53 protein-coding genes (1 of these 53 only partly in view) are annotated in these 56,944 nt (G+C 59.9%); 29 read left to right on the forward strand and 24 right to left on the reverse strand.

Annotated features, from left to right (window positions below; translation table 11 throughout):
- Nucleotides 1-149: the 3' end of an MFS transporter gene (locus tag ACI77D_RS10100; protein ID WP_407016511.1), read on the forward strand. Its footprint begins 1,018 nt before the window's first position; only the last 149 of its 1,167 coding nucleotides appear in the window; its start codon lies beyond the left edge, outside the window; the stop codon is at nt 147-149.
- Nucleotides 150-180: 31 nt separating this feature from the next.
- Nucleotides 181-1,236 (forward strand): alkene reductase, encoded by a 1,056-nt coding sequence (locus ACI77D_RS10105; protein ID WP_064451243.1) that lies wholly within the window; start codon nt 181-183, stop codon nt 1,234-1,236.
- Nucleotides 1,237-1,612: 376 nt separating this feature from the next.
- Here the strand turns inward: ACI77D_RS10105 and ACI77D_RS10110 are convergent, their stop codons facing one another.
- Nucleotides 1,613-2,245, reverse strand: coding sequence for a TetR family transcriptional regulator (locus ACI77D_RS10110; protein WP_064451242.1), 633 nt, complete (start codon nt 2,243-2,245; stop codon nt 1,613-1,615).
- Nucleotides 2,246-2,531: 286 nt separating this feature from the next.
- Between ACI77D_RS10110 and ACI77D_RS10115 the strand changes: the two genes are divergently transcribed.
- Genes ACI77D_RS10115 through adeC form a run of 3 tightly spaced genes read left to right on the forward strand, consistent with a single transcriptional unit; the run spans nt 2,532 to nt 8,305 of the window.
- On the forward strand, nt 2,532-3,686 hold the full coding sequence (locus tag ACI77D_RS10115; protein WP_221294160.1) for an efflux RND transporter periplasmic adaptor subunit: 1,155 nt from the start codon (nt 2,532-2,534) through the stop codon (nt 3,684-3,686).
- A 3-nt stretch (nt 3,687-3,689) separates the two neighbouring features.
- The gene (locus ACI77D_RS10120) at nt 3,690-6,851 is read left to right on the forward strand and encodes an efflux RND transporter permease subunit (protein WP_064451240.1); all 3,162 of its coding nucleotides are present in this window, start codon (nt 3,690-3,692) and stop codon (nt 6,849-6,851) included.
- Nucleotides 6,848-8,305, forward strand: coding sequence for an AdeC/AdeK/OprM family multidrug efflux complex outer membrane factor (adeC, locus tag ACI77D_RS10125; RefSeq protein WP_064451239.1), 1,458 nt, complete (start codon nt 6,848-6,850; stop codon nt 8,303-8,305). The genes ACI77D_RS10120 and adeC overlap by 4 nt, the downstream gene beginning before the upstream one ends.
- A gap of 83 nt (nt 8,306-8,388) precedes the next feature.
- Here the strand turns inward: adeC and ACI77D_RS10130 are convergent, their stop codons facing one another.
- A complete protein-coding gene (locus ACI77D_RS10130; RefSeq protein ID WP_407016513.1) occupies nt 8,389-8,841 on the reverse strand; it encodes a hypothetical protein in 453 nt (150 codons plus the stop codon).
- Between the two features lie 250 nt (nt 8,842-9,091).
- Here ACI77D_RS10130 and ACI77D_RS10135 point away from each other — a divergent pair, with 250 nt between their 5' ends.
- Both ACI77D_RS10135 and ACI77D_RS10140 read left to right on the forward strand, forming a co-directional pair.
- Nucleotides 9,092-10,342, forward strand: a complete 1,251-nt coding sequence (locus ACI77D_RS10135; protein WP_407016514.1) for an OprD family porin — start codon at nt 9,092-9,094, stop codon at nt 10,340-10,342.
- 83 nt (nt 10,343-10,425) lie between these two features.
- Nucleotides 10,426-11,316 carry a polysaccharide deacetylase family protein gene (locus ACI77D_RS10140; protein WP_407016515.1) on the forward strand — a complete coding sequence of 297 codons (891 nt, stop codon included), beginning with the start codon at nt 10,426-10,428 and terminating at the stop codon, nt 11,314-11,316.
- 60 nt (nt 11,317-11,376) lie between these two features.
- On the opposite strand, the gene pcaC is transcribed toward ACI77D_RS10140, so the two are convergent.
- The 11 genes from pcaC to pcaR form a co-directional block, all read right to left on the reverse strand.
- Nucleotides 11,377-11,775, reverse strand: coding sequence for a 4-carboxymuconolactone decarboxylase (pcaC, locus tag ACI77D_RS10145; RefSeq protein ID WP_064451235.1), 399 nt, complete (start codon nt 11,773-11,775; stop codon nt 11,377-11,379).
- Between the two features lie 10 nt (nt 11,776-11,785).
- Complete coding sequence (gene pcaD, locus ACI77D_RS10150; protein ID WP_221294157.1) at nt 11,786-12,577, reverse strand: 3-oxoadipate enol-lactonase; 792 nt, start codon at nt 12,575-12,577, stop codon at nt 11,786-11,788.
- Between the two features lie 10 nt (nt 12,578-12,587).
- Entirely contained in the window at nt 12,588-13,952 is a 1,365-nt protein-coding gene (locus ACI77D_RS10155) for a 3-carboxy-cis,cis-muconate cycloisomerase (protein ID WP_221294156.1), read from the reverse strand.
- A gap of 10 nt (nt 13,953-13,962) precedes the next feature.
- On the reverse strand, nt 13,963-15,258 hold the full coding sequence (locus ACI77D_RS10160) for an MFS family transporter (RefSeq protein WP_064451232.1): 1,296 nt from the start codon (nt 15,256-15,258) through the stop codon (nt 13,963-13,965).
- Between the two features lie 168 nt (nt 15,259-15,426).
- Complete coding sequence (gene pcaG, locus ACI77D_RS10165; RefSeq protein ID WP_407016516.1) at nt 15,427-15,993, reverse strand: protocatechuate 3,4-dioxygenase subunit alpha; 567 nt, start codon at nt 15,991-15,993, stop codon at nt 15,427-15,429.
- Between the two features lies 1 nt (nt 15,994).
- Nucleotides 15,995-16,699, reverse strand: a complete 705-nt coding sequence (pcaH, locus tag ACI77D_RS10170; RefSeq protein WP_064451230.1) for a protocatechuate 3,4-dioxygenase subunit beta — start codon at nt 16,697-16,699, stop codon at nt 15,995-15,997.
- Between the two features lie 17 nt (nt 16,700-16,716).
- Nucleotides 16,717-17,922 (reverse strand): 3-oxoadipyl-CoA thiolase, encoded by a 1,206-nt coding sequence (gene pcaF / locus ACI77D_RS10175; protein ID WP_208604464.1) that lies wholly within the window; start codon nt 17,920-17,922, stop codon nt 16,717-16,719.
- Nucleotides 17,919-18,698, reverse strand: a complete 780-nt coding sequence (locus ACI77D_RS10180; RefSeq protein ID WP_064451228.1) for a CoA-transferase subunit beta — start codon at nt 18,696-18,698, stop codon at nt 17,919-17,921. Before ACI77D_RS10180 ends, pcaF begins: the two co-directional genes overlap by 4 nt.
- On the reverse strand, nt 18,698-19,555 hold the full coding sequence (locus ACI77D_RS10185) for a CoA transferase subunit A (RefSeq protein ID WP_064451227.1): 858 nt from the start codon (nt 19,553-19,555) through the stop codon (nt 18,698-18,700). Before ACI77D_RS10185 ends, ACI77D_RS10180 begins: the two co-directional genes overlap by 1 nt.
- Before the next feature lie 282 nt (nt 19,556-19,837).
- On the reverse strand, nt 19,838-21,178 hold the full coding sequence (locus tag ACI77D_RS10190) for an MFS transporter (protein ID WP_064451226.1): 1,341 nt from the start codon (nt 21,176-21,178) through the stop codon (nt 19,838-19,840).
- Nucleotides 21,179-21,324: 146 nt separating this feature from the next.
- A complete protein-coding gene (gene pcaR, locus ACI77D_RS10195) occupies nt 21,325-22,167 on the reverse strand; it encodes a pca regulon transcriptional regulator PcaR (protein ID WP_128586809.1) in 843 nt (280 codons plus the stop codon).
- Nucleotides 22,168-22,737: 570 nt separating this feature from the next.
- Here pcaR and ACI77D_RS10200 point away from each other — a divergent pair.
- Together ACI77D_RS10200 and ACI77D_RS10205 are read left to right on the forward strand one after the other, a co-directional pair.
- Nucleotides 22,738-22,938, forward strand: a complete 201-nt coding sequence (locus ACI77D_RS10200) for a hypothetical protein (protein WP_003172389.1) — start codon at nt 22,738-22,740, stop codon at nt 22,936-22,938.
- 334 nt (nt 22,939-23,272) lie between these two features.
- Nucleotides 23,273-24,748: an inorganic phosphate transporter gene (locus ACI77D_RS10205; protein ID WP_064451224.1), complete on the forward strand. Its 1,476-nt coding sequence runs from the start codon at nt 23,273-23,275 to the stop codon at nt 24,746-24,748.
- A gap of 151 nt (nt 24,749-24,899) precedes the next feature.
- Here ACI77D_RS10205 and ccoM read toward each other — a convergent pair whose 3' ends face one another.
- The 3 genes from ccoM to ACI77D_RS10220 all read right to left on the reverse strand — a co-directional run bounded on the left by ccoM (nt 24,900) and on the right by ACI77D_RS10220 (nt 25,908).
- Nucleotides 24,900-25,016 (reverse strand): cytochrome c oxidase subunit CcoM, encoded by a 117-nt coding sequence (gene ccoM / locus ACI77D_RS10210; RefSeq protein ID WP_301280094.1) that lies wholly within the window; start codon nt 25,014-25,016, stop codon nt 24,900-24,902.
- Nucleotides 25,017-25,159: 143 nt separating this feature from the next.
- The gene (locus tag ACI77D_RS10215; RefSeq protein ID WP_167353670.1) at nt 25,160-25,354 is read right to left on the reverse strand and encodes a hypothetical protein; all 195 of its coding nucleotides are present in this window, start codon (nt 25,352-25,354) and stop codon (nt 25,160-25,162) included.
- Nucleotides 25,355-25,422: 68 nt separating this feature from the next.
- Nucleotides 25,423-25,908 (reverse strand): lipocalin-like domain-containing protein, encoded by a 486-nt coding sequence (locus tag ACI77D_RS10220; protein ID WP_407016517.1) that lies wholly within the window; start codon nt 25,906-25,908, stop codon nt 25,423-25,425.
- Nucleotides 25,909-26,066: 158 nt separating this feature from the next.
- Here ACI77D_RS10220 and ACI77D_RS10225 point away from each other — a divergent pair, with 158 nt between their 5' ends.
- The 3 genes from ACI77D_RS10225 (at nt 26,067) to ACI77D_RS10235 (ending at nt 28,678) form a co-directional block, all read left to right on the forward strand.
- Complete coding sequence (locus ACI77D_RS10225) at nt 26,067-26,939, forward strand: LysR substrate-binding domain-containing protein (RefSeq protein WP_262667247.1); 873 nt, start codon at nt 26,067-26,069, stop codon at nt 26,937-26,939.
- Nucleotides 26,940-27,029: 90 nt separating this feature from the next.
- Complete coding sequence (locus ACI77D_RS10230) at nt 27,030-27,500, forward strand: RidA family protein (RefSeq protein ID WP_407016518.1); 471 nt, start codon at nt 27,030-27,032, stop codon at nt 27,498-27,500.
- Nucleotides 27,497-28,678, forward strand: a complete 1,182-nt coding sequence (locus tag ACI77D_RS10235; RefSeq protein ID WP_407016519.1) for an aminotransferase class V-fold PLP-dependent enzyme — start codon at nt 27,497-27,499, stop codon at nt 28,676-28,678. Before ACI77D_RS10230 ends, ACI77D_RS10235 begins: the two co-directional genes overlap by 4 nt.
- Here the strand turns inward: ACI77D_RS10235 and ACI77D_RS10240 are convergent.
- A complete protein-coding gene (locus ACI77D_RS10240) occupies nt 28,675-29,016 on the reverse strand; it encodes a hypothetical protein (RefSeq protein ID WP_064451219.1) in 342 nt (113 codons plus the stop codon). The two genes, ACI77D_RS10235 and ACI77D_RS10240, sit on opposite strands and share 4 nt — an antisense overlap.
- Before the next feature lie 217 nt (nt 29,017-29,233).
- On the opposite strand from ACI77D_RS10240, the gene rapA reads away from it, so the two are divergent.
- Nucleotides 29,234-32,080 carry an RNA polymerase-associated protein RapA gene (gene rapA, locus ACI77D_RS10245; RefSeq protein WP_262667245.1) on the forward strand — a complete coding sequence of 949 codons (2,847 nt, stop codon included), beginning with the start codon at nt 29,234-29,236 and terminating at the stop codon, nt 32,078-32,080.
- A gap of 149 nt (nt 32,081-32,229) precedes the next feature.
- Here rapA and ACI77D_RS10250 read toward each other — a convergent pair whose 3' ends face one another.
- Complete coding sequence (locus ACI77D_RS10250) at nt 32,230-33,576, reverse strand: spinster family MFS transporter (RefSeq protein ID WP_407016520.1); 1,347 nt, start codon at nt 33,574-33,576, stop codon at nt 32,230-32,232.
- A 264-nt stretch (nt 33,577-33,840) separates the two neighbouring features.
- Between ACI77D_RS10250 and ACI77D_RS10255 the strand changes: the two genes are divergently transcribed.
- The 3 genes from ACI77D_RS10255 (at nt 33,841) to ACI77D_RS10265 (ending at nt 38,991) form a co-directional block, all read left to right on the forward strand.
- Nucleotides 33,841-34,206, forward strand: a complete 366-nt coding sequence (locus tag ACI77D_RS10255; protein WP_064451216.1) for a YkgJ family cysteine cluster protein — start codon at nt 33,841-33,843, stop codon at nt 34,204-34,206.
- A 139-nt stretch (nt 34,207-34,345) separates the two neighbouring features.
- Entirely contained in the window at nt 34,346-36,610 is a 2,265-nt protein-coding gene (locus ACI77D_RS10260; protein WP_407016521.1) for a putative bifunctional diguanylate cyclase/phosphodiesterase, read from the forward strand.
- 203 nt (nt 36,611-36,813) lie between these two features.
- Nucleotides 36,814-38,991: a hypothetical protein gene (locus ACI77D_RS10265; protein WP_064451214.1), complete on the forward strand. Its 2,178-nt coding sequence runs from the start codon at nt 36,814-36,816 to the stop codon at nt 38,989-38,991.
- A gap of 311 nt (nt 38,992-39,302) precedes the next feature.
- On the opposite strand, the gene ACI77D_RS10270 is transcribed toward ACI77D_RS10265, so the two are convergent.
- A complete protein-coding gene (locus ACI77D_RS10270; RefSeq protein WP_221294149.1) occupies nt 39,303-39,605 on the reverse strand; it encodes a DUF2288 domain-containing protein in 303 nt (100 codons plus the stop codon).
- A 341-nt stretch (nt 39,606-39,946) separates the two neighbouring features.
- On the opposite strand from ACI77D_RS10270, the gene ACI77D_RS10275 reads away from it, so the two are divergent.
- The 5 genes from ACI77D_RS10275 (at nt 39,947) to ACI77D_RS10295 (ending at nt 44,941) form a co-directional block, all read left to right on the forward strand.
- Entirely contained in the window at nt 39,947-41,074 is a 1,128-nt protein-coding gene (locus ACI77D_RS10275) for a branched-chain amino acid ABC transporter substrate-binding protein (protein ID WP_064451212.1), read from the forward strand.
- Between the two features lie 226 nt (nt 41,075-41,300).
- Nucleotides 41,301-42,224 carry a high-affinity branched-chain amino acid ABC transporter permease LivH gene (gene livH, locus ACI77D_RS10280; protein WP_064451211.1) on the forward strand — a complete coding sequence of 308 codons (924 nt, stop codon included), beginning with the start codon at nt 41,301-41,303 and terminating at the stop codon, nt 42,222-42,224.
- Entirely contained in the window at nt 42,221-43,474 is a 1,254-nt protein-coding gene (locus ACI77D_RS10285; RefSeq protein ID WP_064451210.1) for a high-affinity branched-chain amino acid ABC transporter permease LivM, read from the forward strand. Before livH ends, ACI77D_RS10285 begins: the two co-directional genes overlap by 4 nt.
- Complete coding sequence (livG, locus tag ACI77D_RS10290) at nt 43,471-44,238, forward strand: high-affinity branched-chain amino acid ABC transporter ATP-binding protein LivG (protein ID WP_010212365.1); 768 nt, start codon at nt 43,471-43,473, stop codon at nt 44,236-44,238. The genes ACI77D_RS10285 and livG overlap by 4 nt, the downstream gene beginning before the upstream one ends.
- A 1-nt stretch (nt 44,239) precedes the next feature.
- Nucleotides 44,240-44,941 (forward strand): ABC transporter ATP-binding protein, encoded by a 702-nt coding sequence (locus ACI77D_RS10295; protein WP_017137209.1) that lies wholly within the window; start codon nt 44,240-44,242, stop codon nt 44,939-44,941.
- A 51-nt stretch (nt 44,942-44,992) separates the two neighbouring features.
- On the opposite strand, the gene ACI77D_RS10300 is transcribed toward ACI77D_RS10295, so the two are convergent.
- The 3 genes from ACI77D_RS10300 to ACI77D_RS10310 all read right to left on the reverse strand — a co-directional run bounded on the left by ACI77D_RS10300 (nt 44,993) and on the right by ACI77D_RS10310 (nt 47,674).
- Nucleotides 44,993-46,291 (reverse strand): MFS transporter, encoded by a 1,299-nt coding sequence (locus tag ACI77D_RS10300; protein ID WP_407016522.1) that lies wholly within the window; start codon nt 46,289-46,291, stop codon nt 44,993-44,995.
- Nucleotides 46,292-46,466: 175 nt separating this feature from the next.
- Complete coding sequence (locus tag ACI77D_RS10305; RefSeq protein WP_407016523.1) at nt 46,467-47,276, reverse strand: hypothetical protein; 810 nt, start codon at nt 47,274-47,276, stop codon at nt 46,467-46,469.
- Nucleotides 47,277-47,299: 23 nt separating this feature from the next.
- Nucleotides 47,300-47,674, reverse strand: coding sequence for a hypothetical protein (locus tag ACI77D_RS10310; RefSeq protein ID WP_064451206.1), 375 nt, complete (start codon nt 47,672-47,674; stop codon nt 47,300-47,302).
- Between the two features lie 43 nt (nt 47,675-47,717).
- Between ACI77D_RS10310 and ACI77D_RS10315 the strand changes: the two genes are divergently transcribed.
- Genes ACI77D_RS10315 through ACI77D_RS10330 form a run of 4 tightly spaced genes read left to right on the forward strand, consistent with a single transcriptional unit; the run spans nt 47,718 to nt 50,183 of the window.
- Nucleotides 47,718-48,023 (forward strand): DUF2282 domain-containing protein, encoded by a 306-nt coding sequence (locus ACI77D_RS10315; RefSeq protein ID WP_407016524.1) that lies wholly within the window; start codon nt 47,718-47,720, stop codon nt 48,021-48,023.
- Nucleotides 48,024-48,046: 23 nt separating this feature from the next.
- Complete coding sequence (locus ACI77D_RS10320) at nt 48,047-48,928, forward strand: DUF692 domain-containing protein (RefSeq protein WP_407016525.1); 882 nt, start codon at nt 48,047-48,049, stop codon at nt 48,926-48,928.
- Nucleotides 48,925-49,701 carry a DUF2063 domain-containing protein gene (locus tag ACI77D_RS10325; RefSeq protein WP_407016526.1) on the forward strand — a complete coding sequence of 259 codons (777 nt, stop codon included), beginning with the start codon at nt 48,925-48,927 and terminating at the stop codon, nt 49,699-49,701. Before ACI77D_RS10320 ends, ACI77D_RS10325 begins: the two co-directional genes overlap by 4 nt.
- On the forward strand, nt 49,698-50,183 hold the full coding sequence (locus tag ACI77D_RS10330; RefSeq protein WP_407016527.1) for a DoxX family protein: 486 nt from the start codon (nt 49,698-49,700) through the stop codon (nt 50,181-50,183). Before ACI77D_RS10325 ends, ACI77D_RS10330 begins: the two co-directional genes overlap by 4 nt.
- Here the strand turns inward: ACI77D_RS10330 and ACI77D_RS10335 are convergent.
- The gene (locus ACI77D_RS10335) at nt 50,180-51,088 is read right to left on the reverse strand and encodes a LysR family transcriptional regulator (RefSeq protein WP_064451201.1); all 909 of its coding nucleotides are present in this window, start codon (nt 51,086-51,088) and stop codon (nt 50,180-50,182) included. The genes ACI77D_RS10330 and ACI77D_RS10335 overlap by 4 nt on opposite strands.
- Nucleotides 51,089-51,191: 103 nt before the next feature.
- Here ACI77D_RS10335 and ACI77D_RS10340 point away from each other — a divergent pair, with 103 nt between their 5' ends.
- The 3 genes from ACI77D_RS10340 to ACI77D_RS10350 all read left to right on the forward strand — a co-directional run bounded on the left by ACI77D_RS10340 (nt 51,192) and on the right by ACI77D_RS10350 (nt 54,280).
- Complete coding sequence (locus ACI77D_RS10340) at nt 51,192-51,791, forward strand: short chain dehydrogenase (RefSeq protein WP_407016528.1); 600 nt, start codon at nt 51,192-51,194, stop codon at nt 51,789-51,791.
- A gap of 97 nt (nt 51,792-51,888) precedes the next feature.
- Nucleotides 51,889-52,560 carry a COG3650 family protein gene (locus ACI77D_RS10345; RefSeq protein WP_407016529.1) on the forward strand — a complete coding sequence of 224 codons (672 nt, stop codon included), beginning with the start codon at nt 51,889-51,891 and terminating at the stop codon, nt 52,558-52,560.
- Nucleotides 52,561-52,666: 106 nt separating this feature from the next.
- The gene (locus ACI77D_RS10350; RefSeq protein ID WP_407016530.1) at nt 52,667-54,280 is read left to right on the forward strand and encodes an NAD(P)/FAD-dependent oxidoreductase; all 1,614 of its coding nucleotides are present in this window, start codon (nt 52,667-52,669) and stop codon (nt 54,278-54,280) included.
- Nucleotides 54,281-54,415: 135 nt separating this feature from the next.
- Here ACI77D_RS10350 and ACI77D_RS10355 read toward each other — a convergent pair whose 3' ends face one another.
- Complete coding sequence (locus ACI77D_RS10355; protein ID WP_407016531.1) at nt 54,416-55,510, reverse strand: PLP-dependent cysteine synthase family protein; 1,095 nt, start codon at nt 55,508-55,510, stop codon at nt 54,416-54,418.
- A gap of 216 nt (nt 55,511-55,726) precedes the next feature.
- On the opposite strand from ACI77D_RS10355, the gene nhaA reads away from it, so the two are divergent.
- On the forward strand, nt 55,727-56,902 hold the full coding sequence (gene nhaA / locus ACI77D_RS10360; RefSeq protein WP_064451196.1) for a Na+/H+ antiporter NhaA: 1,176 nt from the start codon (nt 55,727-55,729) through the stop codon (nt 56,900-56,902).
- Nucleotides 56,903-56,944: the final 42 nt, after the last annotated feature.

The following is a 56,944-nucleotide window of genomic DNA, read 5'->3' on the forward strand; positions in this document are numbered from 1 at the left end:
CCTGGGTTGGCGGCAGTGTGATTGCCCACGGTTTCGGCCTGACCAGCGTGCCTCTGGCCGCTGCGGCCCTGGCGATTCTTGCCCTGCTGGTGACCCTGATTACTTTCCGTCAGAGCGGCGATGCCGACCTGGCCCCTGCGACCAACTGATCAATCCACTTAAAGAGAAGGGTGTTATCCCATGACGACTATTTTCGATCCGATCAAACTGGGCGACCTGGAACTGTCGAACCGCATCATCATGGCGCCGCTGACCCGCTGCCGCGCTGATGCCGGTCGCGTGCCCAACGCGCTGATGGCCGAGTATTACGTGCAACGCGCTTCCGCCGGGCTGATCATCAGCGAAGCCACTTCCGTGACGCCGCTGGGCGTGGGCTACCCGGACACTCCGGGCATCTGGTCCAACGACCAGGTGCGCGGCTGGGCCAATGTGACCAAGGCCGTACACGGCGCAGGCGGCAAGATCGTCTTGCAACTGTGGCACGTTGGCCGGATCTCCCACGCGTCCTACCTGAACGGCGAAACCCCGGTGGCACCAAGCGCCATCCAGCCCAAAGGCCACGTGAGCCTGGTGCGTCCGCTGGCCGACTACCCAACGCCGCGTGCCCTGGAAACTGCTGAAATCGCCGACATCGTCGATGCTTACCGCGTCGGTGCCGAAAACGCCAAGGCCGCAGGCTTTGACGGCGTGGAAATCCACGGCGCCAACGGTTACCTGCTCGACCAGTTCCTGCAGAGCAGCACCAACAAACGTACCGACAACTACGGTGGTTCCCTGGAAAACCGTGCGCGCCTGCTGCTGGAAGTGACTGACGCCGCCATCGAAGTCTGGGGCGCCGGCCGTGTAGGTGTGCACCTGGCACCGCGCGCCGACTCCCATGACATGGGCGACGACAACCTGGCCGAAACCTTCACCTACGTCGCCAGCGAACTGGGCAAGCGTGGTATCGCGTTCATCTGTTCGCGTGAAAAAGAAGCCGGCGACAGCCTCGGCCCGCAACTGAAAAAAGCCTTCGGCGGCCCGTACATCGCCAACGAACGCTTCACCAAGGACAGCGCCAATGCCTGGCTGGCTTCCGGTAAGGCTGATGCGGTGGCGTTTGGCGTACCGTTCATTGCCAACCCGGACCTGCCGGCGCGCCTGAAGGCCGATGCGCCATTGAATGAAGCGCACCCGGAAACCTTCTACGCCAAGGGCCCGGTCGGTTACATCGACTACCCGACACTGGCGCTCTGATCGTCTGAAACGCAAAAAGCCCCGGTTCGCAGGAACCGGGGCTTTTTACTGCGCCCTGGAATACACCAGAGATCTGAGGTGGAAGCGGGCTGGTGTGGGAGCGGGCTTGCTCGCGAATGCGGTGGATCAGTTAGCACACCTGTAGCTGACAGACCGTATTCGCGAGCAAACCCCCTTACACATTTGGAATGCGCACCAGCGCTGGGAAACATTCCTTCACAGCCTTGCAACAATATCGCTACAAAATACTTAGGCGGCTACCTATCAACCGCCCGCCAGCCCGTATATAAAGTCACCCCACCAATCGCTCGAAGGGACGATCGACTGTGTCTCGTCTTTACTGTTGACACAACTGGACGTAATTACGCATTTTGTCTTAATTGCGCAGGCTGGGACTCAGGCGCAGCATGTCCAGCCCTGCATCAACCCAGCGTTCAGCCTGCTGATGCAGTTGAAAGCTATCGGGCACCAGCAGCCACTGGCCAATGATCCCGTTGATATAGGCATGCATGCACACCGCCCCACGGGTGGTGTCGAGATTTTCCGGAAGTTGCCCGCGATGGATCGCGTTACGCAGGGTCAGGCCGATACGTAGGTTGCATTCCAGGCTATGGGTCTGGCGCTGGCGACGCATGTCACACATTTCATCGGTGAACTCGCACTTATGAAACAAAATCTCGTTGATGCGCCGGGTTTTCGGGTCCAGAGCCACCTGATGAAACAAATGAATCAACAACTTGCGCATACAGCCAAGCGGGTCGACTTCATCCTCGCTCTCACTGGCCCGGGCCAACTCGTCCAACGGTTCGTGCAGCGTGTCGAGCAGTGCCTGCAGCAAATCGGACTTGTTACTGAAATGCCAATAGATAGCCCCGCGCGTCACCCCGGCCAACGCGGCGATGTCCGCCAGCGTAGTCCGCGCAACGCCGCGCTCATAAAAGGCTTGTTCGGCGGCTTGGAGAATTTGGCTGCGCGTTTCCTGAGCTTCCTCTTTGGTGCGACGAACCATGGCAGTAAAACCTCAATCAAAACACGTGGGACTATCGGTAACGCTGCTTTAATAGGCGGTAACGATCATCTGAATAATTGTGGGACGACACCGTCATGGGCGCCGAACGTACTAAAATCGAGGCTTTGGCGGTTGCTTTGTCAACAATCCGCGAAGCCTGTCAAGAGTTTACAAACAACCATGAACGTAAGTATATTGCGTAGCAAGCTACTTATCTACTCACAGCTTGTTTTTTACCCTTCCACACTTCTTGTGCGCATTCTGCGCGCCTGACCCGAGGATCTTCATGCAACTTAAGCCAGCTGTTACCGCTCTGGTCACTGCCGTCGCCCTGGCATCGCTGCTCAGCGGATGTAAAAAGGAAGAAGCGGCTCCGCCCGCTCAAACCCCTCAGGTCGGCGTGGTCACCATTCAACCGCAAGCCTTTACCCTGACCACCGAGCTGCCGGGCCGCACCACGGCTTACCGCATCGCGGAGGTTCGTCCTCAGGTCAATGGCATCATTCTCAAGCGCCTGTTCAAGGAAGGCGGCGACGTGAAGGAAGGGCAACAGCTCTACCAGATCGACCCGTCGGTGTATGAAGCCACCCTGAAAAGCGCACAAGCGAGCCTGACCCAAACCAAGTCGATCACCGACCGCTACAAGCAGTTGGTCGATGAGCAAGCCGTCAGCCGTCAGGAATACGACACGGCCGTTGCCAACCGCATGACGTCGGAAGCCAACGTGCAAACCGCCCAGATCAACGTGCGCTACACCAAAGTGTTCGCGCCGATCTCCGGGCGTATTGGTCGTTCTTCGGTCACCGAAGGCGCACTGGTGAGCAATGGCCAGGCCGATGCCATGGCCGTGATCCAGCAACTGGACCCGATCTACGTCGACGTCACGCAGTCCTCGGCAGAAATGCTCAAACTGCGCCGCGATCTGGCAAGCGGTCAGCTGGAAAAAGCCGGCGAAAACGCTGCCAAGGTCAAGCTGACCCTGGAAGACGGCACCGCCTACGGCCAGGACGGCAAGCTGGAGTTCTCCGAAGTGTCGGTCGACCAGACCACCGGTTCCGTGACTCTGCGCGCCGTGTTCCCGAACCCTGAACACACCCTGCTGCCGGGCATGTTCGTCCACGCCCAGCTGCAAGCCGGCGTGAACAGCAAGGCTATCCTGGCACCGCAGCAAGGCGTGACCCGCGACCTGAAGGGCACTCCAACGGCGCTGATCGTCAACGCCGACAACAAGGTCGAGCAGCGTGAGCTGGTGGCCAACCGTACGTACGGTGCCTACTGGCTGGTGGAAAAAGGCTTGAACGCCGGTGACCGTGTGATCACAGAAGGCTTGCAGTACGTCAAGCCGGGCGTCGAGGTCAAGGTCAAGCCGGCCGACAACGCTAAGCCTGCTGACGCCGGCAGTGCTGCTGTTCCTGCTGCCGCTGCTGGCAAAGGGGAGTAATCCATGTCGAAATTTTTTATCGACCGCCCCATTTTCGCCTGGGTTATTGCCCTGGTGATCATGCTGGTCGGGGCACTTTCGATCATGAAGTTGCCCATCAACCAATACCCGGCCATCGCGCCGACCGCCATCGACATCCAGGTGACCTACCCAGGTGCGTCCGCACAAACCGTGCAGGACACCGTGGTACAGGTCATCGAGCAACAGCTCAACGGTATCGACAACCTGCGTTATGTTTCCTCGGACAGTAACTCCGACGGCAGCATGACCATCACCGTGACGTTCAACCAGGGTACCAACCCGGATATCGCCCAGGTTCAGGTGCAGAACAAGCTGAACCTGGCGACCCCACTGCTGCCGCAAGAAGTGCAGCAGCAGGGTATCCGCGTGACCAAGTCGGTGAAGAACTTCCTGATGGTAATCGGTCTGGTGTCGGAAGACGGCAGCATGACCAAGGACGACCTGTCCAACTACATCGTGTCGAACATCCAGGACCCGATTTCGCGGACCGCGGGTGTAGGTGACTTCCAGGTGTTCGGTTCGCAGTACGCCATGCGTATCTGGCTGGACCCGGGCAAGCTGAACAACTACCAGCTCACGCCGGTGGATGTGAGCACCGCGATTTCTGCACAGAACGTGCAGGTGGCTACCGGCCAACTGGGCGGCCTGCCTGCCCTGCCCGGCACCCAGCTGAACGCCACTATCATTGGCAAGACCCGCCTGCAGACTGCCGAGCAGTTCGGCAATATCCTGATGAAGGTCAATACCGACGGCTCACAGGTACGCCTGAAGGATGTTGCCCGTATTGAGCTCGGCGGCCAGAACTACAGCATCGCTGCGCAGTTCAACGGCAAGCCGGCTTCCGGTATGGCGATCAAGCTGGCTTCGGGCGCCAACGCCCTCGACACCGGCAAGGCCATCCGCGCCACTGTAGCGTCGCTCGAACCGTTCTTCCCGCCTGGGATGAAGGCGGTGGTGCCGTATGACACCACCCCAGTCGTGACCGAATCGATCTCCGGCGTAGTCGATACCCTGGTCGAAGCGATCGTGCTGGTGTTCCTGGTGATGTTCCTGTTCCTGCAGAACTTCCGCGCGACCATCATCACTACCATGACCGTACCCGTGGTGTTGCTGGGTACCTTCGGCATCCTGGCGGCGTTCGGTTTCACCATCAACACCCTGACCATGTTCGGCATGATCCTGGCCATCGGCTTGCTGGTGGATGACGCCATCGTCGTGGTGGAAAACGTCGAGCGGGTGATGGCCGAGGAGCACCTGTCGCCCAAGGAGGCGACGGTCAAGTCCATGGGCCAGATCCAGGGCGCCCTGGTGGGTATTGCCCTGGTACTGTCGGCGGTTCTGTTGCCGATGGCGTTCTTCGGTGGTTCCACCGGTGTGATTTACAAACAGTTCTCCATCACCATCGTTTCGGCCATGGCGTTGTCGGTACTGGTTGCGCTGATCTTCACCCCGGCCTTGTGCGCCACCATGCTCAAGCCGATCGACCCGGAAAAACACGGCCAACCCAAGCGTGGTTTCTTCGGCTGGTTCAACCGCACCTTCGACCGTGGCGTACTGAGCTACGAGCGCGGCGTGGGTAACATGATCAAGCACAAGATCCCGGCGTTCCTGGTGTACGCACTGATCATCGCCGGCATGATCTGGCTGTTCATGCGCATCCCTGCGGCGTTCCTGCCCGATGAAGACCAGGGCGTGATCTTTGCCCAGGTGCAGACCCCGGTAGGTTCTACGGCTGAACGTACGCAAAAAGTCATCGACGATATGCGTACATTCCTGCTCAACGACAAGGAAGGCGAGCCGGGCGAAGGCAAAGGCGTGAAATCGGTGTTTACCGTAAACGGCTTCAACTTCGCCGGTCGTGGCCAAAGTTCGGGCCTGGCCTTTGTGATGCTCAAGCCGTGGGGCGAGCGTGACGCTTCCAACTCGGTGTTCGAGATCGCCAAGCGCGCCCAGGGCTACTTCATGCAGACCTTCAAGGACGCCATGGTATTTGCCATCGTTCCGCCGTCTGTACTGGAACTGGGTAACGCCACCGGCTTCGACGTGTTCCTGCAAGACCAGGGCGGTGTCGGCCACGATAAATTGATGGCGGCGCGTAACCAGTTCCTGGGTATGGCAGCACAAAGCAAGATTCTGGCAGGTGTGCGCCCCAACGGCGTGAACGATGAGCCGCAGTACGAGCTCACCGTCGACGACGAGAAGGCCAGTGCCCAAGGCATCACCCTGTCGAACATCAACCAGACCCTGGCGATCGCCCTGGGTGGCAGCTACGTCAACGACTTCATCGACCGCGGTCGGGTGAAGAAGGTGTACGTGCAAGGTGAAGCCGCCAGCCGCATGTCGCCTGAAGACCTGAACAAATGGTACGTGCGTAGCGACTCCGGGAAGATGGTGCCGTTGTCCGCCATCGCTTCGGGCAAGTGGATCTTCGGTTCGCCGAAACTCTCGCGCTACAACGGTGTTGCGGCGATGGAAGTCCTCGGTACGCCGGCGCCGGGCTACAGTACCGGTGACGCCATGGCCGAAGTCGAACGTATTGCCAAGCAACTGCCGGCAGGTGTCGGCTATGCGTGGACCGGCCTGTCGTATGAAGAACGCCTGTCCGGCTCCCAGGCACCTGCGCTGTACGCCTTGTCGCTGCTGGTGGTGTTCCTCTGCCTCGCGGCACTGTACGAAAGCTGGTCGATCCCGATCGCAGTGATCCTGGTAGTGCCGCTGGGGGTTGTGGGTGCGTTGATGGCGACCAGCATGCGCGGGTTGTCCAACGACGTGTTCTTCCAGGTGGGCCTGTTGGTGACGGTGGGCTTGGCGGCGAAAAACGCCATCCTGATCGTGGAGTTTGCCAAAGAGCTCCACGAACAGGGCAAAGGCATCGTCGAGGCGGCCATCGAGGCGTCCCGCATGCGTCTGCGGCCGATCATCATGACCTCCATGGCGTTCGTCCTCGGCGTATTGCCACTGGCGATCTCCACCGGCGCCGGCTCAGGCAGCCAGCATGCCATCGGTACCGGCGTAATTGGCGGTATGATCACCGCCACCGTCCTGGCGATCTTCTGGGTCCCACTGTTCTTCGCGACCGTATCGGCCGCGGGCGAACGTAAAAAGACGGTTACTACTGAAACTCCTAAAGAGGCTGGCCAATGAGCAAGTCGCTACTTTCCCTAGCCGTCACGGCATTCGTGCTCAGTGGCTGCTCGCTGATACCTGACTATCAGCGCCCCGAAGCGCCGGTGGCTGCTCAGTTCCCGCAGGGGCCGGCGTATTCGTCGGCCCAGGCGCCGGGCCAGGCCGCTGCCGAGCAGGGCTGGAAGCAGTTTTTCCATGACCCTGCCCTGCAACAGCTGATCCAGACCGCGCTGGTGAACAACCGTGACCTGCGTGTCGCGGCCCTGAACATCGACGCCTATGCGGCGCAATACCAGATCCAGCGTGCCGACCTGTTCCCGGCCGTATCGGCAACCGGCAGCGGCAGCCGTTCGCGCACCCCGGCCAAACTGTCGCAGACCGGCGAATCCACCATTGCCAGCCAATACTCGGCCGGCCTGGGGATCAGCTCGTATGAGCTGGACCTGTTCGGCCGCGTGCGCAGCCTGAGTGAAGAAGCGCTGCAAAAGTACTTCGCCACAGAAGAAGCACGTCGCAGCACTCAGATCAGCCTGGTGGCCAGCGTGGCCAACGCCTACCTGACCTGGCAGGCCGACAAGGAGCTGCTCAAGCTGACCCAGGACACCCTGGGCGCATTCGAGCAGAGCTACAAGCTCACCACGCGCAGCAACGAAGTCGGCGTGGCCTCGGCCCTCGACCTCAGCCAGGCGCGCACCTCGGTGGAAAATGCCCGCGTGCAATTGGCGCGTTACACCCGCCAGGTGGCTCAGGACGAAAACAGCCTGACCCTGCTGCTGGGCACCGGCCTGCCGGCGAATATCGCCAGCAAGCCGCTGTCGGATGACCTGCTCAGCGAAGTGCCGGCCGGGTTGCCCTCCGACCTGCTGCAACGTCGTCCCGACATTGTGCAGGCCGAGTACAACCTCAAGGCTGCCAACGCCAATATCGGCGCGGCCCGCGCTGCGTTCTTCCCAAGCATCAGCCTGACCGCCAGCGCCGGCACTGCAAGCCCGACCCTGGGCGGCCTGTTCAAAGGCGGCTCGGGTACCTGGTCGTTCGCGCCGCAGATCAACATCCCGATCTTCAACGCCGGTAGCCTGCGCGCAAGCCTGGACTACTCGAAGATCCAGAAAGAGATCAACGTGGCCAACTACGAGAAGGCGATTCAGACCGGCTTCCAGGAAGTCTCCGACGGCCTCGCCGCGCGTGAGACCTACAAGCAGCAGCTGGATGCCCAGCGTGGTTTTGTCGCCGCCAACCAGGATTACTACCGCCTGGCCGAGCGTCGCTACCGCATTGGTGTCGACAGCAACCTGACCTTCCTCGACGCCCAACGCCAGCTGTTCAGTGCCCAGCAATCGCTGATCACCGACCGCCTGGCGCAGCTGAACAGCGAGGTCAACCTGTATAAGGCCCTCGGCGGTGGCTGGAATGAGCAGACCGCGAAGAACGAGCCGTTGAAAGAAGAAGCACCGGCACTCAAGTTGTTCTGATAGTGCTGTTGTGAAAAAAACCGCTTCCCTCACAGGAAGCGGTTTTTTTATATCCCGACATTTTGGTCATCATCCGAATGCCCCTATGTACTGACCTGAAGCATCGAGCACTTGATCTCCATCTCTTTGCCCTGTTTGTCATCCCAACCGATCGAGAAGCTGACATTGATCGATGTCTTGCCGGCTTTGTCGGTGTAAATGTTATTGACGTCTAAATTGCCCCAATAAATGCTGGGGAGATGCTCAACGTAGCCTTCCAAACCAAAGCTGGCCCGTACAGGCAAGGATTTCGGACCGATGGGATACGTCACTCCCGGTTTCAACAGGAGCTGATCGGCCTCAAGGGTCAATTCATTTCTCGAGCCAGGGCTGTTTTCAATCCCCAAGCGAATGCGCAGCTGATAGCCCTCGATATAGGACTCCAACTCAAGGTTATCGAAGTTAATCGGAATCGGCTTCTTGTGCCGAATGATCAAGCTCGCGTCGAACTCATCCGAAGACGTTAAACACTTACCCATATATGATCCAAAGTTCATGACCTCTTCTCCCTTAAACCCCTGGAAAGCAACTGCTACCGCCTCGAAAATAGGCGCTTGAACGCAAGGCTTCTACTGTCAAACCTGACAGTAGACAGCCGCCCCGGTACGCCAGAAGCTGACGAGTTGACGCAGCACAATTACGTTCGATCATCGCCCACAACCCGCCCTCCCCCACTTTCATCGCCCCCACACCGCCAAGCACCATGGCCGGCACCTGCATAACCCCAATAACAACAGGTCCAACGCCATGAGCACTTTCCACCCGCGCCAGCTATTGCTGGCGACCGCTGTCGCCAGTCTTGCCCTTCCCGTGGTCGCCGAGGAACACGGCTTTCTCGAAGACGCCAGCGCCAACCTCAACGTGCGCAATTTCTTCTTCAACGGCAATTACACCAACCCGACCAAAACCCAGGGCGGCGCGCAGGAATGGACGCAAAGTTTCATCCTCGACGCCAAGTCCGGCTTTACTCAGGGCACAGTGGGTTTCGGGCTGGACGTGCTGGGTTTGTACTCACAAAAGCTTGATGGCGGGCGCGGCACCGGCGGCACCCAGTTGTTGCCGCTGGACCACGACGGTCGCCCGGCGGATAACTTCGGGCGACTCGGCGTTGCCTTCAAAACGCGGATTTCCAAGACCGAACTGAAGGTCGGCGAGTGGATGCCGGTGCTGCCTATCCTGCGCGCCGACGACGGCCGTTCCCTGCCGCAAACCCTGCGCGGCGGGCAGATCACCTCCAGGGAAATTGCCGGCCTGACCCTCTATGGCGGCCAGTTCCGTGCCAACAGCCCGCGTGACGACAGCAGCATGTCGGACATGTCGATGTCCGGCAAAGCTGCTTTCACCTCCGACCGTTTCAACTTCCAGGGCGGCGAATACGCATTCAACGACAAGCGCACCCAAATCGGCGTGTGGAACGCCCAGCTCAAGGACATCTACCGCCAGCAATACATCAACCTGACCCACAGCCAGCCCATCGGCGACTGGACCCTGGGCGCCAATCTGGGTTTTTTCTATGGCACGGATGACGGCAGCGCCCGCGCAGGTGACCTGGACAACAAAACCTGGTCCGGCCTGTTTTCGGCCCGCTATGGGGGCAACACGTTCTACGTCGGCCTGCAAAAACTCACCGGCAACAGTGCGTGGATGCGCGTCAACGGCACCAGCGGTGGCACCCTGGCCAACGACAGTTACAACTCCAGCTACGACAACGCCCAGGAGAAATCCTGGCAAGTGCGCCACGACTACAACTTCGCCGCCCTCGGCGTACCGGGCCTGACGCTGATGAACCGCTATATCAGCGGCAGTAACGTGCACACCGGCACCATCACCGACGGCAAGGAATGGGGCCGCGAGAGCGAATTGGGCTACACCGTGCAAAGCGGCGCACTCAGGGACCTCAACGTACGCTGGCGCAATTCCACGATGCGCAGGGACTACAGCAACAACGAGTTCGACGAAAACCGGTTGATCGTCAGCTACCCGATAAGTCTGCTGTAAACCGGCGTCGGACTTACTGTATGGTTCGCGCCTGCCGCTGCTGATCCGCCCAGCAGCGGCCTCCATTCGAGCCCGTGCACACCATGAAATCTTTCGCCATCGCAATCGCCCTGGCGCTGAGCCTCAGCGGCTGTATTGGTGCGCCCATCGCCTTGACGCCGCAGACCGCCGAGCGTCTGCAGGCCCAGGCGCCGATCCGTTTTCTGCTGACCTTCGATGACGGCCCCAGCGCCTCCGGCTATAACAATCCAAGCCGCTCGGTGATGGCTGACCTTGCGAAAAACCCGGTGCTGCCAGGCATCAAGGCGGTGTTCTTCCTGCAGACCGAAGCGTCCCGTTCCGGCGGTAGCCCGCGCGGGCGCAAGACCATGGAACGTGAATACGCCGCCGGGCATGTCCTGGCCTTCCACACAGCCACAGCGTTTCATACCAACCACCGCTGGCTGAATGACGCCGAACTTGAACGCACGCTCACCCAGGGCGAGGCCGACATTGCGTCGATCACCGGTGCCTCACCGGCGCTGGTACGCCCGCCCTTCTGGAACTACGACAGGCGTACCTTCACCGCCTACCAGCGCCACGGCATGCACGTATTGTTGACGGACCTGAGTGCCAATGACGGCAAGATCTGGGGCTTCAACGGCAGCCCGCGTCGCCGCGCGAATTTGTATCGGCAACTGTCGGTGGTACGCGAACGCATCGCCTTGGGCGAACTGCCGACGGTGGACGGCGTGATACCGGTCGTGGTGACCTTCCACGATATCAACCGCTACACCGCGCGGCATATGCAGGAGTACTTACAGATCCTGATGGACAGTGCCCGGATCAACGGCATGAAAACCGCCGCCGAGCCGTTCTACACCGACCCTGCCGTACTGGAACGTGCAGCACTGGCGCGGACGGTGAAGGCTGTAGATGAAGAAGTGCATCTGCCAGGCGTGTGGAATTGGATATGGGACGCCGATTCACACTGACACACTGAAAGGCGTGTGGGAGCGGGCTTGCCGGCTCCCACATTTGAGCGCATTTCACATTCAGTTCTGCTGGCGTGACTCGACGCCCAACTCATCCCACACCGACTCGGCCAGGTGAAACGTCGCATTCGCCGCCGGGATCCCGCAGTAGATCGCGCTCTGCATCAGCACCTCCTTGATCTCGGCGCGGGTCACGCCATTACTGGCGGCAGCACGTAGATGCAATTTCAACTCTTCACTGCGGTTCATCCCAATCAACATGGCGATGGTGATCAGGCTGCGGGTATGCCGAGGCAGGCCGGGGCGCGTCCAGATATCACCCCAGGCATGGCGGGTGATCATTTCCTGGAACTCGCTGTTGAACTCGGTCAGGGCATTGAGGCTGCGGTCGACATGGGCATCGCCCAGCACGTCGCGGCGCACTTGCAGGCCATCGGCATAACGTTGTTTCTCGTCCACAAAAAGCTCCTTAGCGGGCCAGCAGGAATTCCAGCACGCGGTTGCTGAAATCAGCGCCGGCCTGAACATTGGACAGGTGCGCCGCGTAGAACTCGGCGTACTCGGCGCCCTTCACCTGCTGCTGGATAAAGTGACCACCGGCTGGCGGGGTGACAGCATCTTCGGTGCCGGCAATGACCAGGGTCGGCACCTGAATTTTCGGCAGTTGCTCACGCAAATCTGCATCGCGCACCGCCGCGCAATTGGCGGCGTAACCTTCAGGCGAGGTGGCGGCGAGCATGTCGGTAATCTGCTTGGCCTGGTGCGGGTTGGCGGCGGCGAAATCGGCGGTGAACCAGCGTGCAATTGAAGCATCGCGAAGTGCGACCATCGCTGCCGCGCCATCGCGCAACACCATGTCGATACGTGGGTTCCAGATGTCCGGGGTGCCGATCTTCGCGGCGGTGTTACACACCACCAGGCGCTGCAGGCGGTGACCGGCATTGATGCCCAACCACTGACCGATCAGGCCGCCCATGGACAGCCCGCAAAAATGCGCACGCTGGATATCCAGCGCATCCAGCAGCGCGATCACGTCGCGGCCAAGTTGCTCAATGCTGTAGGGGCCTTTGGTTACCAGGGATTTGCCGTGGCCGCGGGTGTCTAGCCGCAGCACACGAAAATGCTCGGTGAAGGCCGGGATCTGGATGTCCCACATATGCAAGTCGGTGCCCAACGAGTTGGACAGCACCAACACCGGCGCGTCGACCGGACCTTCCAATTGGTAATGCAGTTCGCCCTCGGCGAGTTGTACAAAGGCCACAGCGGTCTCCTTACGCGGTCAATGCAAAATGGTCGGTCACCGCACGGGTGACCCAAGTGTGGGCCTGGCCCAGGTAGTGGGCCGGGTCGAGTAGACGGTCCAGTTCGGCCGCCGACAGCTCCGCGGTGACCTGCGGCTCATCCGCCAGCACCGCGCGCAAATGCCGCCGTTCGGCGACGGCGCGTTTGCAGCATTGTTCCAGCAGGTGGTGCGCGGTCTCGCGCCCCAGGCGCTGGGCAAGCACAATGCTGACGGCTTCGGCCAGCACCAGGCCCTGGGTCAAATCAAGGTTCTGCGCCATACGCTCGGGGTCGATTTCCAACCCTTCGCTGACCAGCAACGCCTGTTTCAAGGCGCCGGACACCAACCGGCAAATCTGCGGCAGGGTTTCCCATTCGGCATGCCAGAGGCCCAAGCTGCGCTCGTGTTCCTGGGGCATGGCACTGAACATCGTCGCCACCAGACCCGGTACACGTGTGGCGGCGCTGATCAGCACAGCCGCGCCGACCGGGTTGCGTTTGTGCGGCATGGTCGACGAGCCACCTTTACCCGGCGCCGACGGCTCGAATACCTCCGCCGCCTCGGTCTGCATCAACAAGCTGATATCACGCCCCACTTTGCCCAGGCTGCCGGCGATCAAGCCAAGCACGCTGGCGAATTCCACCAGTCGGTCACGTTGGGTGTGCCAGGGTTGCTCGGGCAGGCTCAGTTGCAACTCAGCCGCCAAGGCTTCGGCGACGGGCATGGCGTGTTCGCCGAGCGCCGCCAGGGTGCCGGACGCACCGCCGAACTGCAGCACCAGCAAACGTGGCTTCAGTTCGGCAAGGCGCTGACGACTGCGCGTCACTGCGCCCAGCCAACCGGCAATTTTCATCCCCAGCGTCACCGGTGTGGCGTGCTGCAACCAGGTACGGCCGGCCAACGGCACCTGCGCATAACGCTGGGCCTGAACAGCAAGCACCTCGCCCAATTGCGCCAGGTCCGTTTCGATCAACCCCACCGCGCGCCGCAATTGCAGGACCAGGCCAGTGTCCATCACGTCCTGGCTGGTCGCGCCCAAATGCACATAACGCTCAGCCCCTGCGTCTTCACTGGCAATCAATTTGCCCAGCGCCTTCACCAGCGGAATCGCCGAATTGCCCGCCGTGGCAATCGCCACGCCGAGGGCATCCACGTCATACAAAGACGCCAGGCACGCCTGGGCAATCGGTGCAACGGCGGCCTGCGGAATCAACCCGACCCGGGCCTGCGCCCGGGCCAGCGCCGCTTCGAAATCCAGCATGCCCTGCAAACGCCCCTGATCGCAGAACACCTCGGCCATGCTGTCAGCGGTGAAGTAAGCGTCGAACAGTTGATTGCTCGTGCGCAGTGTCATAACTCATCCCTTACAGATCGTGATGCAGGTACGCCGCCTCTTTCGGCAGGCGCAAGCTGAACAGGAAGGCCACCGCCATCATCGCGGTGACGTACCAATAGAAAGTGTTTTCCATGCCGATGGACTTCAGGCTCAGCGCGACGACTTCCGCCGAACCGCCGAACACCGCATTCGCCACCGCATAGGCCAGGCCCACGCCCAACGCACGCACCTGGGGCGGGAACATCTCCGCTTTGACCAGGCCGCTGATGGAGGTGTAGAAGCTGACAATCGCCAGGGCCAGGGTAATCAGCACAAAGGCCAGGAACGGGCTGGTGACGGTTTTTAAGGTCAGCAGGATCGGTACGGTGAACAGGGTGCCAAGGCCAGCAAACCAGAGCATCGAATTACGTCGGCCGATCTTGTCCGCCAACATACCGAACAGCGGCTGCATGCACATATACAGGAACAGCGCGCCGGTCATGATGTAGCTCGACGTCTTGGCGTGCATGCCCACGGTGTTCACCAAATACTTCTGCATGTAAGTGGTGAATGTGTAGAAAATCAGCGAGCCGCCGGCGGTATAGCCCAGCACCGTCACGAACGCTTTACCGTGGTCGCGAAACAGCGCGACGATACTGCCGGCGTCCTTGTCCTGACGCATTTCCTTGCTGGTGGTTTCTTTGAGCGTGCGACGCAGCAACAGGGAGATCACCGCGGCAATGGCGCCGATCACAAACGGAATCCGCCAGCCCCAGGCGCGCAATTCGTCTTCAGTGAGGATTTGTTGCAGGATCACCACCACCAGCACCGCCAGTAATTGGCCGCCGATCAGGGTCACGTATTGGAACGAAGCGAAGAAGCCACGCTGGCCCTTGAGTGCAACTTCACTCATGTAGGTTGCGGTGGTGCCGTATTCGCCACCCACTGACAACCCCTGAAACAGCCGTGCTACCAGCAGCAAGGCCGGGGCCCAGGCGCCAATGTCTTTGTAAGTGGGCAAAAAGGCGATGACCAGGGAGCCGGCGCACATCATCAGCACCGAAATCATCATCGAGTTTTTGCGCCCGTGCTTGTCGGCCACCCGGCCAAACAGCCAGCCGCCGATAGGCCGCATCAGGAACCCGGCGGCGAACACGCCGGCGGTGTTGAGCAGTTGGACCGTTGGGTCGTCCGACGGAAAAAACGCCGGGGCGAAGTAAATGGCGCAGAACGCGTAGACGTAGAAGTCGAACCATTCGACGAGGTTGCCGGAGGAAGCACCGACAATCGCAAAAATCCGTTTGCTGCGTTCTTCTCCGGTGTAGTGACTCGTTTTTGTTGTCATGTTTTTTCACTCAGTGGGAACGGTTATAGCCTAGACATACTTTGCAACAACCATGTTCCGCAAGCAGACTTTTGGATATCGGTTGCCGCAAAGGGCCTCATCGCGGGCAAGCCCGGCTCCCACATACCTGTGGGAGCTGGCCTACCTGCGATGGGCCCTCAAGCCGACTCAGTAGTCGAAGAACACCGTTTCCTTATCCGTGCCCTGCAAAATCACATTCCACTGATGCACACCGTTTGCATCCGCCTTGGCTATCAAGGTACTGCGCCGCTCTGCCGGCACACACGCCAGCAAAGGGTCATCGCCATTGAGCGCTTCACCCTCAAAATAAATCCGCGTCAGCAAGTGCTTCACCAACCCACGCGCAAACACCAGCACCACCAGGTGCGGCGCCTGGGTGGTGCCCGCGAGCCCCGGCACGCTGCCCGGCTTGATGGTGGTAAACCGAAAACGCCCTTCGGCATCCACCGGCACCCGGCCAAAGCCTTCGAAGTGCGGGTCGACAGCCTTTTCCTGCTCATCCTCCGGGTGGTCGTACTTGCCGGCGGCATTGGCCTGCCAGACTTCGAGCATGGCGTCGTTGACGACATCACCGTTGCCGTCCACCATTTGCCCGCTGATCGCCACGCGCTCGCCCAGTGTTGCGGGCACGGTCAAGTCTTCGCGGTTCAGCCAGGTCAGGCCGATGTGGTAATACGGCCCGACGGTGTGGGACGTGGTCGCATTGAGTGTCATCTCATTTCTCCATCGGCGTGGCGTCGCGGCCGCGCAGGACGATGTCCCAGCGGTAGCCGAGGGCATAGGAAGGAATGGTTTTTTCCAGGTCGAAGCGGGCGATCAAGCGCTGCTTGGCCGAGGTGTCCGGCACACAGTTATAGATCGGGTCATATTCAAGCAAAGGGTCGCCGGGGAAGTACATCTGCGTCACCAGACGCGTCAGCACACTCGGACCGAACAGCGAAAAGTGGATATGCGCCGGGCGCCACGCGTTGTGGTGGTTGCCCCACGGGTAGGCGCCGGGCTTGATGGTCTGGAACTGATACCAACCTTCGGCATCGGTGACGGTGCGCCCGGTGCCGGTGAAGTTCGGGTCCAGCGGCGCGTCGTGCAGGTCACGCTGGTGGTTGTAGCGACCGGCGGCATTGGCCTGCCAGATCTCCACCAGAATGCCCGGTACCGGCAGGCCGTTTTCATCCAGCACGCGGCCATGGATGATGATGCGTTCGCCTTGGGGCTCGCCGTCGTGCTGGGCGGTGAGGTCGTTATCCTTCTCGTTAATCCGCTCGGCGCCGATGGTTGGACCGGTGATTTCCGACAAGGAATGGGGCAGGAACACCAACGGTTTGGACGGCGAACGCAGGTTCGTCGACTGGTAGGCCGGGTGCAGGTAATCCGGTTGAGTGCCCGCTTGCGGGCGCCGATATCCAGGCTTGTCACTCATGGAGCAATCCTCTCTTGTTAGATGCGTTCAATCGCCAGGGCCAGGCCTTGGCCGACGCCCACACACATGGTCGCCAGGCCTTTGCGGCCGCCGGTTTTTTCCAGCTGGTGCAGCGCCGTCAAGACCAAACGCGCGCCGCTCATGCCCAAGGGATGGCCAAGGGCGATGGCGCCGCCGTTCGGGTTCACCTGCGGCGCGTCATCTGCAATACCCAACTCACGCAGTACCGCCAGGCCCTGGCTGGCAAAGGCTTCGTTGAGTTCGATCACGTCAAAGTCGGTGACCGCCAGCCCGAGGCGCTCCACCAGTTTGCGTACCGCCGGCACCGGGCCGATGCCCATCACGCGCGGCGCGACACCGGCACTGGCCATGCCCAATACCCGAGCGCGGGCGGTGAGGCCGTGTTTCTTCACCGCTTCGGCCGAGGCCAAAATCAGCGCCGCCGCGCCATCGTTCACGCCGGAAGCATTGCCGGCAGTGACGGTTTTGTCCGGACCATTCACCGGTTTGAGTTTGGCCAGGGCCTCAAGCGTGGTGTCCGCGCGCGGGTGTTCATCCTGCTCAACAACGGTTTCGCCTTTTTTATGGGCGACGCGCACCGGCACGATTTCTTCAGCGAAGAACCCGGCGGCTTGCGCGACGGCGGTACGTTGCTGGCTGCGCAGGGCAAAGGCGTCCTGGTCGGCGCGTGACACCTTATAGTCGTCCGCCACGTTATCACCGGTCTGCGGCATGGCATCCACGCCGTATTGGGCCTTCATCAGCGGGTTGATAAAACGCCAGCCGATGGTGGTGTCTTCCAGTTTCATGGCGCGTGAAAAGGCCGCGTCGGCTTTACCCATCACGAACGGTGCGCGCGACATCGACTCGACGCCACCGGCAATCGCCAGCTCCATTTCACCGCTGGCAATGGCGCGAAACGCTGTGCCTATGGCGTCCATGCCCGAAGCGCACAGGCGGTTGAGGGTCACACCCGGAATGCTCTCCGGCAGGCCTGCCAGCAACAGCGCCATGCGCGCGATGTTGCGGTTGTCTTCCCCGGCCTGGTTGGCGCAGCCGAGAAACACCTCATCAACGGCAGTCCAATCCACCGAGGGGTTGCGCTCGACGAGTGCCTTGATCGGCAACGCGGCCAAGTCATCGGCGCGTACCGTGGACAAACCACCGCCAAACCGGCCGATGGGCGTGCGGATGGCGTCACAGATAAATACGTCGCGCATCAGGCTTCTCCAGGCGCTTGGCCATGGGCGGCGGCGGTGCGTGCTTCGAGGTCACGCAAGGCGGTGAGTTCTACGTCGGTCGGTTCGGCGGTGGTGCTCACCTGGTCGGCAAACCGAATCGCCCAACCGGTGGCCGCGATCACTTGCTCACGGGTCACGCCCGGGTGCAACGCGGTCACCACAAACTCGTGGCTGCCCTCCTCCGGTTCCATGATGCACAGGTCGGTAATAATCCCGACAGGACCGGCACCCGGCAGGCCCAGGCGTTTGCGCGAATCGCCCCCTTCGCCGTGGCCGACCGACGTGATGAAGTCCAGCTTGTCGACAAACGAACGGGCCGACTGCTTGAGGATGATCAGCACGCTCTTGGCCGAGCCGGCAATCTCCGGCGCGCCACCGGCACCTGGCAGGCGCACTTTGGGATGGTGATAATCGCCGACCACGGTGGTGTTGATATTGCCGAAGCGGTCGACCTGGGCGGCGCCGAGGAAGCCGACGTCAATGCGCCCGCCTTGCAGCCAATAGCGAAAAATCTCACCGGTCGGTACCACGGTGTCAGCGGTTTCCGCCAGCTCGCCATCGCCAATAGACAGGGGCAATACAGACGGCTTGGCACCGATCGGGCCGGATTCGTAGATCAACACCACATCCGGCGACGAGGTCAGGCGCGCCAGGTTGGCGGCCTTGGAGGGCAAGCCAATGCCGACGAAGCACACCGAGCCGTTTTTGAGGCGGCGCGCGGCGGCGACGGTCATCATTTCATTGGTCGAGTAAGCCATTACTTGGCCTCCTGCGCGGCGGCCAGCTTGGCCTGGAATTCACTGAAGTCGGCGGTGCCGTGGATGTATTCGTCGATCCAGGCGGTAAAGGTCCCACGGTCACGGGCGATCGGGTCCCACGCCTGATAGAAACGGTTGTCACGCTCGTTGTAACCGTGGGCGTAGGACGGGTGCGCACCGCCGGGCACGTGGCACACCGCAGTCAGCGCCCAGGTCGGCAGCACACAGCTGTTCATCGGTGCGTTCAAGTCATCGACGATTTCTTCCACCGTGACGATGCAACGCTTGGCCGCCAACGCCGCTTCCTTTTGCACGCCGAGAATGCCCCAGAGCAACACGTTGCCCTTGCGGTCGGCCTTTTGGGCGTGGATCACGGTGATGTCCGGACGGACCGACGGCACCGCCGCCAGCACTTCGCCGGTGAACGGGCAGGTCACGGTTTTGATCAACGGGTTGACCTTGGGCAGATCAGAACCGGCGTAGGCGCGCAGCACCGCGAACGGCAGGCCCGAGGCACCGGCGACGTAGGCATTGGCCAGGTCGGCATGGCTGTGTTCTTCGATCTCCAACGGTTGCGGCCATTGCTTCTCGACGGCGTCGCGCAGGCGATGCAGGGAACCCACACCCGGGTTACCGCCCCAGGAGAAAATCAACTTGCGAGCGCAGCCGGCGCCGATCAACTGGTCGTAGATCAGGTCAGGCGTCATACGCACCAGCGTCAGGTCTTTCTTGCCCTGACGAATGATTTCATGACCCGCTGCGGTAGGGATCAGGTGAGTAAAGCCTTCGAGTGCGACGGTATCGCCGTCGTTCACGAATTGCTTCACGGCGTCACGCAGCGCGAGAATTTCAGCCATGGGGTTGGGCTCCCGGTGTGGATCGAAAAAGGCGCTGAGGTGGCGCCGAAGTGCCTGAAGGTTAAGCCGGGGCAATGGGCCGAACAATCCGATAATCGACTCAGTGTTCGATTATCGAACGGATTGTTGTCTAGCTAATCTTTTCTGAAAAACAGCCCTTCGCCCGTCGGTGCGGTCTATGTGGGAGCTGGCTTGCCCGCGATTGCATCGATTCGGCTCACCTGTTGGACCGTGTCGTTTGCATCGCCGGCAAGCCAGCTCCCACAAGAATGGCGACCATCCTTATGTGGCATCCGCGTGGCTGACCATGCCTTTGATCACCACTGCCGCAGTCGCCAACGCGGCCGGGATCACCAGTGCCGTCAGCACTTGCTCGAAGTTCCAGCCCAGGCCCAGCAACGTGGCGCCCATCCACGCGCCGAGGATCGCGCCGAAGCGGCCAATGCCGAGCATCCACGACACGCCCGTGGCGCGGCCCTGGGTCGGGTAGAAGCGTGCGGCCAGGGATGGCATTGCCGATTGCGCACCGTTGACACACATCCCGGCGATCAGCACCAAGGTCGCCAGCAGTGTGATATTGCCCAGGCTCTGCCCTACCGCGTAGGCAAACACCCCGGCAAGCAGATAGAAAATACCGATGACTTTGTGCGGATTGAACCGGTCCATTGCCCAGCCCACACCCACCGCACTCAGTACCCCTCCGAACTGGAACAATGCACCGATAAACGCGGCCTGTTCCATGCTGGCGCCACTGTCGCGCATCAAGGTTGGCAGCCAACTGGTCAACAGGTAAACAATCACCAGGCCCATGAAGTAGGTAAGCCACAGCAACAAGGTGCCGGCGCTGTAGGTGCCGGAGAAGATCACCGCGAACACGTTGCGGGCCTTGACGGTTTTTTGCTCGGGCACGCTGAAACTACTGGCCTGGGCGACAAGGCTGGGCTCAATGGGTGACAAGGCCTTGCGCACTCGGTCGGTGCCGCGATTGCGCACCACCAGGTAGCGCGCCGATTCCGGCAGCCACACCAGCAGCACCACCGCCAGGATCAATGGCAGGATGCCGCCGATCAGCAGCAAACTATGCCAGCCGAACGCCGGGATCAGCTTGGCCGAGATAAACCCGCCACCGGCCATGCCCAGGTTGAATCCACAGAACATGCTGGTCACCAGCAGCGACTTATGGCGCTCGGGAGTGTATTCGGAGAGCAACGTAGTGGCGTTCGGCATACCCGCGCCCAGGCCCAGGCCGGTCAGGAAGCGCAACACCAGCAACTGATCGACATTAGCGCTGTAGGCCGAAGCCAAACTGAACGCGCCAAATACCAGGACCGCGCTTACCAACACGACTTTGCGGCCGAAACGGTCAGCCAGCGGGCCGGAACCCAGTGCGCCGAACACCATGCCGATCAACGCAGCACTCATCACCGGGCCGAGGCTGGCGCGGTCGATGCCCCAGTCCTGGGACAGCGCGGGCGCAATAAACCCCATGGCGGCGGTGTCGAGGCCATCAAGGAACACAATCAGGAAACACAGGATCACCACGCGCCATTGATAGCGCGACAGCGGCTGGGCATTGATAAAGGACTGCACGTCCAGGTTAATACCGACAGAAGGCTGATTCATTATTGTTATTTCCACACCGATGGCGGGCTGACGACCTGGGGCCGTCATTATTGTTGGGGCGACGCTGATAGCGCTGCCGCACATTAATAAGCCTTGGGAAACACCGTCAATTGATCAAGCCTGGATCTGTGCGGTCACCGAACACCTTAGGCAAACAGTTGCGCACTTAACTCGCGGCTGGCACTGAGCATACTCGGCAGGAAACGCTGCTCCAGCTCACTGCGGCTGACCCGCCCGGCGTGAGTGCTGACATTGAGCGCGGCCAACACCTGGCCAGAGGCGTCATACACCGGCACGGCGATGGAGCGCAGGCCCTGCTCCAGTTCCTGGTCAACGATGCACCAGCCTTGCTGTCGCACTTGTTGCAGGCACTCGAACAACGCTTCGGGGGTGGTCAGGGTACGGCTGGTCTTGGTGTGCAACTCGGCGTGGTCGAGGTAGTCCTGCAGCGAGGCGTCATCCAGCGCCGCGAGCAGGATTCGGCCCATGGAGGTGCAATAGGCCGGCAAGCGCCCGCCCACCGACAGGTCCACGGAAATCAGGCGCTGAGTGGTGGCGGAACGCGCGATATAAAGGATGTCGTCGCCTTCCAGTGTCGCCATGTTGCAGGCTTCATGCAGTTGCTCGCTCATGCGGTCCAGATACGGCTGGGCCGACACGGCCAGTGGCGTGGACGACAAATAGGCATGGCCCAGGGTCAAGACTTTGGGCAACAGCGAATAGGTGCGCCCATCGGTGGTGGCATAACCGAGCTTTATCAAGGTGTGCAGGCAACGACGCACTGCGGCACGGGGGATTTCGGTACGGTGGCTGATCTGGGCAATGGTCAGGTGGCGCTTGCGCTCCTGAAACGCCTGGACCACGGCCAGGCCACGGGCCAGGGAGGTCATGAAGTCCGGATCACCGGTAAACGCCTGGATGCGCTTGGCCGGTGAAGCCACGATCGGCGGCGCCACTGACGCGAAGGAGTTGCGCAATTGATCGTTCATTTCAGGGTCCTTCTCTTATTTTCAACCGCTGGGAGGGTTGGCCGCTATTACAAGCCGCGCCAGCCGGGATGTACAAGGCGCCACCGGCAACATTGGGCGATTATCGGACGATCATGCGATTATCGCAATTTGATGGGCTCGCGCGGGTAAGCCCATACACCCCAAGTTTAGGGTTTGTCTGATAGCGCCATAAAGTTCGAGTATTCATGCTGACATTTAGACACGTGCACATTGATGACGGCGCTTTTTGCAAATACCGACGTTCGCATGTAACAAAACCCTCACACAACATTGACGCTTTTTAACTTCTTGATGATAGTGTTATTCAAATGCGCCGCTATAATGCAACCTGTGCAGAGGTCAGCCCGGTATCACAATCGGGATTGGAGCTCACCAGGCGATGCCCGTCGCATGCATCACAGGTCACACGTACTCGCTTAAAAGATCTGCCCTTTGGCCGCCTTTCAAACTTGAATGGTTCTACCGTTCAATTTGAAACACCCCGAGGACGCCTTTCAGGCATGACACTGCACAATCAATAAACTCAACTCATCTCAATTAGGTAACACTGTGACGAAAGACGAACTGCGCGCGGAACTTGAGCGCCAGGAACAACGTTACAAGGACGTTTACGGCGGGGAAGTCACCACCTACGCCGCGCAGCCTGAGCCGGAGCGCAAACCATGGCGCAAGCGCGCCAGTTTGCTGGATCAGGCATTTGCCCAGGAAATCCAAAAGATTGAACAGGAACTCAAAGCCGAAGAGCCCTAAGCGCTTCGATCAGAGTCTCCAGGGTCTTGCTGTCTCTGCCGGCCTACCACCGGCGGAGGGCACCTCGCATTGACACGAGACTGGTCAGCGTCCTGCTGCGATCAGCGAAATCTCATACAAATGTTTCAGACATGACGTTTGCATGACAAAACCCCGTCTTTTCGACCCGGCACTTTATAAATCAAAGACTTGCCAAACCCCCGAAAACCCTGGGATGCGCCGCTTTCGCCGATATTTTTTCAATGAAGATTGTTACCGATGAGCAGCTAATGCATCGATTACTGAGGTTTTCTGGCATAATCGCGCCCCCTTACGACCGGGTCAGAAAACCTTCATGATCGATTTATTCAGCGGACTGGATGCTTGGGTTCTAGTGAGCCTGTTGCTCGCCCTTGCCTTTGTCCTCGCCTTCGAGTTCATCAATGGCTTTCATGACACCGCTAACGCGGTGGCCACAGTCATCTATACCAAAGCCATGCCGCCGCACCTGGCCGTGTTCTTCTCCGGGGTGTTCAACTTCCTCGGCGTGTTGCTCGGTGGTGTCGGTGTCGCCTACGCCATCGTGCACTTGCTGCCGGTGGAGTTGCTGATCAATGTGAATACCGGCCATGGCCTGGCCATGGTCTTCTCGTTATTGGCAGCGGCGATCACCTGGAACCTGGGCACCTGGTACTTCGGTATCCCGGCCTCCAGCTCCCACACCCTGATCGGCTCGATCCTCGGTGTCGGCCTGGCCAATGCCCTGATCAACGATATCCCCCTGGCTGACGGTGTGAACTGGCAGAAAGCGGTCGATATCGGTGCCTCCCTGGTGTTCTCGCCGATGGCTGGCTTCCTGGTCGCCGCCCTGGTGCTGCTCGGCCTGAAGTGGTGGCGCCCGCTGTCGAAAATGCACAAGACCCCGGACCAGCGCCGCAAGCTTGACGACAAGAAGCACCCGCCGTTCTGGAACCGCCTGGTGCTGGTGATTTCCGCAATGGCCGTGAGCTTCGTGCACGGTTCCAACGATGGTCAGAAAGGGATCGGCCTGATCATGCTGGTGTTGATCGGTATCGTGCCGGCGCAGTTCGTACTCGACCTGGGCAGCACCACCTACCAGATCGAACGGACGCGCGACGCCACGGTGCATTTGAGCCAGTTCTACCAGCGTAACAACGCCACACTCGGCGAGTTCCTGGCACTGGGTAAAAGTGTGAAGGACGACCTGCCGGGCAAGTTTCAGTGCAACCCGCAACAGACTGAGCCAACCATCAGCGCGCTGATGGAGACGCTAAAAGGTGTGTCCGACTACCATTCGTTGACCTCTGACCACCGGATTGAAGTGCGCCGCTACCTGCTGTGCCTCGACGACACCGCGAAGAAAGTCGGCAAGCTGCCGGGCCTGGATGCGCGTGAGAAGTCCGACCTCGACAAGCTGCGCAAAGACCTGACCGCCACCACCGAATACGCGCCGTTCTGGGTGATCCTTGCGGTGGCACTGGCCTTGGGCCTGGGCACCATGGTGGGCTGGAAACGTGTGGTGCTGACCATCGGTGAGAAGATCGGCAAGCAGGGCATGACCTATGCCCAGGGCATGTCGGCGCAGATCACCACGGCGAGCATGATTGGCCTGGCCAACATCTTCAGCCTGCCGGTTTCCACGACTCACGTACTGTCTTCCGGCGTTGCCGGCACCATGGTTGCCAATAAAAGCGGCCTGCAAGGCGGCACGGTGAAGACCATTCTGATGGCTTGGGTGTTGACCTTGCCGGCAACCGTAGGCCTGTCAGCCGGGTTGTTCTGGCTAGCGTCAAAGGCGCTGGGTAGTTGATAGCGAACCGTTGACAAAGAAGGTGCGACCTCAATGAGGATCGCACCTTTTTTTATGTCGTCTATTAATGAGTACGACTAAATTCGATGCAAAAAAAAGGGCGACCGAAGTCGCCCAAAATGCCTTGCGTGCTCATGTAATCCGGAAAGACTTAGGGTTCTTTACGCTTATTCGCGTCTTTCCAGATAAAAATTCCAAACCCTACAAAAAACAGCACCATGAGGCCGACAGTCAGCACCCCGGCAAACACCACATTATCGAAAAACATGACCGGCCTCCTGCTCATGCCCTGTTGCGATAGGGCTAAGTTAATAGAGAAGGCGGATTGGAAAATTGACCGGGATCAATGTCGCCCGCGACGGGGCTTAAAGAAGGGTAATAACTGACCTGCATCAACAGATGCAGGTTGTTTCAACGCTTTTTCGGCTTGTTCTTGGGCTTTTTCTTAACTTTGCCAAGCGGCATCGCCTGCTCAAATGCCTGGCGAACTTCATTCAGGCGCTTGTCATTCAAGTCATGCACACGTTTGGCGCGTTCGGCATTCAGGTCGATCAGTTTGTCGTCTTCACTCATGGCGGGGCTTACGTCGTGGCGGGAAGGGCTCAATAATGCGGCCTCTCCCGCTCGACGGCAAATGCCAGGGTAAAAATCCTCGTACTTCTCTCTCCTGGCGCTTATTTATCACGTTCAAACGTAATGATGGAACGTGTAGTCCCCGGCCAATTCGGCATTTGGCGCCACGGCGTCAGCACTTCCAACGTGTCGCCCCGGACCTGAAAGTCGCGGCATTGCACCGTCCCCACCCATTCCGGATTCCAGGCAGAATCAACCTCTGTGCACCATTGATTGCCCTCGACCCGCTCAATACCGGTATAAGCCACCAGCGTGTTCAACAGCACTGTTTTTTCTGCGTCCGTAGAGCCGGCTTTTCTTCCCTCACCGGTCAACACGAAAGCCACTCGATGATCTGCGGAAAAAATAACGCGCCCGGAAGGACGGCTGCCCATCGCCGGGATTTTCTCACGGGTATCCTGGGACTCGACCTGATAGCCGACCAGCTTCCAGGCCCCGACCAGCGGTGACTCATTCGCTGCAGCGGCCGCGCAAAGGCCCATTGAAATAGCCAACCCGATCACATTTGCCTTTATAAGGTTTTTCATCGCTCTACCGTCTCAAAAAAAGACACAGAGCTTTGCGCACAGCTGCCCGGGGGGATGTAAGACATATCCCCAAACTACGACAGAGGAATCTGCGGGCGACAAAAGGAAGCACATCGCCCAAAATCGACTTTCCCCACTTACCCTGTAGGCGCACTCAGTTGGCACTGCACAATGACCTTCCGCCGCTGCTGGCCTTGCGCGCTTTTGAGGCGGTGGCGCGGCACTTGAGTTTTATCAAGGCCGCGAATGAGTTGTCGGTAACCCAGAGCGCACTCAGCCACCAAGTGCAAAAGCTCGAACAGCACCTGGGCAAACCGCTGTTTATCCGACGCACCCGTGCAATCGATCTGACCGCCGATGGCCAACGTTACTACGACGAAATCCGCCCCGCCCTCGACGCCATTGCCGCCGCCACCCGCACCCAACGGGTGGCGCCCCGTGCCACGGTGTTGCGTGTCGGCCTGCTGGCATCATTCGCCACCCTGTGGCTTGCACCACGCCTGGCCGGGTTTCTCAACCGCTACCCGCATATCCAGGTGGAGTTGCTGCCGGCGATTCAATTAGCCAACGTCGCCGCCGCCGAGGTCGACCTGGCCATCCGTTATGGCAAGGGCGATTGGCCCGATGTGCAAACCACCCGGCTGATGCCTGAAGTGATCTCACCCGTGTGCAGCCCGGCCTTCAAGGCCAACCAGCTGGCCAACGGCGCGCTGTTGATGGCCACCTCGCACCGCCCCTTCGAGTGGACGGATTGGTCAGCGCATTTCCAAGTCGACCTCAAGCACCATCCGCGCGTGATGTTGCACGACTACAACATCGTGGTCGAAGCCGCCGTGGGCGGCCAGGGCATCGCCATGGGCCGTCACCGCCTGATCGAGCGCAAGCTGGCGGACGGCAGCCTGGTGGAAGCCTTTGAATGGCCGCCCTATCACAGCGAAATCGGCTACTGGCTGATAACCCCCCAAGGCCCCACCAGCGAAGCGGCCGAGTGCTTCAGCCAATGGCTGAAGGAAACCTGCGCCGACGCGTGAGTTATTTCGATACGTCGAGTGAGATCTATCCGTTTGTCGCCCATCGCCACAGCAAACATGCTGAAACCTCCCACCCCAAGAGGATTCAACATGACCGACTCCATCCGCCAACGCGTGCAAGCCCTTGGCCTGACGCTGCCAACGCCCAGCCAGCCGGCGGCCAATTACATCAATCATGTGGTCAGCCAGAACCAGCTGTTCATTTCCGGGCAAATCCCCATGATTGATGGCAAACCCGCCTACGTCGGTCGACTGGGCGAATCCCTCAGCGATGAAGAAGGCGCCCAGGCGGCAGAACTGGCGGCGCTGGGCCTGTTGGGCCAACTGAGCGATGCGCTGGGTGATGACCTTGCGCGCGCGGTGCGTATCTTGCGCCTGGGGGTGTTCATTGCGAGCAGCGGCGACTTTCAGCGCCAAAGCGTGGTGGCCAACGGCGCCTCGAACCTGCTGGTCAACGCCCTCGGCGACAAGGGCCGGCACGTGCGCACTGCTGTAGGTGTTTCCAGCCTGCCGGCGGGCGTGGCAGTGGAGGTTGATGCGATTTTCGAGCTGCAACCGTGAGCCCGCTCGAAGTCCAGCAACTGCGCGACGACACGCCCGGCTGCCAGTCGGGCATTGTGCATTTCAACCACGCCGGTGCCTCGCTGCCCAGCCAGGCCACCCTCGACGCGATCATCGACCAATTACAGCGCGAAGCCCGCGACGGCCCGATGGAGGCCGGCGAGCATGGCGCCGTCCTGATCGAAAAAGCCCGGCGTGCGGCCGGGCAACTGCTCAATGCGCCCACTGCCTCGATTGCCTTTGCCAGCAGTGGCTCGACCGCGTGGAGCATGGCGTTCCAGGCCTTGGGCCCCTGGAAACCAGGCGAACGCATTCTGGTCGGCCGCCATGAATGGGGCGGCAACCTGGCGAGTATGCAACGGGCAGTGCAGTCCGGCGCCCAGGTGGACGTCATTCCTTGCGATGCAACCGGCGCGGTCTGCCCGGTGGCGCTGGAGTCGATGATCGATGCCAGCGTCAAGCTGATCGATTTGACCTGGCTACCGGCCAACGGCGGCCTGATCAACCCCGCCCAGGCGATCGGGGAAGTGGCCAAGCGCCACGGCATCGCCTATTTCATCGACGCCGGCCAAGCCGTGGGGCAACTGCCGGTAGACGTGCAGGCGCTGCATTGCGATGTGCTCAAGTCAGCCGGGCGCAAACACCTGCGCGGGCCACGCGGTACGGCGCTGATGTATGTACGGCCGGACTTCCTACAGCGCCTGAATCCGGCCCAGCGCGATGTGTTTTCAGCCCCCTGGACCGTCGACGGTTTCCACCTGCGCAACGACGCCCGGCGCTTTGAAACCAGCGAAGTGTCCTACGCCTTACTGGCGGGTTTAGGCAATGCATTACAGGAGGTCAATCGACTGGGCGTAGAGAGGACGTGGGAAAGGGTCTTGCAGATCAGCGGGCAAATCCGGGAAGCCTTGCGTCAGATTCCGGGAATTTCCCTGCACGACTTGGGCGTCAACCACTCAGGACTGATCGCCTTTAACCTGGCTGGCTGGGATGCCTTCGAACTCAAACGACGCTTGGGGCTGAAGCGCATCAATATCGGCGCCAATGGCGTGGCCTACACCCCACTGGACATGCAGGCACGTGGCCTGACCAGTATCGCGAGGGTGTCCGTCAGCCCGCTCAACACCGAGCACGACATCGAACGACTGCTCGCGGCGCTGTATGAGTTGCGCGATTAAACCTCGACGTCCACCCACAAACCCTGGCGCGGCGCATCTTCGATCAGCGGCACCACCGGCACGGTATTGTCGGCATTCAATACATCGCCGGGGATCGCCAGGTGCTCCTCAGGGTCTTCGTCGGCTTCACGCCGACGCTTCTGCTGTTCCTGCTGGCGGCGTTGTTCTTCACGCAACAACAGCGTCGACTGCTCGGCGTCGCCCTTCTTCAGGTCGATCGTGCTTTCATTGGAGCCCGGCTGTACTGGCACCACAGGCGGGATATCCGGCTTCTGGCGCACCGGGTCAAGTTGCGATGTGACCGGCACAACACTCAAAGGCAGCATGGGTGGCAGCATGGGTTTTAGTCTCCTGTTCAGCAGACTGTCGGCTGCGAGGGTGGCGACTTGAGCCCCAAGCCGCCAACTTGTGAACCAATCGTCATCTATAGGGCCAACCTAACACCCTTTTTCTTGCCGCTTGTAGCTTAAAGCTCGAAGCTGCACCTAATCCTTTTGGTCTGGAAGCCGTGTTCCGTTAGAATAGTCGGCTTTTTCACGGCGGGAGTCAGGCAGCATGGCGCAGCAGTATCAACCGGGGCAACGCTGGATTAGTGACAGCGAAGCAGAGCTGGGGTTAGGCACCGTTCTGGCACAGGACGGCCGCTTGTTGACCGTGCTCTATCCGGCCACTGGCGACACTCGTCAGTATGCGCTACGGAATGCGCCCCTCACTCGTGTGAGGTTTTCGCCGGGTGACTCCATCACCCATTTCGAAGGCTGGAAAATGACCGTACAGGAAGTCGACGACGTCGACGGCCTGCTGGTCTACCACGGCCTCAATGGGCAGAACGAGCAGGTCACCCTGCCGGAAACCCAACTGTCCAACTTCATCCAGTTCCGCCTGGCCAGCGACCGTCTGTTCGCCGGGCAGATCGACCCGTTGGCCTGGTTCTCGCTGCGCTACCACACGCTGGAACACACCAGCCGCCAGTTGCAATCCTCGCTGTGGGGCCTGGGCGGCGTGCGTGCGCAACCTATTGCTCACCAACTGCACATCGCCCGTGAAGTCGCCGACCGTATCGCGCCACGGGTATTGCTGGCGGACGAAGTGGGCCTGGGTAAAACCATCGAAGCCGGCCTGGTGATTCATCGCCAGTTGCTGTCGGGCCGCGCCAACCGCGTGCTGATCCTGGTCCCGGAAAACCTGCAGCATCAGTGGCTGGTGGAAATGCGCCGCCGCTTCAACCTGCAGGTTGCACTGTTCGACGAAGAACGCTTTATCGAAAGCGATGCCGCCAACCCGTTCGAAGACACCCAGCTTGCGCTGGTGGCGCTGGAGTGGCTGGTTGACGACGAGAAGGCCCAGGACGCGCTATTCGCGGCCGGCTGGGACTTGCTGGTGGTCGACGAAGCGCACCACCTGGTGTGGCACGAAGAGAAAGCCAGCCCTGAGTACTCGCTGGTCGAGCAACTGGCCGAAGTGATTCCCGGCGTTCTGCTGCTGACCGCCACCCCGGAGCAACTGGGCCAGGACAGCCACTTCGCGCGCCTGCGCCTGCTGGACCCGAACCGTTTCCACGACCTGCACGCCTTCCGCGCCGAGAGCGAGAACTATCGCCCGGTGGCCGAGGCCGTGCAGGAGCTGCTGGACAAGGGCCGCCTGTCGCCGACCGCACACAAGACTATCCAGGGTTTCCTCGGTGACGAAGGTGAAGCGCTGCTCACCGCCGTCAACGATGGCGACACCGAAGCCAGCGCACGCCTGGTGCGTGAGTTGCTCGACCGCCACGGCACAGGCCGCGTGCTGTTCCGTAATACCCGTGCCGCCGTGCAAGGGTTCCCGGAGCGCAAGCTGCACGCCTACCCGCTGCCGAACCCGGACGAATACCTCGAGTTGCCGCTGGGCGAACACGCCGAGTTGTACCCGGAAGTCAGCTTCCAGTCGCAGCCGGACGTTGAGGAAGAAAACCGCTGGTGGCGCTTCGACCCGCGCGTCGAGTGGCTGATCGACCAGCTGAAAATGCTCAAACGCACCAAAGTGCTGGTGATCTGCGCCCACGCCGAAACCGCCATGGACCTGGAAGACGCCCTGCGCGTGCGTTCCGGCATCCCGGCCACGGTGTTCCACGAGGGCATGAACATCCTCGAGCGTGACCGCGCTGCCGCCTACTTTGCCGATGAAGAATTTGGCGCCCAGGTGCTGATCTGCTCCGAAATCGGCAGTGAAGGCCGCAACTTCCAGTTCTCCCACCACCTGGTGCTGTTCGACCTGCCGTCCCACCCTGACCTGCTGGAACAGCGGATCGGCCGTCTGGACCGGATCGGCCAGAAGCATGTGATCGAACTGCACGTGCCGTACCTGGAAACCAGCCCGCAAGAGCGTCTGTTCCAGTGGTACCACGAGGCGCTGAACGCGTTCCTCAATACCTGCCCGACCGGTAACGCCTTGCAGCATCAGTTCGGCCCACGCCTGCTGCCGCTGCTGGAAAACGCCGACGACGGCGAGTGGCAAGCCCTGATCGACGAAGCCCGTGCCGAACGCGAGCGCCTGGAGCAAGAGCTGCACACCGGTCGCGACCGCTTGCTGGAGCTCAACTCCGGCGGTGCGGGTGAAGGCGATGCACTGGTGGAAGACATCCTTGAGCAAGACGATCAGTTCGCCCTGCCGATCTACATGGAAACCCTGTTCGACGCGTTCGGCATCGACAGCGAAGACCATTCGGAAAACGCACTGATCCTCAAGCCCAGCGAAAAAATGCTCGACGCCAGCTTCCCGCTGGGTGACGACGAAGGTGTGACCATCACCTACGACCGTAACCAGGCGCTGTCGCGCGAAGACATGCAGTTCATCACCTGGGAACACCCAATGGTGCAGGGCGGCATGGACCTGGTGCTGTCCGGTTCCATGGGCAACACCGCCGTGGCGCTGATCAAGAACAAGGCGCTCAAGCCGGGCACCGTGTTGCTGGAACTGCTCTACGTCAGTGAAGTGGTTGCGCCACGCTCGCTGCAACTGGGCCGCTACCTGCCACCAGCCGCCTTGCGCTGCCTGCTGGATGCCAATGGCAATGACTTGTCCGGCCGCGTGTCGTTTGAAACCCTGAACGACCAACTGGAAAGCGTGCCACGCGCCAGCGCCAACAAGTTCGTGCAGGCCCAGCGCGATCAGCTGACGCCGCGCATCAACGCCGGCGAAGAAAAGATCACCCCGCGCCACGCCGAGCGTGTGGCCGAGGCGAAGCGCCGCCTGGCAGCGGATACCGACGAAGAGCTGGCGCGCCTGACCGCGCTGCAAGCGGTCAACCCGACCGTACGCGACAGCGAACTGGTTGCCCTGCGCCAGCAACGCGAGCAAGGCCTGGCCATGCTCGACAAAGCGGCGCTGCGACTGGAAGCGATTCGGGTGTTGGTGGCGGGTTGATGACCGCCCTGCCCTGCTAAAAAGAAGGCCCGCGCAATGCGGGCCTTTTTTGTTTGTTTTGAGGGCCTCATCGCAGGCAAGCCAGCTCCCACATTTGGAATGCATTCCCCTGTGGGAGCTGGCTTGCCTGCGATAGAGTCACCTCGGTCTCACGCCGTAGCCGCAGCAGCCGGCACCTCCACCGCCCCCAGCCCATCCTTCATCCGCTTGGCATCACGCACAAAACTGCGCGACGCCTGGAACAGAAACAGCATGGTCAAGAACAGCGCCACCGGAATCAGGTACATGGCGTCGTGCAAGCCCACAGCCTTATAAGCCTCAGTCATCTGCGCAGCCCCATCGGCATACATCGCCGAATGAGCAAAGTGATCAGAAAGCCCGCCCACCACCACCGGCCCCATGCCACCACCCAGCAAATACAACCCGGCAAAGAACAACGCCATCGCCGTGGCGCGCAGGCGCGGTTCGACCACGTCCTGAATCGCCGTGTACACGCAGGTGTAGAAGTTATAAGCGAACAACCAGCCCACACTGAACAGCGCCACAAACACACCAATCTCGATGCGCCCGGCATGCAAGGCCCAGGCGGTGGTGACGGTGGAGATGATCAGGCTGCACGCCGCGAACAGCAGTCGGCCATTGGCCACGCGCTGATGGATCTTGTCGGCAATCCAGCCGCCCAGCGTCAGGCCCACCAAGCCGGTCAAGCCGACGATCACCCCGGTGGCAACCGCGGCGTCCTGCAATGGCATCAGGAAGTAGCGCTGCAACATTGGCACCAGGAACGAGTTGCACGCATAGGTGGCAAAGTTGAAACACAGCCCGGCCAACACCAGCCAGAGGAAGGTCGGCACTGCCAGCACGCGGCGGATCGGACGGTCGACGCGTTCCTCGGAGACCTGCACGGTTTCCGCGGCGCCGCGCTTGGGTTCTTTGATATAGAACATGAAAACCGCCAGGATCATTCCCGGCACGGCGGCGATAAAGAACGGCGCGCGCCAGCTGTCGAACGCCTTGACCATCGCGCCGATGGTGAAGAATGCCAGCAGCAGCCCCAAAGGCAGGCCCAGCATGAAAATGCCCATGGCCCGGGCGCGCCGGTGGGCGGGAAACAGGTCGCCAATCAGCGAGTTGGCCGCCGGTGCATAGCTGGCTTCACCAATGCCGATGCCCATGCGCACCAGCAGGAAGGTCCAGAAACTGCCGACCATGCCGTTGATCGCCGTCAGCCCGCTCCAGGCGAACAGGCCCCAGCCCATCAGTTTGCTGCGTGAGCCCGTGTCGGCCATACGCCCCAGCGGCAGGCCGGCGATGGCGTAGACAATGGTGAAGGCAGTGCCGATGATTCCGAGCTGAAAGTCGCTCAGGTGCCACTCCATGCGGATCGGCTCGATGATGATGGCGGGAATGGTGCGGTCGAAGAAATTGAACAGGTTGGCGAGGAACAGCAGGAACAGAATGCGCCAGGCATTCGCCGCTTGGGTCGAGTTCTGCATGGGTCCGTCTCTTTTATTGTTATGAGAGCTGCGATGCCCGATGCATCCTGCTCAGGTATCTGCAACATAGTCAGGCAGGCGGCCTTTGTCTGTAATGATTCGTAAAGCTGATAGGGCGTAATTTCGCGCGGACCTTCACCCGGAACTACGGGGGTTTTCCTACGAAAATATAAGTGCTCACCCCCCTTCCCAACCGCCATGGCAAGATTAGAATGGCGAGCCTTCCTGTAACACCCCATCCTACTTTTCTTATCGATGACGCCCATGTCCGAAGCCAGTCCGTGTCTGAGTTGCGGTGCCTGCTGTTCATACTTTCGTGTGTCTTTCTTCTGGGGAGAGTGCGCCTCATCGGGGGGCACGGTGCCCGATGATTTGGTGGTTCAGATCAATCCCACACGCGTGGCGATGATCGGCACCGACCAGAAACCCGCGCGTTGCTGCAGCCTTGAAGGGGAAGTCGGCAAAGGCACCCGCTGCACAATCTATGAGCAACGGTCGAGCCCCTGCCGCGAGTTCGACGCGTCGTGGAGCCAGGGCGAGCAAAACGTCGACTGCGATTCAGCACGTGCCGCCTTTGGCTTGCCGCCATTGGAAGCGCCTTTCGAGCTGGAACTGCCCATCAGCGCTTAGCAGCAAACGCTATGACCGGCATGCCAAAATCATTGTAGTCAAAGTGCCATTATCCCTGGCAATTCCCGCGAGGCTTCTATACTGGAGTTCATAGGCCATTGCTCAAGGCAATGACGTACTGACTTTGACGGGACATGCTATGGAATGGCTAGGTATGTATTTTTTTACCGACCTTCCAGAGAACGGGCACTTATTACTCAATTGCAGTCATAACCCCTTTCTGGTGTTGCTGGCCTACCTGGTCGCTTGCGCGGCCGGGTTCGGTACGTTGGACATGGCCGAACGTGTCGGCCATGTAGAAGACCCTACTGCCCGCCGCCATTGGCGCTGGCTCGGTGCAGGATGCCTCGCGGGCGGTATCTGGTCGACTCACTTCATCAGCATGCTGGCTTTCCAGGCACCTATTGCCATTCATTACGAATTGATCATGACGTTCGCCTCGCTGGTGATCGCCTTGATTGCCTCGTTGTTTGCCATGCAAACCCTCAGTCATGCCCACCTGCGGTTTCAGCAGTATTTACTGGCGTCGGTGTGGATGGGGTTCGGTATCGCCTTGATGCACTATGTGGGCATGTCGGCCATGCGCTCTCAGGCCCAAGTGTATTTCGAGCCGGGGCTGTTCTTGGCATCGGTCGCCATTGCCATTGGTGCCAGCCTGACCGCATTGCTGCTGTCGTGCTACCTGCGCAACGGCGCCGGCGTTTTCCATCAATTGCTCAAATACGCCGCGAGCCTGGTGCTGGGCGCCGGAATCCTGAGCATGCACTTCACCGGCATGGCCGCTATGCAAATGCTGGTGCCCAGCGGGGCCGACCTCGCCTTACCGCTGGACAACAACCCCATTCAACTTGGCCTGTCAGTGGCGGTTATCACCCTGCTGGTGATCGGCAGCAGCGTCAGTGCGGCCCTGGCGGACAAAAAGCTGCAGCACAAGGAACGCGACCTGCGCCGGGTCAACGCCCTGCTCAGCGAACTCGACCAGGCCCGCGCCTCACTGCAACAGGTTGCCCATTACGACGCGTTGACCAGCCTGCTTAACCGCCGGGGGTTCAACCAGATTTTCGCTGAGAAAGTCGCCGAAAAAACGGCAAACAACGGCATGATGGCGGTGATATTCCTGGATATTGACCACTTCAAGCGTATCAATGACAGCCTGGGTCATGACGCCGGCGATCAGCTGTTAACGGTATTGGCCGGGCATATCAAAGGCTCGGTACGCAGCCACGAAGACGTGGTCGCACGGTTTGGTGGGGACGAATTCTGCATTTTGATCAACATTCATCATCGCGACGAAGCGCGGCACATGGCGCAGCGGATCATGCAGAAGATGAAGGAGCCGGTCGAACTCGCCGGTCGGCGCATGGTAATGACCACCAGCATCGGCATCAGCCTGTTTCCCGAAGACGGCCTGACCTGCGAAGAGCTGCTGAAAACCGCCGACCTGGCGCTGTACCAGTCCAAGGACGCCGGGCGCAACAACCTCAACTTCTTCAGCTCCAACCTTAAGACCCGTGCTTTCCTTGAGCTGCAACTGGAAGAGGAATTGCGCGCAGCCCTGCGTAGCCGCAACGAGTTGGTGCTGTTTTATCAACCGATCTTCGACATGAAACTCGGCAAGGTCACCCGCCTGGAAGCCCTGGTGCGCTGGCAACATCCGCAACACGGGCTGCTGGCGCCGGACCGGTTTATCGACATCGCCGAAAGCAATGGGTTGATCGCCGAACTGGACCACTGGGTGTTGCGTCAGGCCTGCCATGATTTAAGCCTGCTGACCGACCGGGGCTACAGCGAACTGACCATGGCCGTGAACTGCTCGGCCCTCAACCTGACCCGTGACGAGTTGGCAGATGAAATCGAAGCAGCCCTGCGCTTCGCCGGAATTGCCGCCAACCGCCTGGAACTGGAAGTCACCGAAAACGCGCTGATGGGCAATATCAGCAGCACGCTCGCGCTGTTGCGGCAAATTCGTGCCTTGGGGGTTTCGCTCGCCATCGATGATTTTGGCACCGGCTACTCATCGCTGGCTTACCTCAAGCGCCTACCGATCAATACCTTGAAGATCGACCGTTCATTTATCCAGGACATTCCCAAGTCCACCGCCGATATCGAGATCGTCCAGGCGATTATCGGCATGGCCCACACCCTGCACCTGCAGGTGGTCACCGAAGGCGTGGAAACCCAGGCACAGTTCGAACTGCTGCTCAAACATGGCGGTGATTTCATTCAGGGCTACCTGCTGAGTCCGGCGGTCCCCTTCAGCGACATCGTCGGCGTGATCCAGGGCATCCAGATGCACAACCCGCTCTACCCTTTCAGCGTGGAAGGCAACAAAGAGGCCCCTGTGCCGAAAGCCCCCACCCCAACCCGTATCAGCCCCACGTCGACGGTAAGGCCAATTCGCTGACGCCGATTCTTTGGCATTTCGCCATCATTTGACTAAAGAACGCCGACGAACGGCCGATTCATCAGAGTCCGGCCACGATTCCCCTTGAAAAACCAGGGTTAAACCCGACGGTCCCGGACTCAGACGCACTGTAAAGTCGCGAACTCTCATTCAATAATGGCTCCTTGATTTTTTAAGCCATCTGTCCAGGTACATGGCGCCCAATGACTTCCAAAAATAACTCTGCCACCGAGATCCTCGACGTGTTGCCGACAGCTCCTGCGGAAAAATCCTCAGGTTCCAAGTCATTGAGCAGCGCCCGCCCGCTGGCCACCCAGCAGTACTTGTACTTCACCGAAACCAATACCGACCGCATCCTCGATAACCTCGACGGCCTGCGCGACATGGTGTTCCCGCGCCCGCCCCAGCAAGAAGGTGATGGCGACCCGCGCGACGAGCAGGAATTTCCCTCGGTGTGCCTGATCGGCCTGGGCCGCTGCGGTTCGAACATCGCGCTGGACGTGGCGGAGTTGGTGTACAACGCGCGCAAGTTCTACCTGAACGAATTCAGCACGGAAGACAAATCGGCGGACAAGGGCTATAGCCCGGCCCAATGGATCCGAAACAACCTGCGCCTGGGCGGCGGCAAGGCCACCAAGCCGGTGTTCCTGGTGGAACCGCTGGTGATGCTGGGTGACCTGGACAAGGACATCGCCGGGCGCATCCGTTTTTCGCGCAAGGGCGAAAAAAGCGGTTTCCTGCGCGACTACAGCAAAATGAAAATAATGGACCTCTCGGAAGTCCATGCCGGTGGCGCCGGTAACGCGCCGATCCTGGGCCAGTACCTGGCCAAGATCATCCTCAATAAAGACACCCAGCGTTTTTCCAGCCCTGACTGGAAGATGATTCACTCGTACCTGATCGACTCCTGCGGCATCAAGGCCAACCAGTCGCGCCTGTACTTCTCGATCTTCAGCGCCGGCGGCGGTACGGGTTCGGGCATGGCCTCGGAGTTTGGCCTGGCCCAGCAGCACTCGTACATGAACAAGACATTCGACACCAAACCCGCCGACGAGCACGACAGCAAGAGCGGCCACGCGTTTGTCTTCGAGCCGATCTTCACCAGCGGCATCTGTGTGCTGCCGAATATCTCCGATCACCGCAGCGAAATGTCCGAGGCCCTGCACATCAACGCCGGGCGGTTGCTGTGCAAATACCTGTCGGAAGAATGGGACTTCTCTTACAACTTCGACAATGAAGACAGCAGCGAAGCCAGTGTGAAGGGGCGTATCCGGCCATGGAACGCAATGATGCTGATCTCCAACGACATCATGCGTTACGCCGAAGAGAGCGATGACGGCAATATCCAGAACATTGACGTCAATGCCATGGAAAAACACGCCAACCAGTACATCTCCCAGCAGATCTTCAACATCCTCACTGCGCAGGCGGTGACGACCGATTACGACCAGAACTACTTCCGGCGTGCCGGTATCGACATTGGCGAAACCATCCGCCTGGATGCCAACGACCTGTTTATGAGCCTGGCAGGACCGGTAGCGATTGCCTATGCCGAGTCCGTGGTGCCGGAAACCCCGGTGCCGTCGAATGACAAGTTCAAGGTGTTCGATAAAGAGCCACAGCGGCTGAATATCGATGACTTGTTTTTCCGCTCCATCGACCTGCCGCACTTCAACAAAGTGACCCAGGCCATCGAAGGCATCAGCCTGTTGCCGATCGAGTCCAAGCGCTACAAGGCGTCACTGGAGCAATACAAGAATTCCGGCTACGACGCAGCCGCCCTGCATGACCTGCACTTCTTCAAGAACTGCTCGTCGGTGGTGTCGATTGTGTCCTTGCCCAAGGACTACAAGCTGTCCTACATGGACTTGAACCGGCTCAAGACGCACCTCAATAGCCTGTTTCCCAACACCACGCTCAAGCGTTATGCGCTGGTGATCGGGGCGTCGGCCAACTTGTCGCTGACAACGCTGATCGCCAAGAGCCCGTGCCTGTCGGATGACTTCCTGACGTTGATCGTGGCCTTTATCAAGCGTTGCTTTGCGCGTAACCCGTACCGGTTTGATGACACGCTGGATAATTCGATCCTGGACTTCATCATCCATGAGGACTTCGATGAAGACCGGATTGATGAGCTGCTCAACGAGTTCGAAAACCCGGCGAAGATTCTGGATACCAACTGGTACGCGATCAAACCGATGTATGAGAAGAAGTATCGGGAGTTGATCAACGACAAGGATAAGTTTGTGTCGATCAATGACATTCGCCTGTCACGAGATTGTGTGAAGAAGGCGATCAAGTATTTGCGTGAGATTTATCGTCACCGGATTGGCAAGACCAAGGTGATTTCGTTGAACAACCATACTGGCAAGACTGCCTAGACCGAGTCGCGCCCTTCGCGAGCAAGCCCGCTCCCACATTTTGACCGTATTCCTACAGGAAATACCCGGTACAAATGTGGGACCCGGCTTGCTCGCGAAAGCGCTCTGCCAGCCACCGCAAACCTGCAACTTTGCCACACCCGGAAACAATTCCCCCGGCCTTGCGCCACTCACAAAACTGTTCCCGTGACGCGCACGTCACCCTTACCTGTGACCTTTCTCTACGGCAAGATGCCATCACGGCGCTTGCGGTTACTCCGCTACACACTTCCACAGGCTGAAACCGCGCACCTTTTTCGTGCAGAGCCTTCTTACACTGCCCTTTCCTGGATCAAAATCCACGGCGAAACCACCACTGCCCATAAGCCCGGATCCCGCGCCACCAAGTCCAATGCCCGCGTCGCAGACACTTCGCCAAGGCTCCCCGCAGCCAGCCACGCAGCGACTTTCTCACGGTTATCCTCGGCCATTCCCTCGGCCGCTTCGATCAAATCCAGGTCGGCGTCGACCCACAATAGGGCACCCTTGGCAAAGAACGGTTCAAGCTCCTTCCAGGAAATTTCGGCGGTTTCGCCGAGCAGCTTGGCATAGAGGGTGCTAGGTTCTTGCGTCATGGGAATTCACCTGAAGTAAAAATCGGCGAAATCATAACGTCCGGGCTCAGGCAGAAAAACCCAGTTGCAAATGAGGCATCGATAGAAAGTGTCAGAAAAGCCAAGGATTGCCCGAGACTCTGGCATAACCCCGCCGCAATTCTGTCTTTTTCTTTCATTTAAGCGACATACCCGGGTTTTGCCCCCAGCAGCCAGCTTTTCAAGCGATCAACCGGCGCTCTACACTGTACCGGTACAGTTGCCAGGGCAATGCCGGGGGGATATCCGAGATATCTGATCCGGTTCTGCAGCTCACAAGGCCGCTAGAACTATAAAAAATACAACAGTAAGAGTGGAGCACTATGAATAAGGCTACTAAGCAGATTTCCAAACTGTTTGCCGCTATGGTCCTGGCTGGGGTTGCCGGCCATTCGTTCGCAGCTGACACCATCAAGATCGGCATCGCCGGCCCTAAAACCGGTCCTGTAACGCAATATGGCGACATGCAGTTCATGGGTGCCAAGCAGGCGATTGCCGACATCAACGCCAAGGGCGGCGTCGATGGCAAAATGCTCGAAGCCAAAGAATACGACGACGCTTGCGATCCTAAACAAGCCGTGGCCGTAGCCAACAAAGTGGTCAACGACGGCGTCAAGTTCGTAGTCGGTCACCTCTGCTCCAGCTCCACTCAGCCAGCGTCCGACATTTATGAAGACGAAGGCGTGATCATGATTACCCCGGCTGCCACCAGCCCGGAAATCACTTCCCGTGGCTACAAGCTGATTTTCCGCACCATCGGCCTGGACAGCGCCCAGGGTCCTGCAGCCGGCAACTACATCGCCGACCACGTGAAGCCGAAAGTGGTTGCGGTCATTCACGACAAGCAGCAGTACGGTGAAGGCATCGCCACCGCCGTTAAACAGACCCTCGAAAAGAAAGGCGTGAAAGTTGCTCTCTTCGAAGGCATCAACGCTGGCGACAAAGACTTCGGCTCGCTCATCCAGAAGCTCAAGCAAGCCAACGTCGACTTCGTCTACTACGGCGGCTACCACCCTGAACTGGGCCTGATCCTGCGCCAAGCCAAGGAAAAAGGCGTGAACGCCAAGTTCATGGGCCCTGAAGGCGTCGGCAACGACTCCATCTCGCAAATCGCCCAGGGCGCTTCCGAAGGCCTGCTGGTGACCCTGCCGAAGTCTTTCGACACTGATCCTGCCAACAAGGCAATCGTTGAAGAGTTCACCAAGAACAAGCAGGACCCAACCGGTCCGTTCGTGTTCCCAGCGTACTCGGCTGTTGAAGTGATCGCCGGTGGTATCGCCGCCGCTAAGAGCGAAGACACCGCCAAAGTGGCTGCTGCCATCCACGCCGGTACTTTCAAGACCCCAACGGGCGACCTGAGCTTTGACGCCAAGGGCGACCTGAAGGACTTTAAGTTCGTGGTCTACGAATGGCACTTCGGCAAACCAAAAACCGAAGTTTCCCCTCAGTAAGCCAGGCGTTACTGGTCAACAAGCCCACTGTGCAAGCAGTGGGCTTTGTTTTACGAGGTTTATGGGCCTGACACCCGCGATCCGGGCGCTGGCTCACCTGAAAATCTTAAAACCGTCACCAGCGGTTCGCTGGCAAACGCTTCGTGCAACCTGCTCATAGAACAGGGCACCGAGCCGGAAATGACTCCACCAGTGAAATGCGTATCGGGTTTTTAGGAGCGCTGTAATGCCTGAGATCTATCATTTTTTCCAAACGCTGGTTAACGGCATGACCGTTGGCAGCACCTATGCCTTGATAGCCATTGGCTACACAATGGTTTACGGCATCATTGGAATGATTAACTTCGCCCATGGCGAGGTGTACATGATTGGTTCCTACGTGGCCTTCATCGCCCTTGCCGGGCTGGCCATGATGGGTATCCATTCCCTGCCGCTGTTGATGACCGCTGCGTTCCTTGCATCGATCATCGTGACCAGTGCCTATGGCTACAGTATCGAGCGTGTTGCCTACCGTCCCTTGCGTGGCAGCAACCGTTTGATCCCGCTGATTTCCGCCATCGGCATGTCGATTTTCCTGCAGAACACTGTATTGCTGTCCCAGGACTCCAAGGATAAGTCCATTCCCAACCTGATCCCGGGGAGCTTCTCCTTCGGCCCAGGTGGCGCACAAGAAGTGCTGATTTCGTACATGCAGATCCTGGTCTTCGTCGTCACCCTGGTGGCCATGCTGGGCCTGACCCTGTTCATCTCCCGCTCCCGTCTGGGGCGCGCCTGCCGGGCTTGCGCCGAAGACATCAAGATGGCCAACCTGCTGGGCATCAACACCAACAACATCATCGCCCTGACCTTCGTAATCGGTGCCGCGCTGGCGGCCGTCGCGGCTGTGCTGCTGAGCATGCAGTACGGCGTGATCAACCCCAACGCCGGTTTCCTGGTAGGCCTCAAGGCCTTTACCGCGGCGGTCCTGGGCGGCATCGGCAGTATCCCGGGCGCGATGCTCGGCGGGCTGGTGCTGGGTGTGGCTGAAGCCTTCGGCGCCGATATCTTCGGCGACCAATACAAGGACGTCGTGGCGTTCGGCCTCTTGGTTCTGGTGCTGTTGTTCCGTCCGACCGGCATTCTGGGCCGTCCGGAGGTTGAGAAAGTATGAGCAGATATCTTAAATCGGCGTTTTTCAGCGCCTTGCTGGTATGGGCCGTGGCCTTTCCGGTACTCGGGCTCAAGCTGAGCATCGTCGGCATCAACCTGGAAGTGCATGGCACCGGTCCCGTGACCCTGACCATCATTGCCCTGTGCTCGGTGCTGATGTTCCTGCGCGTGCTGTTCACCCAGCAGGTCGGTGCTTTGTTCAAGGGCAACCGTGGCCCGTTGGTGTCGCCCAAGGTCAGCCAATTCCTGACCCTGCCGCGCACCCAGCGCTACATCATCATCGGCCTGATCGTGGCTGCGTTGATCTGGCCGTTCTTCGGTTCCCGTGGTGCGGTGGATATCGCAACGTTGATCCTGATCTACGTGTTGCTGGGCCTGGGCCTGAACATCGTAGTCGGCCTGGCCGGCCTGCTCGACCTGGGCTACGTGGGCTTCTACGCCGTGGGTGCCTATACCTACGCGTTGCTGTCGCACTACCTGGGCTGGGGCTTCTGGATCTGCCTGCCACTGGCCGGTATGGCGGCGGCCACGTTTGGCTTCCTGCTGGGCTTTCCGGTGTTGCGCTTGCGCGGTGACTATTTGGCGATCGTGACCCTGGGCTTCGGTGAAATCATCCGACTGTTCCTGCGCAACCTCACCGACATCACTGGCGGCCCCAACGGTATCAGCAGCATCCCCAAGCCGACGTTCTTCGGATTGTCCTTCGACCGCACCGCAGCCGAAGGCATGCAGACCTTCCACGAGTACTTCGGGATCGACTACAACCCGGTGAGCAAAGTGGTGTTCCTGTACCTGGTGGCGTTGTTGCTGGCACTAGCGGCACTGTTCGTGATCAACCGTTTGTTGCGCATGCCGATTGGCCGTGCGTGGGAAGCGTTGCGCGAAGACGAAATCGCCTGCCGTGCGTTAGGCATGAACCCCACCGTCATCAAACTCTCGGCATTCACCCTCGGGGCAACATTCGCCGGTTTCGCTGGCAGCTTCTTCGCCGCTCGCCAAGGTTTGGTGACCCCGGAGTCGTTCACCTTTATCGAGTCGGCGATCATCCTCGCCATCGTGGTACTGGGTGGCATGGGCTCGCAACTGGGTGTGATCCTGGCGGCGATCGTGATGATCCTGCTGCCGGAAATGATGCGTGAGTTCAGCGAATACCGCATGTTGATGTTCGGCGCCATGATGGTGCTGATGATGATCTGGCGTCCTCAAGGCCTGCTGCCCATGCAACGTCCACACATGGAGCTGCGCAAATGAGCCGCGAGATCCTGAAAGTCGAAAACTTGAGCATGCGCTTCGGCGGCTTGCTGGCGGTCAACGGCGTGGCCCTGACCGTAAAAGAGAAACAAGTGGTGGCGCTGATCGGCCCGAACGGCGCCGGCAAGACCACGGTGTTCAACTGCCTCACCGGCTTCTACAAGCCGAGCGGTGGCAGCATCCTGCTGGACGGCCAGCCGATCCAGGGCCTGGCCGGTCACGAGATCGCCCGCAAGGGCGTGGTGCGCACCTTCCAGAACGTACGGTTATTCAAGGACATGACAGCGGTCGAGAACCTGCTGATTGCCCAACACCGTCACTTGAACACCAACTTCTTTGCAGGCCTGTTCAAGACCCCGGCGTTCCGCAAAAGCGAGCGCGAAGCCATGGAGTACGCCGAGTACTGGCTGGACAAGGTCAACCTCACCGAGTTTGCCAACCGTCCTGCTGGCACCCTGGCCTATGGTCAGCAACGTCGTCTGGAAATCGCCCGCTGCATGATGACCCGCCCGCGGATCCTCATGCTCGACGAACCGGCCGCTGGCCTGAACCCCAAGGAAACCGAAGACCTCAAGGCGCTGATCAGTGTGTTGCGTGAGGAAAACAACGCCACGGTGCTGTTGATCGAACACGACATGAAACTGGTCATGAGCATTTCCGACCACATCGTAGTGATCAACCAGGGCACGCCGCTGGCCAACGGGACGCCGGAGCAGATCCGCGACAACCCGGAAGTGATCAAAGCCTATTTGGGGGAAGCGTAAAATGCTGCAATTCGAAAACGTTTCCACTTTCTACGGCAAGATCCAGGCGCTGCACAGCGTCAACGTGGAAGTGCGCCAAGGTGAAATCGTCACGCTGATCGGCGCCAACGGTGCCGGCAAGTCGACCTTGCTGATGACCCTGTGCGGTTCGCCGCAGGCCCACAGCGGCAGCATCCGCTACATGGGTGAAGAACTGGTGGGCCAGGCCTCCTCCGAGATCATGCGCAAGAGCATTGCCGTGGTGCCCGAAGGCCGCCGTGTGTTCTCGCGCCTGACGGTGGAAGAGAACCTGGCCATGGGCGGGTTCTTTACCGACAAGGGCGACTACCAAGAGCAGATGGACAAGGTGCTGCACCTGTTCCCCAGGCTCAAGGAACGCTTCAGCCAGCGCGGCGGCACCATGTCCGGCGGCGAGCAGCAAATGCTCGCCATCGGCCGGGCGCTGATGAGCAAGCCCAAGCTATTGCTGCTGGACGAGCCTTCACTGGGACTGGCACCGATCATCATCCAGCAGATCTTCGATATCATCGAACAACTGCGCAAGGACGGTGTGACGGTATTCCTGGTGGAGCAGAACGCCAACCAGGCGCTGAAAATCGCCGACCGCGCCTACGTGCTGGAAAACGGCCGGGTGGTGATGCAGGGCACCGGGGAGCAATTGCTGACGGATCCGAAGGTGCGTGAAGCCTATCTCGGTGGCTGAGCCATTGAGGTAACAAAAAAACGGCCTTCGGGCCGTTTTTTTTATCGCGGTTCAAAGCGTCGCGACCAACTCCCCCTTACTCGCGCGCTGGCCTGCCAGCATCAATGCCCCGCCCAATAGCAACAAGCCCGCCGCCAGGAAGATATACGCGCCGTACACATCCAGCGGCGCGTCGAAATAGGCTATGACACGCTGTGCCACATTTAACGTCTGAGAGCACACCAGCGTACCGGTTAATGAGGCGATGGCCAGCACCGGCGTGACCGTTGCGGACACACGCCCCATGTAACCTTCCGGCACGTCTTCCTGGAGCATCGGCCCTTGCACAATCGCAAACACCGAGAAGAACAACCCACAGCTGAACATCAGCGCCCAGGCCAAGTAAAACGGCGGATGCAGCGAATATGCCAGGTAGCTGAACCCCATGCACAGCAACGCAAGGGTAAAGGCCTGGCGCGTGCTCAATGACTTCAACAGCGGCCGGACCAGCGCGGCAGCAATCAACCCGCCGACAGGGAACGCCGCGAGAATCAGGCCGTATTCATAAGGGCTCAAGCCCAAGGTTTTGAATGCATACAAGGACAATGCGACGTTATTGACCCCCAAGGAAAACCCGTATAACGCCACACCGATCAACAACGTCCTAATCGAGGCGTGCCCCCAGGAAAACCGTAGCCCTGCGAGCACTCCATGCCAGAAGGGCAGCCGCTGTTGCTCGGCCAGCAAGGTCCGGCGCAGGCCCTGGGTAGACGCTATGCACAGGGCCGAACAGGCAAAAGCCAGCACATTGATCAGCAGTGCCAGGGCGGGGCCCACCCACACAAATAATGCCGGCCCAAGGGACGCCGACAACACTGAAATGCCCGTCAGGGAAAACATCGCCTTGGCCGATGCCTCAACGCGTCGTGCCGAAGGGATGACCACTTGCATGATCGCCTGGCGTGACGGGTTGAAAAACTGTGCAGCCGTGCTGTTCACCAACAACAAGAGCAGAACGCCGACGAGCACTTGCATCGGGTCCAGCCCGGCCAGTGAATAGATCACGAAAAAGATCAGGAAGTTGAGCACCCGAATCCCATCCGCCGCGATCATCACGTACAGCGGGGCCATCCGATCGACCCAAGCCCCGGCCAGTGGGGCCACCAATACACGCGGAATAGCAGAGGCCGCCACCGCCAGGCCTACAGCCGTCGGCAAGAACGCACTGTCGTGAAACAAGTCAGTCACCAGCCACACAATGACGGTGCTCTCGAAAACGAACTCGCCAAACGATGAGAGGGCTTGCCCCAGCCACAAGAATGAGAAATTTCTGCTGATGAAAAAATCTGCAAAGCGGTTCTTCACAGCCACATTACCTTATTGGTCGTAAATACGTTCAAAGGACTCGAGCAACCCCTGGGCACAGGACTTGACGGGTTCGGACATACCGAATCTGGCAGCGATTTCGATGGCCGCCATCGCATTCTTGTTACCTTTAACCGCTTCCCCAATAGCGGTCAGATCCCGCCAATGCTCCCAGGATGGATCAAAGGGAATAAGCGGCGGATGCCTGTCCCCGCCAGTAAAACCCCCAGGTCCGCCACCCTTCGTAGAACGTCTGCCAATCCTGGGTCAACAGCGGCTTGGCAAAATTACTGGGTGCCAAAGGCTCAGCGAGCGGCTGAAACCGTGCCTCGATACTGCAACGCCAACCTTTGCCGGTATTGGTCGCCCCCCCGTGCGGGGTAAACGTATTGAACAGCAGTACATCACCCGGACGTAATGCGAAGACGTTTTTTGCGCCCAGCACGTCGGGGCAGACTTGCCATCCTGATGGGTTGAGTGCCAGCTCGAGCGGTAACAGGGTTTCACCTGGTTTTTTGTTGTAAACCGGCAGCGATCCCGACCGCTCATCGACATTAAAAAAGGGTGCCCACAGGGTGACCTGCTGGGCACTGCCCTGCAATTCCGGAAAGTCCTGGTGAACGCCCGGTGAGGAGTGCATGGAAGAACCCAAGGGTGCCAAACCGCGCACCCATTTGATCGGATGAACGAACACCTCATCGGTGTCGAAGAGCAGCTTCATCACCTCAATCACCTTGGGCGCTTGAAAGAGTTCTTCGGTCAATTCGCTGCGCATGACGTCGACAAACTTCAGAAAGTCCGGATCAGCCTGCTCTGGTTCCTTGAAGCGCGGCTGGCCAATCTCGGTGAAACCATCGGTTATTCGATGCTTGCGCAATTGCTGGATTACTTTTTCAGCGAGCAGTGCCAATTTCTGGCGATCGAGTAACTCGCGAACAACGACATAACCCTCTCGCTCGTAGGCGTCCTTCAGCGGCGAAAGTCCGTTCATTTTTGCAACTCCTTGCAACGCACTCAGCCTGGAAAAACCAGCCGGATGGCATAAAGAACATCCCTTTCTTCCGTCAGGCGCAGCATATTTGACGCTGTTTCTTCGTGTACAGCCGGCGTCATTCTCGCCGCCAGCCCTTGATGCTGCCCCTCCAACAACAGGGCATGCCCTACACGCCCTACATCCAGCAACGCTTTGGCGTAGGCAATATCAGGATCGCCGAATGCTGCAACAGCAAATTGCCAATTGATCCCAAGTAACACCGTAATGCCTTTGCCCCCGGCCCATCCTTGGCCCTGAATGATCTTGGCGACCACCTCGCTGTCACTGGCGAACTGAAATTTTTTTGTCAGCCGCTGTAACGCATGGCGGTGCCCCAACTCTAGAGGGGTAAGCAAGCAAAAACGCTTCCTTACCCAACCTCACTGCTGGAGTTACACCATGACTACTAAATCCCGTTCGCTGTCCGCCGCCGCCCTCGTTCTGGCCCTGGGTTCGGCCCTGAGCCTGTCCGCCCTTACAAGCACCGCGCACGCCGCCGATGACATGCAGAAATGCTTTGGTGTCGCCGAAGCCGGCAAGAACGATTGTGCTGCAGGCGCCGGCACCTCCTGCGCGGGTACTTCCAAAGTCAAAGACCAGGCCAACGCCTGGAAACTGGTCCCAGCCGGCACCTGTACCAAAACCCCAAGCGCCACCTCGCCGACCGGTTTCGGCCAGGAAGCTGCCTTCACCGCCAAGTCCTGAAACAGCCCTCAGCCTGAGTAATGATGATGACGCTTTCCCCCCAACACACGGTCTCACCTGCTCAGGCGCCCGGCCTCCCTTACAGGGCCGGGCTGGGGTTGAAGAACGAGCACTTCATCGAAGTGCTCGAGACCTCACCCGACATCGGCTTTTTTGAAGTGCACGCCGAAAACTACATGGTGGCCGGCGGCCCGTTCCATCACTACCTGGGTTTGATCCGCGAGCAGTACCCACTGTCGTTGCACGGCGTGGGCCTGTCCATCGGCGGCGAAGGCCCGTTGAACCGTGAGCACCTGGCACGGTTGGCCACGCTGATCGAACGCTATCAACCCCACTCTTTTTCCGAACACCTGGCCTGGTCCAGCCATGGCCCGGTGTTTCTCAACGACTTGCTGCCCCTGGCTTACGATGCCGCCACCCTGAAACGGGTGTGCGAACACATCGATCAGGTGCAAAGCACCCTCAAGCAGCCGATGCTGCTGGAGAATCCGTCGACCTATCTGCAATTCCAACGCTCGACCCTGGACGAGACAGACTTCATCAGCGAGATCATCCGCCGCACCGGTTGCGGCCTGCTGCTGGACGTCAACAACGTCTATGTGTCGTGCATCAATCACCAGCGAGATCCACTTTCCTACATTGACGCACTGCCTTTGCGCGCCGTGGGAGAGATTCATCTGGCCGGGTTTGCCGAAGACACAGACAGCCTGGGCGATCGCCTGCTGATCGATGACCATGGCGCACCCATCGATAACGCCGTGTGGCAGTTATACGAACAGGTACTCGCGCGTACCGGCCCGGTGGCCACGCTGATTGAGCGCGATAACCAAGTGCCGGCCTTCAGCGTACTGCACGCTGAAGCCCAACACGCCGACTGGCATCTGTCGCAGGTGAACAACCCATGAGCCATCAAGCAGCATTTGCCAGTGCCCTGCTCGCACCCGACCCGATCTGCCCCGATGGCCTGTTCAGCAGCAATGGCGCCGATCCGGCCAGCCGCTTTGCGGTGTATCGCAACAATGTCCACAGCGCGTTAATCAATGCGCTGGTGACGGCCTATCCGGTCACGTTGCAATTGGTCGGCGAGGCATTCTTTCGCGCCATGGCCACCCTTTATGTGCAGGCCTGCCCGCCCAACAGCCCACTGATCAGTGAATACGGCAGCAGCTTTGCCGACTTTATCCAGGGCTTCGAGCCGGCTGCCAGCGTGCCCTACCTGGCCGATGTCGCGCGCCTGGAACGCTTGCGGGTGTGCGCTTACCACGCGGCGGACATTGAGCCACTGCAACAACAGACCTTGTTGCAGGCACTGCAAGCCCAAACCCATGTGGGCGAACTACGCCTGCAACTGCACCCCTCCCTCGCCACCTTGAACTCCGCCTACGCGATTGTCGCCATCTGGGCCGCGCACCAGACCGAGGGTGCCATTGCCAGCTTGAATGCCTGGCACGCCCAAAGTGCCTTGGTGTTACGCCAGGGGCTGGCCGTCAAGGTATTCGCCATAGACGCGGGTTCGGTCGCGTTCATCAACAGCCTCAACCACGGCGCTGGCCTGGAAATGGCTGTGACCCAGGCCCTGGAAGCCTCCAGCGAATTCGACCTGAACCAGTGCCTGACCCTGCTGATCAGCTACGACGCCATCACTCATTTGCACACAGAACAAAAGGTATCGCCATGAACACATCCCCTTCGTGCCTGGTAAAACGGGTCATCGCGCTTTTCGAGAAAATCCCCTACAGCCTGATCGCCTTTCTCGCGCGGTTTTCGATTGCAGCAGTTTTCTGGAAGTCCGGGCAGACCAAAGTCGAAGGCTTTGCCATCGACCTGATCAGCGGCACCTTCCAACTGGGCGAACCACGACTCGCCGCCTCCACCCTGCCGCTGTTTCGCAGTGAATATCACGTGCCTCTGCTGTCGCCGGAAGTGGCCGCGCACATGGCCGCCTTTGCCGAGCACTTTTTTCCGGTGTTGATTCTGGTGGGGTTTGCCACACGCTTCTCGGCCCTGGCCCTGATCGGCATGACCCTGACCATTCAACTCTTTGTCTACCCGGACGCCTACCCGACCCACGGCACCTGGATCGCCTTGCTGCTACTGCTGGTAGCCAAAGGCCCGGGGCGCCTGTCGATCGATCACCTGATAGCACGTCGCTACCATTAAAGCCGGTCCAACGCTTCACCGCTGCGTTTGAACCAATCCACCAGGTAATCGGCGAGCACCTGAGTGCGGCGCGGCAAGCCACCCTGATACGGGTGAACCAGATACATCGGCATGCTGCGCGTCTGATAATCGCGCAGGAGCCAGCGCAATCGGCCGTCAGCCAGTTCCGCAGGTAAAACGTAGGACGGCAGGCGGGCGATACCGGCGCCCACCAGTGCGGCTTTTTTCAACAGGTTGTAGTGGTTGGAAGCAAATGTGCCGCTGACCCGCACACGCAGCAGTTCGTGTTGCTGGTGGTACAGCCATTCTTCACGCCCGCTGTAGTGACTGTTCAGCAGGCAGGTATGGGCTGCCAGGTCCGCCGGGGTCAGCGGCTCGCCGTGCTGTTCCAGATAAGCCGGGCTGGCGCACGTCATCTCATGCCAGGCCAGCAATGGCTTGGCCACCAGGCGGTCGTTTTCGATGGCCCCCATGCGCACGCCCAAATCAAAGCCATCCCGCGCCAGATCCCGGTAGCTGTTGCTCAATTCCAGTTCGATCTGCACCTGCGGGTACTGCTTGGAAAACTCCAGCAGCAAACCATCGAAAAAGGTTTCCCCCAACGACACCGGAACCGTCATACGCACCGGCCCGGCCAGATCGTCCTTGAGCCGTGCCAATGCCTGTCGGGCGCGCTCCACTTGTACCACCAGCGCCTGGGCCTGGGGCAACAACGCCGCACCGGCTGCGGTCAGGCTGAGCTTGCGAGTGGTGCGGTGCAGCAACACCACGCAAAATCGCGCTTCCAGTTGGCTGATGCGCTTGGACAGCTGGCCCTTGCTGCACCCCAACTGCTCGGCCGCCACGGTGAAACTGCCGGCTTCGATCAGCACGGCAAACGCCGCCAGGTCATCCATATCGCTCATGGATTGTTTCCATTTGAAAACCAAAGGTTGCCTATTAGCACGTTTATCCACCCGAAAAGCCACACTAGACTGAAACCTCACTTACCCCTGGAGGAACAGCACGATGAAAATCCTATTGATTGGTGCCAGCGGCACGGTCGGCTCGGCCGTCAAGGCAGAACTCGCCCAGCGTCACGACGTGATCAGCATCGGTCGCACCCATGGCGACTTCCAGGTGGACATCAGCGACAGCGCTTCAATCCGCAAGCTATTCGAACAGATCGGCAAGTTCGATGCCCTGGTCTGCGCGGCCGGCAGTGTGAATTTCGTGCCGTTGGGTGACATGAGCGAAACCGATTTTGAACTGGGCCTGCGCGACAAGCTGATGGGCCAGGTCAACCTGCTGTTGATCGGCCGCGAATACGCCAACGACGGCGCCTCGTTCACCTTCACCAGCGGCATTCTCAACCGTGACCCGATCCGCACCGGTGCATCTGCCGCACTGGTCAACGGCGCACTGGATGCATTCGTCAAAGCCGCCGCGATCGAGCTGCCACGGGGCTTGCGCGTCAACTCCGTGAGCCCGACCGTCCTGCTGGAAGCCATGGGCAGCTACGCGCCCTACTTCCGTGGCTACAAACCTGCACCCGGTGCTGATGTGGCGCTGGCCTACGCGAAAAGTGTCGAGGGCTTGCAAACCGGCCAGACCTTTATCGTCGGCTGAACTTTGTGTCTGTCAGAAATTCCTGAAGCCGGCCGACGGGCTTGTGGTGCGGCGTCAGCCTGCGTAACGTGGCGGCACTTGTTTGGAGACCCGATAAATGCGCGCCGCCCGTACCCTTGCTCTGTTTGCCCTGCTGCCCCTGTTCACCGCTTGCCAGATGTTCGAGAGCGAGCCGGCCAAACCGTCGACTGCGGGGCTGACCCGCATGCAGGGTGAATTGACGGCGGTGGCCGGCAAACTGTTGTTCCAACCTTGCGGCGACAAACGCAACTACGTGGTCAACGACACCGGCGGCACCAGCATCCTGCAGGAGGCCGCCTCCCTGGCCGGCCAACAGGGTGTGCTGTTTGCCGACTTGCGCGGCAAGTTCTCCGGTGTCGCCAGCGGCACACAGGGTTCGGTAGACCTTCAGCAGCTGTATCGAGTAGAGCGCTCGACCTCGGCCTGCAATGACCCGGACTTCAAGCGCATGACCCTGCGTGCCAACGGTAACAAACCCGCCTGGGCCATGAACGTCACCGCCAAGGGCATGGTGCTCGAGCGTGAAGGCCAGCCACCACTGGCGGTGCCCTATGTAGAAGAGCAAATGGGCGACGGCCGCTTTAACCTGATGACGGAAGCCAACAACCAACACATCGAACTGTGGGTGGCGCCGCAACGCTGCATCGACAGCGTCAGCGGCAGCTTGCAACACATGACCGCCGAGTTGCGAGTCAACGGCCAGGTACAACGGGGTTGCGCATCGTTCGGCGGCTCTCGGGACGACTGAATCAGCCCAGCGCTGTTTTAACATGACGAAATACCGCCATTGGGGCTTATAATCGCCGGTTTGCAAAACAGCCGGCCTCTTTTCCCGCCGCCTACCGGATCCCGTCATGTTACGAATCACCGAACTCAAGCTGCCCATCGACCATCCCGAAGAAGACCTGCGGCCTGCCATCGTGCAGCGCCTGGGCATCGCCAGTGATGACCTGCTCGATTTCACCCTGTTCAAACGCAGCTACGACGCCCGTAAAAAATCGTCGGAGCTGTGCTTCATCTACACCATCGACCTGAACGTGAAGGGCGAAGCCGCACTGCTGCTCAAGTTCGCCGATGATCGCAACGTCAACCCGGCACCGGATGTCAGCTACAAGGTGGTGGGCCAGGCGCCGCAAGGCCTGGTTGAACGGCCGATCGTCGTGGGTTTTGGTCCGTGCGGGATCTTCGCCGGGCTGCTGCTAGCGCAGATGGGCTTCAAGCCGATCATCCTCGAACGCGGCAAGGAAGTGCGCCAGCGCACCAAGGACACCTGGGGCCTGTGGCGCAAAAACGTGCTCAACCCGGAGTCCAACGTGCAGTTCGGCGAAGGCGGCGCCGGGACCTTTTCCGACGGCAAGCTCTACAGCCAGATCAAGGACCCGAAATTCCACGGTCGCAAAGTGCTGCACGAGTTCGTCAAAGCCGGTGCGCCGGAAGAAATCCTCTACGTCAGCAAGCCGCACATCGGTACATTCCGCCTGACCGGCGTGGTGGAAAACATGCGCGAGCAGATCATCGCCCTGGGCGGTGAAGTGCGTTTCGAACAGCGGGTCACCGACGTGCTGATCGAAGATGGCCAGTTGAACGGCGTTGTGGTGAATGGCGGTGAGCAGATCCTCTCCAAGCACGTGATCCTCGCCCTCGGCCACAGCGCCCGCGACACGTTCCGCATGCTCCACGGCCGTGGCGTGTACATGGAGGCCAAGCCGTTTTCCGTGGGTTTCCGTATTGAACACCCGCAGTCGCTGATCGACGCGGCGCGCCTGGGCAAATACGCCGGGCACCCAAAGCTCGGCGCTGCCGACTACAAGCTGGTGCACCACGCCAAGAACGGCCGCTCGGTCTACAGCTTCTGCATGTGCCCGGGCGGTACGGTGGTAGCGGCCACTTCCGAGCCCAATCGTGTCGTCACCAACGGCATGAGCCAGTATTCGCGTAACGAACGCAATGCCAACTCCGGCATCGTGGTCGGCATCACACCGGAAGTGGACTACCCAGGTGGCCCGCTGGCCGGCATCGAGTTGCAGGAGCGCCTGGAGTCCCACGCCTACATCCTCGGTGGCAGCAACTACGAGGCACCGGCGCAACTGGTGGGTGATTTCATCGCTGGCAAGCCGTCCACCGCCATCGGCAGCGTGGAGCCGTCCTACAAACCGGGTGTGGCACTGGGTGACCTGGCCCTGGCATTGCCGGACTTCGCCATTGAGGCGATTCGTGAAGCATTGCCGGCGTTCGAGAAACAGATCAAAGGCTACTCGCTGCACGACGCCGTGTTGACCGGTATCGAGACGCGCACCTCGTCACCGCTGCGGATTACCCGCGACGAGTCGATGCAAAGCTTGAACGTGAAAGGCCTGTTCCCGGCGGGTGAAGGCGCTGGTTACGCCGGTGGGATTCTGTCGGCGGGTGTTGACGGAATTCGGATTGCCGAGGCATTGGCGCGGGATATGCTCGGTATAGAGGCCTGACGCAGAATCTGAACCGACTGCAGTTCCAATGTGGGAGCGGGCTTGCTCGCGAAAGCGGTGATTCAGTCGATGATTTTTCGACTGACAGTCCGCCTTCGCGAGCAAGCCAGCTCCCACATTGGGTTTTGCGTCGTATCAGATGTTTGCGCGCAGGACGCTCTCCGGTAGTGGCTCGCCCCGTTCGACACTCGCCGCAACGGCCGCGATCAAACCGTCAAGTGCATAGCCCTGCCCCGCCAGCCACGCCTGATCGTAGTAAGTGGTGGCATAGCGCTCACCCCCATCACACAAGATCGCCACGATCGACCCCGACTCCCCTGCCGCTTTCATCTGCTGCGCGGCCATCAAGGCGCCGATCAGGTTAGTCCCGCTGGACCCGCCAACCCGCCGCCCCAGCCGTTCGGCCAGGTAATGCATGGCGGCCAGTGACAGCGCGTCCGGCACCTTGACCATCGCATCAATCACCCTGGGCAGAAACGACGCCTCAACCCGTGGCCGGCCGATCCCTTCGATGCGCGAACCGCAATCCAGGCGCAGGCTGGCGTCGCCTGTCTGGTAGTAATCAAAGAACACCGAGCGCTCGGCATCGGCACACAAGACGCGGGTGCAATGCTGGCGATAACGCACATAGCGTCCCAGGGTGGCGGTCGTGCCGCCGGTGCCGGGGCTGGAAATCAACCAACTCGGTTCGGGGTAATGCTCAAAGCGCATCTGCTGGAAGATCGACTCGGCGATGTTGTTGTTCGCCCGCCAGTCCGTCGCCCGCTCGGCGTAGGTGAATTGGTCCATGAAGTGACCGCCACTTTCCTTCGCCAACCGTTCGGACTCGGCGTATATCTGCGTCGGATCATTCACCAGATGGCTCTTGCCACCGTAGAAGGCGATCTGCGCAGTCTTCTCCTTCGACGTAGTGGCCGGCATCACCGCAATAAACGGCAGGCCGAGCAAGCGTGCAAAGTACGCTTCGGAGATCGCCGTCGAACCGCTGGACGCCTCGATCACCGGCGCACCCGGTTTGAGCCAGCCGTTACACAAGGCATACAGGAACAGCGAACGCGCCAGCCGATGCTTGAGGCTGCCGGTGGGGTGGCTGGACTCATCCTTGAAGTACAACTCGATACCCGGCAACCCCGGCAATGGCAAAGGGATCAGGTGTGTGTCGGCGCTGCGCTGAAAGTCCGCCTCAATGATGCGAATGGCTTCACGGGCCCAGTTACGGTGGTCGCTCATAGGGTGCGTCTCTAAAGATTTCAGCCCCTATTTTAGGGGGTTTCCTACACTGCACACAGATACAGTGACGTCTCAATTAGACACACAATTGCTAGGCTTCGGCGCATCACCGATCCTGACCGTTGCTTATAACAAATAAGAATATAACTTTTGTTTTAACAACTAACGGTACGGGTTAGGGTACCCACCTATTGAACCTGGATTGGAGAGCATCCCTTGCCTCTGCGTAGCACTTTCACCCGTTTCTTCCAGCTGGAAGCCGCCAGCGGTCTGTTGTTGATCGCCGCTGCCGCCTTGGCGCTGATCATTAATAACTCACCGTTGTCGCACCTCTACGGCGCCTTCCTCGACACCCCGGTAGTGGCGCAGATTGGCGCACTCAAAATCGCCAAGCCCGCCTTGCTATGGATCAACGATGGCCTGATGGCCCTGTTCTTCCTGTTGATCGGCCTGGAGGTGAAGCGCGAGCTGCTCGACGGCCACCTGTCCAAGCCCTCGCAAGTGGTCTTGCCCGGTGCGGCGGCCATTGGCGGCATGGTGGTGCCCGCGCTGATCTACTGGGCGATCAACAAGGATTACCCTGCAGCGCTCGCAGGCTGGGCGATCCCCATGGCCACCGACATCGCTTTTGCACTCGGCGTTCTGGCGCTGCTGGGCAAGCGCGTGCCGGTGTCGCTGAAACTGTTCCTGATGACGCTGGCCATCATCGACGATCTCGGTGCAATCATCGTCATCGCCGTGTTCTATTCAGCCGACCTGTCGGGCGCCGCCCTGGCAGGTGCGGGCGCCTGCTTGGTTGCCTTGATCGCGATGAACCGCCTGGGCGTGATCAAACTCGGGCCCTATATGATCATAGGGCTGATCCTGTGGGTCTGTGTGCTCAAGAGCGGCGTCCACGCCACCCTGGCCGGTGTGACCTTGGCGTTCTGCATTCCGCTGCGCACCAAAAACGCCGAACCTTCGCCATTGCTGACCCTGGAGCACGCGTTGCACCCGTGGGTGGCCTACGCCATCCTGCCGTTGTTCGCGTTCGCCAATGCGGGCGTATCCCTCACCGGCGTGAGCATGGAAAGCTTCACCCATCACGTGCCCCTGGGCATCGCCGCCGGCCTGTTGATCGGCAAGACCGTTGGTGTGTTCGGCCTCACCTGGCTGGCCATCAAGACCGGCCTTGCCGCTCTGCCCAGTGGCGCGAACTGGGGCCAGGTGTTCGGCGTGGCGATCCTGTGCGGTATCGGCTTCACCATGAGCCTGTTTGTCGGCTCCCTGGCCTTTGTGCCGGGCGCCAGCGAATTCGCCGGCGAGGATCGAATGGGGATTCTGACCGGGTCGATCCTGGCGGCGTGTATTGGCTATGCAGTGACGGCGATGGCGAGTCGCAAGAAAGCCTGACCCCAACCTGAAACACCCAAAAACCCCAGCCGATCACCCGGT

It is taken from the genome of Pseudomonas sp. O39, from assembly GCF_045447295.1.
Classification (GTDB): Bacteria; Pseudomonadota; Gammaproteobacteria; order Pseudomonadales; family Pseudomonadaceae; genus Aquipseudomonas; species Aquipseudomonas antarctica_A.

Coding starts and splice junctions, on each gene's coding strand:
- ACI77D_RS10270 (WP_221294149.1), bottom strand. CDS start 39,605: ATGACGCAAGAACCTAGCACCCTCTATGCCAAGCTGCTCGGCGAAACC.
- pcaR (WP_128586809.1), bottom strand. CDS start 22,167: ATGAACGATCAATTGCGCAACTCCTTCGCGTCAGTGGCGCCGCCGATC.
- ccoM (WP_301280094.1), bottom strand. CDS start 25,016: ATGTTTTTCGATAATGTGGTGTTTGCCGGGGTGCTGACTGTCGGCCTC.
- ACI77D_RS10335 (WP_064451201.1), bottom strand. CDS start 51,088: ATGAGCGATATGGATGACCTGGCGGCGTTTGCCGTGCTGATCGAAGCC.
- ACI77D_RS10260 (WP_407016521.1), top strand. CDS start 34,346: ATGGAATGGCTAGGTATGTATTTTTTTACCGACCTTCCAGAGAACGGG.
- ACI77D_RS10160 (WP_064451232.1), bottom strand. CDS start 15,258: ATGACAACAAAAACGAGTCACTACACCGGAGAAGAACGCAGCAAACGG.
- ACI77D_RS10265 (WP_064451214.1), top strand. CDS start 36,814: ATGACTTCCAAAAATAACTCTGCCACCGAGATCCTCGACGTGTTGCCG.
- ACI77D_RS10285 (WP_064451210.1), top strand. CDS start 42,221: ATGAGCAGATATCTTAAATCGGCGTTTTTCAGCGCCTTGCTGGTATGG.
- ACI77D_RS10350 (WP_407016530.1), top strand. CDS start 52,667: ATGTTACGAATCACCGAACTCAAGCTGCCCATCGACCATCCCGAAGAA.
- ACI77D_RS10240 (WP_064451219.1), bottom strand. CDS start 29,016: ATGCTGCCACCCATGCTGCCTTTGAGTGTTGTGCCGGTCACATCGCAA.
- pcaG (WP_407016516.1), bottom strand. CDS start 15,993: ATGACACTCAATGCGACCACGTCCCACACCGTCGGGCCGTATTACCAC.
- ACI77D_RS10325 (WP_407016526.1), top strand. CDS start 48,925: ATGAGCCATCAAGCAGCATTTGCCAGTGCCCTGCTCGCACCCGACCCG.
- ACI77D_RS10275 (WP_064451212.1), top strand. CDS start 39,947: ATGAATAAGGCTACTAAGCAGATTTCCAAACTGTTTGCCGCTATGGTC.
- ACI77D_RS10330 (WP_407016527.1), top strand. CDS start 49,698: ATGAACACATCCCCTTCGTGCCTGGTAAAACGGGTCATCGCGCTTTTC.
- livG (WP_010212365.1), top strand. CDS start 43,471: ATGAGCCGCGAGATCCTGAAAGTCGAAAACTTGAGCATGCGCTTCGGC.
- ACI77D_RS10105 (WP_064451243.1), top strand. CDS start 181: ATGACGACTATTTTCGATCCGATCAAACTGGGCGACCTGGAACTGTCG.
- ACI77D_RS10190 (WP_064451226.1), bottom strand. CDS start 21,178: ATGAATCAGCCTTCTGTCGGTATTAACCTGGACGTGCAGTCCTTTATC.
- ACI77D_RS10185 (WP_064451227.1), bottom strand. CDS start 19,555: ATGGCTGAAATTCTCGCGCTGCGTGACGCCGTGAAGCAATTCGTGAAC.
- ACI77D_RS10155 (WP_221294156.1), bottom strand. CDS start 13,952: ATGACACTGCGCACGAGCAATCAACTGTTCGACGCTTACTTCACCGCT.
- ACI77D_RS10320 (WP_407016525.1), top strand. CDS start 48,047: ATGATGACGCTTTCCCCCCAACACACGGTCTCACCTGCTCAGGCGCCC.
- ACI77D_RS10130 (WP_407016513.1), bottom strand. CDS start 8,841: ATGAACTTTGGATCATATATGGGTAAGTGTTTAACGTCTTCGGATGAG.
- livH (WP_064451211.1), top strand. CDS start 41,301: ATGCCTGAGATCTATCATTTTTTCCAAACGCTGGTTAACGGCATGACC.
- ACI77D_RS10230 (WP_407016518.1), top strand. CDS start 27,030: ATGACCGACTCCATCCGCCAACGCGTGCAAGCCCTTGGCCTGACGCTG.
- ACI77D_RS10115 (WP_221294160.1), top strand. CDS start 2,532: ATGCAACTTAAGCCAGCTGTTACCGCTCTGGTCACTGCCGTCGCCCTG.
- ACI77D_RS10255 (WP_064451216.1), top strand. CDS start 33,841: ATGTCCGAAGCCAGTCCGTGTCTGAGTTGCGGTGCCTGCTGTTCATAC.
- pcaH (WP_064451230.1), bottom strand. CDS start 16,699: ATGAGTGACAAGCCTGGATATCGGCGCCCGCAAGCGGGCACTCAACCG.
- ACI77D_RS10120 (WP_064451240.1), top strand. CDS start 3,690: ATGTCGAAATTTTTTATCGACCGCCCCATTTTCGCCTGGGTTATTGCC.
- ACI77D_RS10205 (WP_064451224.1), top strand. CDS start 23,273: ATGATCGATTTATTCAGCGGACTGGATGCTTGGGTTCTAGTGAGCCTG.
- adeC (WP_064451239.1), top strand. CDS start 6,848: ATGAGCAAGTCGCTACTTTCCCTAGCCGTCACGGCATTCGTGCTCAGT.
- ACI77D_RS10140 (WP_407016515.1), top strand. CDS start 10,426: ATGAAATCTTTCGCCATCGCAATCGCCCTGGCGCTGAGCCTCAGCGGC.
- ACI77D_RS10295 (WP_017137209.1), top strand. CDS start 44,240: ATGCTGCAATTCGAAAACGTTTCCACTTTCTACGGCAAGATCCAGGCG.
- rapA (WP_262667245.1), top strand. CDS start 29,234: ATGGCGCAGCAGTATCAACCGGGGCAACGCTGGATTAGTGACAGCGAA.
- ACI77D_RS10305 (WP_407016523.1), bottom strand. CDS start 47,276: ATGAACGGACTTTCGCCGCTGAAGGACGCCTACGAGCGAGAGGGTTAT.
- ACI77D_RS10340 (WP_407016528.1), top strand. CDS start 51,192: ATGAAAATCCTATTGATTGGTGCCAGCGGCACGGTCGGCTCGGCCGTC.
- ACI77D_RS10315 (WP_407016524.1), top strand. CDS start 47,718: ATGACTACTAAATCCCGTTCGCTGTCCGCCGCCGCCCTCGTTCTGGCC.
- ACI77D_RS10345 (WP_407016529.1), top strand. CDS start 51,889: ATGCGCGCCGCCCGTACCCTTGCTCTGTTTGCCCTGCTGCCCCTGTTC.
- ACI77D_RS10250 (WP_407016520.1), bottom strand. CDS start 33,576: ATGCAGAACTCGACCCAAGCGGCGAATGCCTGGCGCATTCTGTTCCTG.
- ACI77D_RS10135 (WP_407016514.1), top strand. CDS start 9,092: ATGAGCACTTTCCACCCGCGCCAGCTATTGCTGGCGACCGCTGTCGCC.
- ACI77D_RS10110 (WP_064451242.1), bottom strand. CDS start 2,245: ATGGTTCGTCGCACCAAAGAGGAAGCTCAGGAAACGCGCAGCCAAATT.
- ACI77D_RS10180 (WP_064451228.1), bottom strand. CDS start 18,698: ATGGCTTACTCGACCAATGAAATGATGACCGTCGCCGCCGCGCGCCGC.
- ACI77D_RS10220 (WP_407016517.1), bottom strand. CDS start 25,908: ATGAAAAACCTTATAAAGGCAAATGTGATCGGGTTGGCTATTTCAATG.
- ACI77D_RS10355 (WP_407016531.1), bottom strand. CDS start 55,510: ATGAGCGACCACCGTAACTGGGCCCGTGAAGCCATTCGCATCATTGAG.